The organism is Anabaena sp. 4-3, assembly GCF_001597745.1.
In the GTDB taxonomy this organism is placed as follows: domain Bacteria; phylum Cyanobacteriota; class Cyanobacteriia; order Cyanobacteriales; family Nostocaceae; genus Trichormus.
This window is the reverse complement of the sequence record NZ_LUHJ01000068.1, coordinates 131,434-189,104: the sequence shown is the minus strand read 5'-3', so window position 1 is coordinate 189,104 and position 57,671 is coordinate 131,434. Positions and strand designations below refer to the sequence as shown.

56 protein-coding genes and 1 tRNA gene are annotated in these 57,671 nt (G+C 40.1%); 26 read left to right on the top strand and 31 right to left on the bottom strand.

Annotation, left to right across the window (positions count from 1 at the left end):
- Nucleotides 1-80: 80 nt before the first annotated feature.
- The 5 genes from A3775_RS19910 to A3775_RS19890 form a co-directional block, all read right to left on the bottom strand.
- Nucleotides 81-154, bottom strand: a tRNA-Asp gene (locus tag A3775_RS19910).
- Between the two features lie 105 nt (nucleotides 155-259).
- Nucleotides 260-1,783: a serine/threonine-protein kinase gene (locus A3775_RS19905; protein WP_066378659.1), complete on the bottom strand. Its 1,524-nt coding sequence runs from the start codon at nucleotides 1,781-1,783 to the stop codon at nucleotides 260-262.
- A gap of 56 nt (nucleotides 1,784-1,839) precedes the next feature.
- Nucleotides 1,840-3,441 (bottom strand): serine/threonine-protein kinase, encoded by a 1,602-nt coding sequence (locus A3775_RS19900; RefSeq protein WP_066378417.1) that lies wholly within the window; start codon nucleotides 3,439-3,441, stop codon nucleotides 1,840-1,842.
- Between the two features lie 394 nt (nucleotides 3,442-3,835).
- Nucleotides 3,836-5,008: an esterase-like activity of phytase family protein gene (locus A3775_RS19895; protein WP_066378421.1), complete on the bottom strand. Its 1,173-nt coding sequence runs from the start codon at nucleotides 5,006-5,008 to the stop codon at nucleotides 3,836-3,838.
- A 34-nt stretch (nucleotides 5,009-5,042) separates the two neighbouring features.
- Nucleotides 5,043-6,548, bottom strand: a complete 1,506-nt coding sequence (locus A3775_RS19890) for a TM0106 family RecB-like putative nuclease (RefSeq protein ID WP_066426428.1) — start codon at nucleotides 6,546-6,548, stop codon at nucleotides 5,043-5,045.
- Nucleotides 6,549-6,739: 191 nt separating this feature from the next.
- Between A3775_RS19890 and A3775_RS19885 the strand changes: the two genes are divergently transcribed.
- From A3775_RS19885 to A3775_RS19855, 8 genes are all read left to right on the top strand, one after another.
- Entirely contained in the window at nucleotides 6,740-7,915 is a 1,176-nt protein-coding gene (locus tag A3775_RS19885; RefSeq protein WP_066426427.1) for an aminotransferase class V-fold PLP-dependent enzyme, read from the top strand.
- 43 nt (nucleotides 7,916-7,958) lie between these two features.
- On the top strand, nucleotides 7,959-9,047 hold the full coding sequence (locus tag A3775_RS19880) for a glycosyl transferase (RefSeq protein WP_066426425.1): 1,089 nt from the start codon (nucleotides 7,959-7,961) through the stop codon (nucleotides 9,045-9,047).
- Between the two features lie 74 nt (nucleotides 9,048-9,121).
- Entirely contained in the window at nucleotides 9,122-9,535 is a 414-nt protein-coding gene (locus A3775_RS19875) for a secondary thiamine-phosphate synthase enzyme YjbQ (protein WP_066378430.1), read from the top strand.
- A gap of 179 nt (nucleotides 9,536-9,714) precedes the next feature.
- Nucleotides 9,715-10,464, top strand: a complete 750-nt coding sequence (locus A3775_RS19870; RefSeq protein ID WP_066378437.1) for a hypothetical protein — start codon at nucleotides 9,715-9,717, stop codon at nucleotides 10,462-10,464.
- The gene (locus A3775_RS19865; RefSeq protein ID WP_066378439.1) at nucleotides 10,464-11,255 is read left to right on the top strand and encodes a Nif3-like dinuclear metal center hexameric protein; all 792 of its coding nucleotides are present in this window, start codon (nucleotides 10,464-10,466) and stop codon (nucleotides 11,253-11,255) included. Before A3775_RS19870 ends, A3775_RS19865 begins: the two co-directional genes overlap by 1 nt.
- A 198-nt stretch (nucleotides 11,256-11,453) precedes the next feature.
- Nucleotides 11,454-11,669, top strand: coding sequence for a hypothetical protein (locus A3775_RS19860; protein WP_066378441.1), 216 nt, complete (start codon nucleotides 11,454-11,456; stop codon nucleotides 11,667-11,669).
- Between the two features lie 172 nt (nucleotides 11,670-11,841).
- A complete protein-coding gene (locus tag A3775_RS24775; RefSeq protein WP_198161129.1) occupies nucleotides 11,842-11,997 on the top strand; it encodes a hypothetical protein in 156 nt (51 codons plus the stop codon).
- Between the two features lie 207 nt (nucleotides 11,998-12,204).
- Nucleotides 12,205-12,516, top strand: a complete 312-nt coding sequence (locus A3775_RS19855) for a DUF6679 family protein (protein WP_066378443.1) — start codon at nucleotides 12,205-12,207, stop codon at nucleotides 12,514-12,516.
- 213 nt (nucleotides 12,517-12,729) lie between these two features.
- On the opposite strand, the gene A3775_RS19850 is transcribed toward A3775_RS19855, so the two are convergent.
- From A3775_RS19850 to A3775_RS19830, 5 genes are all read right to left on the bottom strand, one after another.
- The gene (locus tag A3775_RS19850; RefSeq protein ID WP_066378445.1) at nucleotides 12,730-14,385 is read right to left on the bottom strand and encodes an MBL fold metallo-hydrolase; all 1,656 of its coding nucleotides are present in this window, start codon (nucleotides 14,383-14,385) and stop codon (nucleotides 12,730-12,732) included.
- A 1,037-nt stretch (nucleotides 14,386-15,422) separates the two neighbouring features.
- The gene (locus tag A3775_RS19845) at nucleotides 15,423-16,094 is read right to left on the bottom strand and encodes a PEP-CTERM sorting domain-containing protein (RefSeq protein WP_066426423.1); all 672 of its coding nucleotides are present in this window, start codon (nucleotides 16,092-16,094) and stop codon (nucleotides 15,423-15,425) included.
- Between the two features lie 606 nt (nucleotides 16,095-16,700).
- Entirely contained in the window at nucleotides 16,701-16,979 is a 279-nt protein-coding gene (locus A3775_RS19840; protein ID WP_066378662.1) for a hypothetical protein, read from the bottom strand.
- Nucleotides 16,980-16,989: 10 nt separating this feature from the next.
- Nucleotides 16,990-17,451, bottom strand: a complete 462-nt coding sequence (locus A3775_RS19835; RefSeq protein ID WP_066378450.1) for a VOC family protein — start codon at nucleotides 17,449-17,451, stop codon at nucleotides 16,990-16,992.
- A gap of 163 nt (nucleotides 17,452-17,614) precedes the next feature.
- A complete protein-coding gene (locus A3775_RS19830) occupies nucleotides 17,615-19,303 on the bottom strand; it encodes a DUF3352 domain-containing protein (protein WP_066378462.1) in 1,689 nt (562 codons plus the stop codon).
- Nucleotides 19,304-19,755: 452 nt separating this feature from the next.
- Here A3775_RS19830 and A3775_RS19825 point away from each other — a divergent pair, with 452 nt between their 5' ends.
- Complete coding sequence (locus A3775_RS19825) at nucleotides 19,756-22,356, top strand: M1 family metallopeptidase (protein WP_066426421.1); 2,601 nt, start codon at nucleotides 19,756-19,758, stop codon at nucleotides 22,354-22,356.
- Nucleotides 22,357-22,469: 113 nt separating this feature from the next.
- Here the strand turns inward: A3775_RS19825 and A3775_RS19820 are convergent, their stop codons facing one another.
- Complete coding sequence (locus A3775_RS19820) at nucleotides 22,470-23,561, bottom strand: hypothetical protein (protein WP_066378465.1); 1,092 nt, start codon at nucleotides 23,559-23,561, stop codon at nucleotides 22,470-22,472.
- A 290-nt stretch (nucleotides 23,562-23,851) separates the two neighbouring features.
- Here A3775_RS19820 and A3775_RS19815 point away from each other — a divergent pair, with 290 nt between their 5' ends.
- Both A3775_RS19815 and A3775_RS19810 read left to right on the top strand, forming a co-directional pair.
- The gene (locus tag A3775_RS19815) at nucleotides 23,852-25,576 is read left to right on the top strand and encodes an AarF/ABC1/UbiB kinase family protein (RefSeq protein WP_066378467.1); all 1,725 of its coding nucleotides are present in this window, start codon (nucleotides 23,852-23,854) and stop codon (nucleotides 25,574-25,576) included.
- A gap of 59 nt (nucleotides 25,577-25,635) precedes the next feature.
- Nucleotides 25,636-26,013, top strand: a complete 378-nt coding sequence (locus A3775_RS19810) for a hypothetical protein (RefSeq protein ID WP_066378469.1) — start codon at nucleotides 25,636-25,638, stop codon at nucleotides 26,011-26,013.
- Nucleotides 26,014-26,191: 178 nt separating this feature from the next.
- On the opposite strand, the gene A3775_RS19805 is transcribed toward A3775_RS19810, so the two are convergent.
- The 8 genes from A3775_RS19805 to A3775_RS19770 form a co-directional block, all read right to left on the bottom strand.
- Nucleotides 26,192-27,214 (bottom strand): Npun_R2821/Npun_R2822 family protein, encoded by a 1,023-nt coding sequence (locus tag A3775_RS19805; RefSeq protein WP_066378475.1) that lies wholly within the window; start codon nucleotides 27,212-27,214, stop codon nucleotides 26,192-26,194.
- Nucleotides 27,215-27,241: 27 nt separating this feature from the next.
- Entirely contained in the window at nucleotides 27,242-28,123 is an 882-nt protein-coding gene (locus A3775_RS19800) for an Npun_R2821/Npun_R2822 family protein (RefSeq protein WP_066426419.1), read from the bottom strand.
- A 9-nt stretch (nucleotides 28,124-28,132) separates the two neighbouring features.
- The gene (locus A3775_RS19795; RefSeq protein WP_066426417.1) at nucleotides 28,133-29,104 is read right to left on the bottom strand and encodes an Npun_R2821/Npun_R2822 family protein; all 972 of its coding nucleotides are present in this window, start codon (nucleotides 29,102-29,104) and stop codon (nucleotides 28,133-28,135) included.
- Between the two features lie 6 nt (nucleotides 29,105-29,110).
- Complete coding sequence (locus tag A3775_RS19790; RefSeq protein WP_066426415.1) at nucleotides 29,111-30,067, bottom strand: glycosyltransferase family 10 domain-containing protein; 957 nt, start codon at nucleotides 30,065-30,067, stop codon at nucleotides 29,111-29,113.
- A 46-nt stretch (nucleotides 30,068-30,113) separates the two neighbouring features.
- Entirely contained in the window at nucleotides 30,114-31,319 is a 1,206-nt protein-coding gene (locus A3775_RS19785; protein WP_066378485.1) for a glycosyltransferase family 4 protein, read from the bottom strand.
- Nucleotides 31,320-31,327: 8 nt separating this feature from the next.
- The gene (locus tag A3775_RS19780) at nucleotides 31,328-33,577 is read right to left on the bottom strand and encodes an ABC transporter ATP-binding protein (RefSeq protein ID WP_066426413.1); all 2,250 of its coding nucleotides are present in this window, start codon (nucleotides 33,575-33,577) and stop codon (nucleotides 31,328-31,330) included.
- A 105-nt stretch (nucleotides 33,578-33,682) separates the two neighbouring features.
- Nucleotides 33,683-34,882 carry a glycosyltransferase family 4 protein gene (locus tag A3775_RS19775; protein ID WP_066426411.1) on the bottom strand — a complete coding sequence of 400 codons (1,200 nt, stop codon included), beginning with the start codon at nucleotides 34,880-34,882 and terminating at the stop codon, nucleotides 33,683-33,685.
- 449 nt (nucleotides 34,883-35,331) lie between these two features.
- Nucleotides 35,332-35,565, bottom strand: a complete 234-nt coding sequence (locus A3775_RS19770; RefSeq protein ID WP_066378492.1) for a hypothetical protein — start codon at nucleotides 35,563-35,565, stop codon at nucleotides 35,332-35,334.
- A gap of 415 nt (nucleotides 35,566-35,980) precedes the next feature.
- Between A3775_RS19770 and gloB the strand changes: the two genes are divergently transcribed.
- The 3 genes from gloB (at nucleotide 35,981) to dnaB (ending at nucleotide 39,027) form a co-directional block, all read left to right on the top strand.
- Nucleotides 35,981-36,754, top strand: coding sequence for a hydroxyacylglutathione hydrolase (gene gloB / locus A3775_RS19765; RefSeq protein WP_066378494.1), 774 nt, complete (start codon nucleotides 35,981-35,983; stop codon nucleotides 36,752-36,754).
- Nucleotides 36,755-37,011: 257 nt separating this feature from the next.
- Entirely contained in the window at nucleotides 37,012-37,470 is a 459-nt protein-coding gene (rplI, locus tag A3775_RS19755) for a 50S ribosomal protein L9 (protein ID WP_066378664.1), read from the top strand.
- Between the two features lie 198 nt (nucleotides 37,471-37,668).
- Entirely contained in the window at nucleotides 37,669-39,027 is a 1,359-nt protein-coding gene (dnaB, locus tag A3775_RS19750; RefSeq protein ID WP_066378495.1) for a replicative DNA helicase, read from the top strand.
- A 9-nt stretch (nucleotides 39,028-39,036) separates the two neighbouring features.
- On the opposite strand, the gene A3775_RS19745 is transcribed toward dnaB, so the two are convergent.
- The 3 genes from A3775_RS19745 to A3775_RS19735 form a co-directional block, all read right to left on the bottom strand.
- Nucleotides 39,037-39,756 carry a class I SAM-dependent methyltransferase gene (locus A3775_RS19745; RefSeq protein ID WP_066378499.1) on the bottom strand — a complete coding sequence of 240 codons (720 nt, stop codon included), beginning with the start codon at nucleotides 39,754-39,756 and terminating at the stop codon, nucleotides 39,037-39,039.
- A gap of 138 nt (nucleotides 39,757-39,894) precedes the next feature.
- Nucleotides 39,895-40,419: an FKBP-type peptidyl-prolyl cis-trans isomerase gene (locus A3775_RS19740; protein WP_082803802.1), complete on the bottom strand. Its 525-nt coding sequence runs from the start codon at nucleotides 40,417-40,419 to the stop codon at nucleotides 39,895-39,897.
- A 79-nt stretch (nucleotides 40,420-40,498) separates the two neighbouring features.
- Nucleotides 40,499-40,822 (bottom strand): phasin family protein, encoded by a 324-nt coding sequence (locus tag A3775_RS19735; RefSeq protein WP_066378503.1) that lies wholly within the window; start codon nucleotides 40,820-40,822, stop codon nucleotides 40,499-40,501.
- Nucleotides 40,823-40,958: 136 nt separating this feature from the next.
- Here A3775_RS19735 and A3775_RS19730 point away from each other — a divergent pair, with 136 nt between their 5' ends.
- Both A3775_RS19730 and A3775_RS19725 read left to right on the top strand, forming a co-directional pair.
- A complete protein-coding gene (locus A3775_RS19730; protein WP_066426407.1) occupies nucleotides 40,959-41,264 on the top strand; it encodes a TIGR03792 family protein in 306 nt (101 codons plus the stop codon).
- A 244-nt stretch (nucleotides 41,265-41,508) separates the two neighbouring features.
- Nucleotides 41,509-41,880: a zinc ribbon domain-containing protein gene (locus tag A3775_RS19725; RefSeq protein WP_066426497.1), complete on the top strand. Its 372-nt coding sequence runs from the start codon at nucleotides 41,509-41,511 to the stop codon at nucleotides 41,878-41,880.
- A 79-nt stretch (nucleotides 41,881-41,959) separates the two neighbouring features.
- On the opposite strand, the gene A3775_RS19720 is transcribed toward A3775_RS19725, so the two are convergent.
- Nucleotides 41,960-42,400, bottom strand: a complete 441-nt coding sequence (locus tag A3775_RS19720) for a response regulator (protein ID WP_066378507.1) — start codon at nucleotides 42,398-42,400, stop codon at nucleotides 41,960-41,962.
- Between the two features lie 852 nt (nucleotides 42,401-43,252).
- Between A3775_RS19720 and A3775_RS19715 the strand changes: the two genes are divergently transcribed.
- Nucleotides 43,253-43,561, top strand: a complete 309-nt coding sequence (locus A3775_RS19715) for a hypothetical protein (RefSeq protein ID WP_066378511.1) — start codon at nucleotides 43,253-43,255, stop codon at nucleotides 43,559-43,561.
- Nucleotides 43,562-43,645: 84 nt separating this feature from the next.
- On the opposite strand, the gene A3775_RS19710 is transcribed toward A3775_RS19715, so the two are convergent.
- Nucleotides 43,646-43,906: a hypothetical protein gene (locus A3775_RS19710; protein ID WP_066426405.1), complete on the bottom strand. Its 261-nt coding sequence runs from the start codon at nucleotides 43,904-43,906 to the stop codon at nucleotides 43,646-43,648.
- A 524-nt stretch (nucleotides 43,907-44,430) separates the two neighbouring features.
- Here A3775_RS19710 and A3775_RS19705 point away from each other — a divergent pair.
- On the top strand, nucleotides 44,431-45,267 hold the full coding sequence (locus A3775_RS19705) for a PEP-CTERM sorting domain-containing protein (RefSeq protein ID WP_066426404.1): 837 nt from the start codon (nucleotides 44,431-44,433) through the stop codon (nucleotides 45,265-45,267).
- A gap of 224 nt (nucleotides 45,268-45,491) precedes the next feature.
- The gene (locus A3775_RS19700) at nucleotides 45,492-45,866 is read left to right on the top strand and encodes a DUF4870 domain-containing protein (RefSeq protein WP_066426401.1); all 375 of its coding nucleotides are present in this window, start codon (nucleotides 45,492-45,494) and stop codon (nucleotides 45,864-45,866) included.
- 90 nt (nucleotides 45,867-45,956) lie between these two features.
- Here A3775_RS19700 and A3775_RS24430 read toward each other — a convergent pair whose 3' ends face one another.
- On the bottom strand, nucleotides 45,957-46,100 hold the full coding sequence (locus A3775_RS24430; protein WP_156481686.1) for a hypothetical protein: 144 nt from the start codon (nucleotides 46,098-46,100) through the stop codon (nucleotides 45,957-45,959).
- A 1-nt stretch (nucleotide 46,101) separates the two neighbouring features.
- Between A3775_RS24430 and A3775_RS19695 the strand changes: the two genes are divergently transcribed.
- From A3775_RS19695 to A3775_RS19680, 4 genes are all read left to right on the top strand, one after another.
- On the top strand, nucleotides 46,102-46,839 hold the full coding sequence (locus A3775_RS19695) for a TIGR04283 family arsenosugar biosynthesis glycosyltransferase (RefSeq protein WP_066426395.1): 738 nt from the start codon (nucleotides 46,102-46,104) through the stop codon (nucleotides 46,837-46,839).
- Between the two features lie 176 nt (nucleotides 46,840-47,015).
- Entirely contained in the window at nucleotides 47,016-47,768 is a 753-nt protein-coding gene (locus tag A3775_RS19690; protein WP_066426393.1) for a TVP38/TMEM64 family protein, read from the top strand.
- An 87-nt stretch (nucleotides 47,769-47,855) separates the two neighbouring features.
- Nucleotides 47,856-48,611: a TVP38/TMEM64 family protein gene (locus A3775_RS19685; RefSeq protein ID WP_066426391.1), complete on the top strand. Its 756-nt coding sequence runs from the start codon at nucleotides 47,856-47,858 to the stop codon at nucleotides 48,609-48,611.
- Between the two features lie 118 nt (nucleotides 48,612-48,729).
- The gene (locus tag A3775_RS19680; protein WP_066426389.1) at nucleotides 48,730-50,280 is read left to right on the top strand and encodes a mercuric reductase; all 1,551 of its coding nucleotides are present in this window, start codon (nucleotides 48,730-48,732) and stop codon (nucleotides 50,278-50,280) included.
- A gap of 246 nt (nucleotides 50,281-50,526) precedes the next feature.
- Here A3775_RS19680 and A3775_RS19675 read toward each other — a convergent pair whose 3' ends face one another.
- From A3775_RS19675 to A3775_RS25305, 3 genes are all read right to left on the bottom strand, one after another.
- Nucleotides 50,527-51,150 (bottom strand): hypothetical protein, encoded by a 624-nt coding sequence (locus A3775_RS19675; RefSeq protein ID WP_066378541.1) that lies wholly within the window; start codon nucleotides 51,148-51,150, stop codon nucleotides 50,527-50,529.
- Nucleotides 51,151-51,805: 655 nt separating this feature from the next.
- Complete coding sequence (locus A3775_RS19670; protein WP_066378543.1) at nucleotides 51,806-52,177, bottom strand: four-helix bundle copper-binding protein; 372 nt, start codon at nucleotides 52,175-52,177, stop codon at nucleotides 51,806-51,808.
- 355 nt (nucleotides 52,178-52,532) lie between these two features.
- Nucleotides 52,533-52,658, bottom strand: coding sequence for a hypothetical protein (locus A3775_RS25305; protein WP_255363874.1), 126 nt, complete (start codon nucleotides 52,656-52,658; stop codon nucleotides 52,533-52,535).
- Nucleotides 52,659-52,736: 78 nt separating this feature from the next.
- Between A3775_RS25305 and mgtE the strand changes: the two genes are divergently transcribed.
- A complete protein-coding gene (mgtE, locus tag A3775_RS19665; protein ID WP_066378546.1) occupies nucleotides 52,737-54,137 on the top strand; it encodes a magnesium transporter in 1,401 nt (466 codons plus the stop codon).
- Here the strand turns inward: mgtE and A3775_RS19660 are convergent.
- Both A3775_RS19660 and A3775_RS19655 read right to left on the bottom strand, forming a co-directional pair.
- Nucleotides 54,126-54,383 carry a hypothetical protein gene (locus A3775_RS19660; RefSeq protein WP_066378548.1) on the bottom strand — a complete coding sequence of 86 codons (258 nt, stop codon included), beginning with the start codon at nucleotides 54,381-54,383 and terminating at the stop codon, nucleotides 54,126-54,128. The two genes, mgtE and A3775_RS19660, sit on opposite strands and share 12 nt — an antisense overlap.
- A 195-nt stretch (nucleotides 54,384-54,578) precedes the next feature.
- Entirely contained in the window at nucleotides 54,579-55,436 is an 858-nt protein-coding gene (locus A3775_RS19655; RefSeq protein WP_066378550.1) for an SDR family oxidoreductase, read from the bottom strand.
- Here A3775_RS19655 and A3775_RS25125 point away from each other — a divergent pair.
- Together A3775_RS25125 and A3775_RS19650 are read left to right on the top strand one after the other, a co-directional pair.
- On the top strand, nucleotides 55,422-55,685 hold the full coding sequence (locus tag A3775_RS25125; RefSeq protein WP_156481685.1) for a hypothetical protein: 264 nt from the start codon (nucleotides 55,422-55,424) through the stop codon (nucleotides 55,683-55,685). The genes A3775_RS19655 and A3775_RS25125 overlap by 15 nt on opposite strands.
- A gap of 197 nt (nucleotides 55,686-55,882) precedes the next feature.
- Nucleotides 55,883-56,545, top strand: a complete 663-nt coding sequence (locus A3775_RS19650) for a class I SAM-dependent methyltransferase (RefSeq protein ID WP_066378558.1) — start codon at nucleotides 55,883-55,885, stop codon at nucleotides 56,543-56,545.
- A 145-nt stretch (nucleotides 56,546-56,690) separates the two neighbouring features.
- On the opposite strand, the gene A3775_RS19645 is transcribed toward A3775_RS19650, so the two are convergent.
- Nucleotides 56,691-57,599 (bottom strand): rhodanese-related sulfurtransferase, encoded by a 909-nt coding sequence (locus A3775_RS19645; RefSeq protein ID WP_066378560.1) that lies wholly within the window; start codon nucleotides 57,597-57,599, stop codon nucleotides 56,691-56,693.
- Between the last annotated feature and the right edge of the window lie 72 nt (nucleotides 57,600-57,671).

Sequence of the window (57,671 nt, the reverse complement as noted above, 5' to 3'; positions counted from 1 at the left end):
GACTGTACAGCATTAATCAACTGCCTATGTCCTATCCGTATCTTACTCAGGACTCAGCACTTGTTACTCATTTCTTTGAACGGGACTGACGGGGCTCGAACCCGCAACTTCCGCCGTGACAGGGCGGTGCTCTAACCAATTGAACTACAGTCCCTTGATTTCCAACCACTCTATTATGACGCGCCCTACAGGAGTTGTCAACCTCTGTGGGAAAATTTTTTCTAAAATTTTTTTCACCGAGCTGCGGTTAATTTCCTGCTCATTTGGCTAATTGTTCCATTTGACGCTGAGATGACAAATGCTGAAGCATCTGGGATTGCATTTGCTTGTACTGCTGCTTGAGCAGATTTTTACTCAACTGGGGTTGATTGACTGATGGTAGTGTCTGGCTTTGTTCTACCCAAATTTTTAGCTTTTGGCGTTGGCTAGGATCAATGTTGCTGCTGAGAACTTGAATACAGGAATGGGGTGGTTCTAGGGTAAAGCAAATAAGCGGATAGCTGGGATTGTTAGTTAGGGATGTCACCAACCGACGATTTTGGGGATGTTGCATATCTAGGTAACATGGTAGCCACTTAGGTTCTAGTTCTGGTTTGTAGAGTAGTGTTACCCATAAAAGCATGGGATGGGGCGATGTGACAAAAATAAATCGGTTGTGTATTTGGGAATTTAAACGCTTATGTATTTCTGTGGCTGGTAGCATCAGCCAGATTGTAGCTGCACTTCCTTGGGGGGTATTGATTAAATAAGGGAAGACTATTTCTTGTTTGGGTTTGTCTTCAGGCCAGGTAAGTTTTCGATAATTTTTTGCTAATGCTAGGAGTAGCTGAGAAGCTACGGTAATTTTTGGGGCAGTTTTAGCGGTGAAAGTTGAGGGTAAATTGGCGCACCGGGACTGTTCTAGACTGTCTAAAACTTGAAGAATTTCTGTCACGCTTTGGGGGCGATCGCTAGCTTTTTTCTCCAGACAAGCCATAATTAAATCGTTGAGTTTTGGCGGCGTTTTTAGTCGGGGATTGACATCTGTAATTTTTCTGGGTGGTTCAAAGTGATGTGCTTTATACCACGCGCCAAATAAATCGGTTTCTGGTTGCCAAGGTTTAGCTTTAGTGAGCATTTCAAACATCATCACACCCAAGCTATAAATATCTGAGCGACTATCTAATTTTTCTCCTTCTAGTTGCTCTGGTGAACAGTAGGGTAAAGTCCCGTGAAATCCTTTGTTGGTACTAACTGTAACTGCATAATTGACAAATTTAGCAATACCAAAATCGAGAATTTTGACTAACTGCCCTAATATGGGATCGGGAACAACTAATATATTGGCTGGTTTAATATCTCGATGTACTAAAGGGTAAACCTTCCCATCAATTTGAATCCCCTCGTGAGCGCACTGTAAACCTAAACATATCTGGCGTGTCAAATTTAAAAACTGGGGCAATGATAGGGGAATTAATTCTTTTAAACTTTTACCGTTGAGATATTCCATCACATAAAACGGTTTACCTGTTTCACTCACACCATAATCGTAGGCTCTGACGATATGTAAACTCTTTTGACTTAAGGCTGCACTCATGAGTGCTTCCCGCGCAAAATCTTTGCGGATTTTGGCATCAGATACAGTTTGGGTGAGAAATTTGATAGCAACTGGTGTTCCTCCCAGCACAATATCAGTTGCTAAAAAAACTTCACCCATACCACCGCTACCAATTAATCGTTGCAGTTGATAACGATTGGCGATTAACCCGGTACTTTGTGGAGATGCAAATGCACTTTGGTTCACTTTGATGACCTCTAATATCGCCACATTTTAATTTTGGCAATCAAAATAAAATATCGTTAGTTAGGTTGGAAAAATCGGCGAAAATTTTCAAAAAACTTAGATAAGCAATTTTTAAATTCTAGGGTTTCGATTTGATTGTTATTTGCTAATTTTTGCATAAGTTCTAGTTTCATTTTATCATATTCTTCTTTGAGAATTTTTTTAGCTTCCTGAGATGTAATTGCTGTCTTTGATTCCTCTGTATTTTTATTGATTTTTAACCAATCTATGAGTTGCTGTCGCTGTTTAGCTGTGAGTGTTAATGTGAGGACATGAGCGCAATTAGTAGGCTCTTCTAAGGTAAATAATAAAATGTGGTAATATCCTATATCTGCTAAAATTGTGGCTAGTTTTTGCCCTCTGTTTTCTGTTAAATTTATAAAGCAAGTGAGCCAACGAATTAGAGAAGATTTGGCATCGTATAGGACTGTCACCCACAAAATCATGGGGTAGACGGGTATTTTACTAATAAATTCTATAGTATGAGATTGATTTAAAAAATAAGCAATTTCTTGTTTGGGTAACATTGCCCAATAAGTGGGAACAACACCTTGGGTTGTATGTAGTAAATGTGGAAAGCCTATAGAACCTACTGGTTTATTTTTCGGCCAAGTTTTTTGTAAACATTCTTTTTCTGATATGGCGGTGACAGGGACTAACTGGACTGTTGTTTGAGTTTCCCAAATATCATGATAATTAGCATTATTTGCTATTTGGGTTTTAACTTGTGCTAAAACTTGTAATATTTGATGAACATTTTGCGGGCGATCGCCTACTTCTTTGGCTAAACAACTCATCACTAATTGTTGTAATTCTTGGGGAATTTTTAGTTGAGCATCGACTTCTGTAAACTTCGGTGGAGTTTGAAAGCGATGAGCTTGATACCAGCTACCAAAAGAGTTTGTTGGGGTTTGAAATGGATGTTTTGTAGTTAACATCTCAAACATTAAAACTCCCAAACTATAAATATCAGAACGGACATCCAGTAGTTTGCGTCCTTCCATGTGTTCTGGAGAACAGTAAGGTAAACTGCCAATAAAAGAATCTGTCAGTGTCATCCCACTGCGTTCTGTTAAAAATTTGGCAATCCCAAAGTCAAGAATTTTGACAATCTCATTTTGTTTGTCATCTTCGGTAATAAATATATTCTCTGGCTTGATATCTCTATGCACAATTGGATAAATCTCACCTTTGAGGCTAATACCTTGATGAGCGCATTCCAAACCTAAACAAATTTGATAACAAATATCGAGAAATTTTTCGGTTGTTAATGGTTTAACCTTAATAATCTGCTTTAAGTTCTTACCTTTCAGGTACTCCATCACATAAAACGGAGTTTTATCTTCTGTTAGTCCATAACTCAGCACTCGCACAATATTTTTACTTTTACGTCCTAATTGCGCACCAATAAAAATTTCTCTACCGAAGCGTTGAGATAAATGTTGATTTGCTAAACTTAGCATGAGAATTTTTAATGCAACTTTTCTCCTACCTTTAGCGGTATCTTCTGCTAAGTAAACTCGCCCCATGCCTCCTTTACCAATCAAATCTATGATTAAATAGCGATTGTTTAAAAATTTTCCAATATAAGTATCTGGTTCTGTTTTTGAATTGACCATATTTGGAAATTTGACGCTATCATATAATTTTAAAATCTGTTAAAATTAATTTTAACTCTCAGGTTTGAGAAATTGTGTAGAGTTAATTATGCAATATGAAACTTGCTGTAAAGCATTTTCAGCTTTTCATGAAAATTGCCTAAATACTATGTAACATATTGCTTAAGCAAAAGCTATGAGGAAATCCACGTAATCCCTAAATAGACAAAATTGCTGGGACAAAAAACCTCAGTATATTTACGGTAAAAGTACCAATAAATAGTGGCTCAGGACTGACTTTCACCAGCAACTGTGTTTTTCTTTGCTGGTGTCGGTGGTAAAAAAATCTTCAACTACCAACACCAGAGTATTTTCCAGACAGGAAGTTTTGCGTTGAGAATGGGGATGAGAGATTTTAATCTAGTGGTAAGAAACGATTTACTAACCTAGTAATTGCTGACTTCGTTGTGACTTTAAACGCTAGAATCTGGTTGCGTTGTATAGCATTAAAATTATTATCACTAATCAGGATTAATGCACGTTTACCATCAGGTAGCCTTGCGCCGAAAGTTAGTCCTTCTATGTTGTCTAGTGGTGCATTTATAGTTCTTAAATCTAAGATAAGTTTTTTCTGAACTGGTTTGATTTTTTGGGTATCGACTGCTAATAAACTATTGATATTCTTAATATTGTCGGTTGCTTTTAAAGAAACCTGAAATAAGGATACAGCAAACCCTAAACCTGTAAAAGACCTTTCTATACTTAAGAAGTTACCTTGATTATCTAAAGCGAGTAAATCTGGTAATCCACTGGCAAATTTACCTGTAAGATTAAAATATGATGGTACTGGTTCGGTTGGGTAAAGAAACTCTTTTTCTGGTTGATTACTCACCAGATTATATTGTAAAATTCGGCAAGGACTACCAAGATTAGGTTTAGCTGCTGAACCATCTTGAATCAGAGCATTTTCTGTGGCGGTAAATAAATATTTATTATCAGGTGTAATTGTGAGACTTTCAAAAGCTAAATTATTACGGATACCTTGCTGACCATTTTTATTAGGTAAAAATTTGTTGGGGATGGGTAGTGTGCGATTGACTTTACCAGAAGCTAAGGCAAATTCTTTAATAAAAGGTGGATTTAATCGACCAACATCGCCTTCTGAAGAAATAAAGACTGTTCCGGCTTTAGTGACAGCAATACCTTCTGTGTCTGTTTCGCTAGGTGGGAAAGGTTGATTATTCTCATTTAATAGTGTGGTGACAGCAACTGGAATTACTCCGCCTTCTTGTAAGTTACCTTGACTCAAATCGATTTTGAGGCTGTAGAAACGGGGGGGAGCTTTTTGACCTCTATCATCGGAAATAGCGTAATAAAGGTCATTTTGGGCATCATAGGTAATACCAGATAACCCGCCAAGTTCTGTTTTCTGGAAGGATAATCCTTTGGGTAATGTGGCTTGTCCAATGAACTCTAGGTTACTAATTTCAACAGCACTATTATCTAAATTAACTACAAAGAAGCTGATAATTAATATTGCGATCGCTAGATAAATTATTCTGGGTTGTTTCCAGATTTTCTTTTTCATGAGTCAGGCAAAAAAATCAGATTATTTTCCCAATCTATAGCAAGATATCACGCCTAATTGCAGACAGGTCTAGGGGTGCTGAGGCTAAAAACTTCTCTAGCCAGTCTTTGACTTGACGGGTGGCGCGACAGTCGTCTTCATTGTAGCGGCTGATGATTTCTATTAAACTGCGATCGCCTGTTTCTAACCATTGTTCATACCAGTAAATACACTTGGCACCACTAGCTTCTTGATCACGCCACTCAAAACCTAACCACCTAGCAATAGCTTTGAGGGCGTAACTTTCAATCGGTAAAGCTACCGTTTGGGTTAAGTATTCATAAATATCAATAAACCGATTCAGTAGGGGTTGTACTAATGTGTGAGGAGTACGGTATAACTTGGCTAGACGTTTGACTGTATCTAGTTCGTAAACACAAAAATGATAAATTGGGGCTTCGGGATATTGCCAAACTAAATCTAAAAATTGTTGCCAAATTAATTCTTCTTCTTCTGGCTTCTCTGCTAAAAAAGAATAAAATTCTTCGGTATTGGTTTGCTTATTCACAACCAAAACCCCTAAAAGATAATCTAAATTTAAGTCTGGCTGCGCTTCAATATCAAAGTAGAGTTCTACAGGAGAGTTACTTGTAAGATTCCCATTGGGCGGTGGGAAAGGTAAAATTATCGGTGTTTTTGCTAAAACTGATTGTGCTTGTAGAACTAATTTAGCTGCGACTTGAGCATCAAAACCTGTGAGATTTTCTAAAATAGAGGAACTGGTATTAGCCAAAGATTCTAATGTAGTGATAGAAAGACTTTGTAGTTGGCTGTAACGAATGGGTGTCACTCCAGGTAACAGTGACAGATGTTGCTGAGATTGAGCGATCGCATAACATTGACTATACCAAAGACAAAGATTACACTTCTGACGGGAAATAAATATTTCTGGTACAGTCGTCACCTGTAAACTCTCGATGAACTCCTGCAAAATTGCTTGCATTTGTAAAGTCCACTTAGACAAATCTACTGCATAGTTGGGATTTTTACTACGCAGAATCAGCCAAGCGGTTTGCGGTGCAACACCCTGCACTGTGGTTAAAACTTGGGCGTGAAAAGCGGTGGCAACTTGGTATTCTTGTTTGGGACGCTTACCGAGTTCTATATTGACAGGTTGATATACCCAGTCACCAAAACAAGATTCTCCTGGCTGTTTAACCAGTAAATCGGGACAACTGAGGAGGGTATAGTTGACATCCGGTTCTGCATCTACTAACTGACTGTATTTAGCTAACAGCACTCCTTTATAGATATACTCAACTCCACGCTGCATCAATTCTACAGTAGCGGCTTGTCCTGCTTCCCAGTTGCCTTTGGGATAATTGGGTTGGTGATATGTGTACTGAGCCACAATACTTTGATGATAAGCGTTTTTGTCTTGTTGCAGTTTCAGCAACAATTCACTCGGCGCATCTCGCCGACTTTTGTCACCGTGAATATCTAAAACAGGGCGGCGTTTACAGCGTTGGTATTGCAGAAGGTGTTCAGCATTAATTAACATTCAATCTGGTTAATAGTCATTAGTTAATAGTCATTAGTCATTAGTCATTAGTTATTAGTCATTAGTCATTAGTTTCTCTCCTCCGCTTCCTGCTCCCTGCCTCCCCTGCCTCCCCTGCTGCTTCGGCTCCCTCAATAGTCTCAGAGAATGGGAAACTAAGAAAATGGACTATTTTGAATTTTAAATTGTTTATGACTACTATTTCCACTGCACAGGCTAGGTTGCATCAGCATCGAGAACAATTTCCAGCTTTAGGGAATAAGACTTATTTTAACTATGGTGGACAGGGGGCAATGCCAAAAGCCGCAATGGACACCATTACCCAAACAATAGCGCATATTCAGCAAATCGGCCCTTTTGGCAGTGAGGCAGGGCGTTGGTTAACCGCGCAAATGCAAACTGTGAGAGAAGCGATCGCCTCTGAGTTGAATGTCACACCTGATACAATTGCTTTTACTGATAATGTCACTGTGGGTTGTAATATCGCCTTGTGGGGGATATCCTGGCAAGCAGGCGACCATCTTTTACTGTCTGACTGCGAACACCCTGGTGTAATTGCGGCTACCCAAGAAATTAGCCGTAGGTTTGGCGTGGAAGTGACTACCTGTCCCCTGCAAGCTACGTTAAATGAGGGCGACCCGGTAGCAGTAATTACAGAACATTTACGTCCAAATACTCGCTTAGTGGTACTGAGTCACGTTTTTTGGAACACTGGACAAGTGCTACCTCTAGATAAAATTGTGGAGGTATGCAGAAACAATCACACTTTCTTACTCATAGATGCGGCCCAATCTGTAGGTGCTTTACCTTTGAACTTAACAGAATTGGGCGTAGATTTCTATGCTTTCACAGGACATAAGTGGTTATGCGGGCCTGAAGGTGTAGGGGGTTTGTATGTGCGTCCAGAGATTCAGGAAAGTTTACAACCGACTTTTATCGGTTTGTACGGAATTATTACCAATAGCCAAGCCCAACCAGTGAGTTGGAAACCGGATGCAAGAAGGTATGAAGTATCTACCCCAGCTTACCCATTGTACTTTGGTTTGAGGGAGGCGATCGCCACCCATCAACAATGGGGAACACCCCAGGAACGTTACGCCCAAATTCGCCAGAACAGTGAATATCTCTGGCGCAGGTTAGCCACATTACCCCATGTTAAATGTCTCCGCACCGCACCCCCAGAAAGCGGTATTGTCTCTTTTCAACTAACTCACCAGCAACCTTTAAAGTTAGTGCAGTTTTTAGATTCCCAAAACATCTTAACCCGTACCATTGCTGATCCAAACTGCATTCGCGCCACCGTTCACTACTTAACTTTAGAGTCAGAAATTGACAAGTTGGTGGCAGCAATAGAAAAATTTCAATAGTCAATAGTCATTAGTTATTAGTCATTAGTTATTAGTACCCAAGATGAACCGCCCCATTTTATACATAGCTATCACAAACCACGGATTTGGTCATGCTGCCCGCACCGCATCAGTAGCGGCAACAATTCAAAAGTTATGTCCAGAAGTGCTGTTAATTATGGTGACTACCGCGCCCAGGTGGTTACTAGAATGTTATATTGATGGTGATTTTATCCATCGTCCCCGCGCTTTTGATTTAGGTGTAGTACAAGCGGATAGCTTGAAGATGGATAAAGAAGCGACTTTGACAAAGTTGCGAGATATCAAAAAACAGCAAAATTCCTTAATAGCTTCCGAAGTTAATTTTATTCGCCAAAATCGCGTGCAGTTGATATTAGCGGATGTGCCATTTCTTGCGCCTGTATTTGCGAAAGCAGCAGGTATACCTTGTTGGATGATGAGTAATTTTGGCTGGGATTTAGTCTACCGGGATTGGGGCGGCGAATTTGTGCCGATTGCTGATTGGATTAGCGAATGTTATCGAGAAAGCGATCGCTGGTTTCGTCTACCTTTCCACGAACCTTTACAAGCCTTCCCCCATATAATAGATGTAGGCTTAACTGGTGGCACTCCCCGTTACAGTGCCGATGAAATCCGTTCAATTTGGGGAATCACCGCACCACAAGACAAAACAATCTTACTCACCTTTGGCGGTTTAGGATTACAACAAATACCCTACGAAAAACTCCGCCATTTCCCCGACTGGCAATTTATAGTTTTTGATCAGACTGCCCCAGACCTAGCCAATTTTATCAAAATTCATGACCGTAAATACCGCCCTGTAGATTTCATGCCTGTCTGTAGCAGAGTCATATCTAAACCTGGTTACGGAACATTTGCCGAAGCCACCCTACTAGATATCCCAGTTGTCACCATTACCCGTGATGATTTTGCCGAAGCAGCATTTCTAGTAGAAGGGCTAAAGAATTACAATACTCATCAAATCTTGACACCACAGGAATTGTTTAACGGTAATTGGGAATTTCTCCATCAACCAATGCAACCAGCAAAGCAAACACAACCAATTGCCAAAGATGGAAATCAAGCGATCGCACAAACCATCATCAATTATCTCCACACTCAAAAAACCTAACAAAAAAACTCCGCGTACCTCTGCGCTTACCTCAGCGTACCTCTGCGTTTTAAAACTCTTACCCCTTACCAAACATGACTCACCACCAAAAACTGCTCAGAATCACAACAAACGGTAAAACCTTTCACAACATCACCTCAAAAATCGAGACAATAGTTGCCGAATCAGGAATAGAAACAGGACTTTGTACATTATTTTTACGCCACACTTCCGCCAGTTTAGTCATTCAAGAAAACGCCGATCCTGATGTACTGGTTGACTTAGCCAACTTCATGGCGAAACTTGTACCCGAATCAGGGCAATACATTCATGATGCTGAAGGTGCGGACGATATGCCAGCACATATACGGACAGCACTGACTCACACCTCTGAACATATTCCCATAAATTGCGGTCATTTAGTGCTGGGAACTTGGCAAGGAATTTATATTTGGGAACATCGGCAGCGTAGTCATACCAGAGAATTAGTTGTCCATATTTCCGGCTAGATTTGTCAACAAAATCTCAAATAACTGCTGGAGGTTTACAAATTTAGAGTAAACCTTTAGCTTGTTGTGCTTGTCATTTTTCAGCGCAAATAGTTAAGTTTGTTTATTTTAGATTAAAAAATGTCAAACTTAGAGATACAATTAAATTTATTTGCAGCTTTTAGGCTATTTCAATAAAAATGAAGCAAAACATTGTACCCAATAATGCTTTCCAGTTTATTGATGAAATTTTGAATCAACACTCTGTTAATCTATTAACTCTTAATCCCCATAAAAAAATCATGACCAGCTTTGAAGAAATGGGGGAAATCATACCAGAAATTGTTACAGATAAGCAAGTAATTAATGCTCTGCAAAATACATTAGAAAATATAGTTATTTCCCAAGTAATAAATTTCCCAGAAAATATCTTCTGGGATTTTGATTTTATGGTAATTAGTATGCTGAATCAGGCGTTAGAAGCTGAAGAGGGGGCGGTAGATTTTATAGAAATTTTTGGCAAAAAAATGGTAATACTTTCCGAGTTATTTGGTATTAATAATGCAATTAGATTTCGCTATGTCCATGATTTTATTTATGGTTTTGATTGGGCGAGGTGGGTACAAAAAGAGCCACAAAATCGCGGCAACATCCAGCCTTTTAGTTTAATGTTTTTAGATTATCTACTGCTGAAAGGGCAGGAACTGATACAACGCATTCATCTTGGGCAGTCCCAGTATTATAAGTTGTGTGATAACGGTTTTCGCAATCCTTTTGCATTCTCCCGCGAACCAGAAGATGAATATCGTTTATTAACTTATTTAGCGCAAGCCGAACTGATTCCTGTGGCTGCTTGGGATTGGAACGCTTACCCCAGTTGGAACAAACCTTTTCAGGAAATGCGTGAGCAATTAGCATTAGAGTTGAACATTCAACCGCAAAAACATTAATGAAAATTGCTGATTTAATTAGTTGGTTTGAAGCGTGGGCAAATCCAAGCTGGTGCGAAAGTTGGGATAATTGTGGCTGGCAGATAGAGCCGGGTGTGTTACAAGAGTCGGCGAGAGTGTTGGTATGTTTAACCCCAACTTTGGCGGTAATGGAAGAAGCGATCGCCTGTCATGCTAATCTCATCTTTGCCCATCATCCGTTAATTTTTAGTCCTCCCAAGTCTCTCTGCACTGGTGAACCAATTGCGGAAATGGCGCGGTTAGCCTTTACCCACAATATTGGGGTATACTCCGCCCATACGAATTTTGATCAAGTTGCAGACGGTACGGCAGACGTTTTAGCGCAAATTTTAGCACTTAAGGATGTGACTCCCATCGTACCCACTCAAGCCGGTTTAGGTTATGGCAGGGTAGGGTTATTAGAACCATCCTTGACTTTAGAGGAATTACTGACAGTGATTCACAACCGCCTGGCACCTCCAAAGTTAATCTTTTCCCCTAGTGCGGACTTACAGCAGACAATATCCAGAGTCGCGGTGTTAGGTGGTTCGGGAGCGAGTTTTATTTCGGCGGTAGCGAAAACAGGCGCGCAAGCTTATCTGACTTCTGACTGTAAATTCCACCAATTTCAAGAAAGCCGCGATCGCAATATAATTTTAATTGATGCTGGACACTATGCCACTGAACGCCCGGCCTGTAAATGCTTAGTACAAAAATTTCAGTCTTTACACTTAGATTGGGTGCAACTCAGCCGCAAAGATGAAGACTTCCGTCAGTTTTTTCCAGGATAAGCCAGCCTAAACCCCGGCAGCAACTCAGGAAAAATACGAATATTCGGTCTTTCCCAATCCCCAATTGTCAGTAAATGTGATCAGGATCACAAAAATTTGTCATTAAAATCACCAATACTGGCTGTTCCATATCAATTAGTAAGAATGGAAAATATTCCAAACTGGAGGTAATCAACCGCTTACTTTACCCCAACTACGATGATTCGCGCACTCATTGAATCTGCCTTCCAAACTGGATATCTTAGTGTTGAATCTGAGGGTTTACTCCATCAAGTGCTGGCTAATAAGTGCTATCAGCCTGAAGATTTGGCAGCTTTGGCAGATTTATATGAAGCTGTGCAGGCAGGTAAAATTAAACGAGAAGGATCTTCGCCAGTGGTTCTAGAGTCTCTCACCTCCTACAAAACTTGCTAATACTGCCCCATTCTGGCATTGATATCGTTAAACTGACTCAGCAAACCATCCTCATCTCAAAACTATTCGGGCTTTATTGTTGAAAACCGTGATGGTCAGCAAAAGAATGAGTTAAGATCAAATACATAGGGGTAACAGTCAAGCCGAAGCCCCAGGCTTCTCAGCAATGCCAATGATTACAAGTAGGCAAATTAAACAACCGCAATCGTCGCTTGATTTGGAGTATTTATTATTACATAATGGTAGGAATGACTTACCAGCAAATATTCATCTGGTGAGTAAAACTGCCGAATGGTTGAACTTCTATGAAGGAGTAGACATTCGCTAAATCACCCTAAAAGAGATAGAATCTTGGTGCAGTAACCACCACTGTATGACCCAAAATTTTCCTAGATGTATTAAACATACGATTAAGTGTTTGGGTCATTGATTCTGAACCGTGAAGCTGACCTCCTAGGGGTGTCATCTGATTGGGGTAAAACCCAAATTTTCAAAAGTTTAACTACGACGTTGTTTAAAAAGGCAGAAGCAGTACATGCTACACCGCAAGATTTATCAACTGTGTTGCGATGGGCGGGAGGTATGTGTTTTCTTGCGGGACCAGCAACGCTGGATAGAACGCGCCCGCATCATCGACATAGAGGGAGATTTAGTTACCCTGCGCTATGAAACAGATGAAGAAGACGAAATTTGTTCTTGGGAGGAGATGGTTCGTCTTGAAAGCATCGGTGCTGTGACTCAAAAATTAGCTTCAGTGCCACGCGGTAATATAGAGCCACTCCTAACTGAAGACTGTCCAGAAGCCGAACGTATCCGCAACCACTATCCTGAATCTAATCCTGAATAAACGCCATCGGGGCTAGAGGCTAGAGGTGTTGAGGCGAGAAGCTTGTCAACAGCTAGTAATCTTGACTCAGCACTCATCACTCCTGTTGTTTATTCATCGATTTATCAATCCTGAGTAAATTATCTTACTCAGGATTGATAATTTGTGAGGACTGGGGACTGGGGGATGAGGAAGCAGGGGAGAGAAGAAAAACTAATGACTAATGACTAATAACTAATGACTATTACCTGCTGGCCGTTCAAAAGCCGGACAATAACCTTCTAAGGTAACTCTAAAGTTATATAATGGTGAAGCCGGATTCCAACACCGTTGTCCTCTTTGGTGTCGGCAGGTACCGCAGCAATCGATATCAGGGGTAATATAGCGATCGCTATTTTGATTGAGCAGTTCTCGTTGGGTTAATCCTCTCAAGACTAATTCTTCCCCTTGCCAACGGGCTTCAATTAAACCGGTATCGGCAAACTGTCGCCAACGGGGATCGGCGGTAATCGCTTCGGGAAGGCTAATGTTAATCACCGTGCCTAATTCTGTCAGTTCACCTTCATAGTTTGTCTCTGGGGCGGCTGGTTGTAAAAATGTCTCGCCAATGGGCAATTCTACCAGCGTCCCTGGTAATGGTGAATGAACGTGGTAGCGGTTTTGTAACTCCTCTAAACTGGTTAAGTCTGCCAAGTAACTAGAGGAACCATGCACAAACACAACATGTTGCGGACGCAAGTTGTGAATTAACTGGGTAGTACCAGGGCCATCACTATGTTGTGCTAGGAGATAGGTTTCGATGGTTGTAGGTGTGGCATATTGTTTGTTAATATTGACATCAATTTTTTCTGGTAATAAAATTAGCCATGGCCCGGTTTCCGGTTGGCAGTATTGGTTAAAATCTGCTGTGATATCTGTGAGGACAATACAGGGAGATTTGCCCACAGTGGCGTGATGTTCTGGCAGCAACCGCCGCATCCGGGGACGGACTCGTTCATCCCAAAACAAGGGCTGATGGCGGGCAAAGTTTTGTACTGATGGGGGTAAATGCGGTAATAATTCCAGGTAAGCATCGCATCCTATAGCCACAGCACCATCAACCCAGATATCTAAGTCTCTGCCGGTGAAATGGTGATGAGAACGCAGCAGCATTAAGAGTTCTTGCCCTAAACCTAAAGCGGGTGTGGGAATTAGCACAGAACAACCATCTGCGATCGCCCGATTAATTCGTTCGGCTAGTTGGTTTTCTTGGTTGCGGCGGTGGGGGTGACGGGATGTACCATAAGTGCCTTCAATAATCAACACATTCAAATCCATTCCCCGCAGTTCTTCTAACCGCAAACCTTCTACTAACCGGGAATTTGATAAGAAAAAGTCTCCTGTGTATAGCAGCTTATACAGACGTTGCTCTGTGGTATAAGTGAGGAGAATGGCTACTGCCCCTGGTAAATGCCCAGCCGGAAAGATTTCCACAACTAGCCCATCATGTAGTTCGATAGGCGATCGCAATGGTAATGCGTGACAAAACTGGGGAATTGTTTGAGCTTCTTGATCTAGCCAATTCAAAGGTAGCAATTTACAGGTGACTTCACTGGCATAGATGGGTAAATTCGGGAAAGCTTGATGCAGAGAGAGTAACCCTCTAGCATGGTCTGGGTGGGCATGAGAGACTAAGACTAAATCTGCTGGTAACTCTGTGGATGTGGTGACACTCTTTTTTAAAGATGAAATGTCCGCCATCCCACAGTCTAACAGGATGCGATGTGGCCCCATCCGCACCAATAAACACACACCCTCATCGTGATGTTGAACACTATAGGGAAAACATTCTAGTTCAGTTGCTGTTTCCTGTGTATCAACACGAGAGTGTTCTGACAACTTATCTCTCATGCTTCCTTCCCCTCCAACCTCATTGTCATTGACATATCCCAAACGCCCCGTTTTATGCGGATTTGGGTTTTATAGCCTAGGGGTAAATTGCGTAGTGCCTCCCTAAAGCCTATGAATTTGGATTGTAGATTGGAGAGGACACCTCTTGCTAACCCGCACTGGTTATCAGAACCTCAGTCACGAGAAACTGTTGATTAACCCTCAAACCAAGGGACAAGGGAACTTGCCTTTTATTGTTGTGTGATCAATGAGCAGAGCCATTACCGTGGTAGTTGTCTGAATCATAAAATCCGTTTTTCGTCCCAAAAAACAGGCACGAAATCGTAAATATAACAGTTAAACCCACTAAAATAAGCTTTACTTCCATTGGATTATAACCCTCTGATAAATACTTTTTTATATTAATAGCTTGATTCACGCCTCTAGCGGAATCCCCAGAAAATCTTTACTATGGTCAGGTTGATTGGGGAATAGGTAGATTTACTCTATTTAGTTTAGATTGTAAAACTTTTCGGCTCTCCTGTCCATCGATGTAATAAGCCGTTACAAAGCATGAATTACCGTGGGGGTAGGCAGAAAAAGAAAGAGACCAACTTGTAACCACACCCACAACTATGAATATTTGTGACTGAGTTTTTATAAAAATAAGTTTAAATTATCCTTATGTCAGGATACAAAAGATTTATTTACTTATCAACACTTATGAGGCCACACTCTAACCAAGCTATTTGAGAAGATGTTGGAACAGTATTGCTATTAACATCAAAGTCTTGGAAACCTCACCAGCCTCTTTTCTACAAGAAGATGGTGAAATATGTAAAGACGTTTCATGAAACGTCTCTACATTTCTAAAGTTGAGAATGGAAGAAGGGTTTTTAGTATACTTTGAGAATTACCAAACTTCTTCTAATTCCTAGCCTGTTGAGCAGAAAATTACAAAAGTTGGGTTTGAGTTTTGGGTTGAGTGGACTCTCACCGAAACACAAAATATAATTTATACTTGTGATTTGATGTTAAGTTAGCTCAAGGGTTGGAGTTTATACTTTCTCAAGTTGCTTTTCTTTTTTGGAATAGCGAGTTTTAAGAAATCCTCCAAAGCCTACACCTAGGGCTAAACCTGTCATTGTCAGAGGTTCAGGTACAGCAGTTGCAGATATACCAAAAGTGCCACTACTGCCACTTTGTTCTCCACTCATCACGGCGGTGGCAAAAGTTGTGCCGTTAAAATCAAATCTCCCAGTAACCTGGTCTAGAGTTACTACAACAGTATCATTTCCTAATACTGTTCTAGTCAGGCTACCAGGGTCTAGGTGAAAAGCCAGTATGCCATTTATTCCGTCTAAAGTAACATTACCAAAATTAGCGAAGTTATCAATAGCTCCAAAGTTATAGACAGCAGAACTGGGTGCTGTGTTACTAACATTTGCAAGGTCAGCGATGGTCAAAGCGATGTTTTGCAAAGTGGCTGTCGTGTTTCGCAAATTAAAAAAGCTAGCGTTAGAGTTGTTACTAACTGTACCTGAAGCATTCGTCCATGTAATGGCAGTATTTGCAGGAGTTTGGTTGTTAGGACCTAAGTTAGCATCGCCACGAATGCTTATGTTCCCGTATAGCTGAATGGCCAAAGCAGCAGAAGGGGCAAAGGATACAACTGTGGCTGTTGCGGCTGCCATAGTTGCCCCAAGAAATAAAGATTGAAACTTGTTCATAAGATTCCAGTTTGTGGTTACGAGATTGGCGATCGCTGGTATCAACTAACAATACATTCTCACTTCGATATCAGTCATGTAAATTACATGATGTTTGCTGAAAATTCTTAATAGATACCAGTATATTTACGTGCCAGTATCACATAATCATCTTTAATTAGCAATCATATTTTTTATAGTTTATTTAGGAATAAATATATATTATTTTTCTCTATTTTCAGAGGAAAATATGGGTAAAATTTTTGTTAATCAAATCTCTAATTTAATCAATAAAAATACAGTAATTTTATAACTAAAATTGCATTTATCTGATATGTAATCACGAAAATAAAACTGATTTTCTTGATTTAAATAATATGATTCGGCTGTTATAAGTTTCTTTATGAAGCTGCAATATCACCCCAGCGAATGCCCCGACTGCCTAGAGGGGACTACAGGGGGTTCTAATCAAGCCCGTCTTGATAGAGAATCGGGATGAGAGTCTGTAGTGAGAATTGCTAAACAAAGATACCCGACGTTTGAAAGCAGTCGGGTATGTTGGGGATAACAAATAATCTGGGACTGTTATCAGTATGTAGAGAAAAATAATTTTTTTTGTTAAAATCTTCAAGCCTGTGGTGTAATGAGACTAGCCCTATGGGTGGCACTATCCCAAACTATCCAATTACAAGAATTATCTACCTCAGAGGGATTTTTCGTCACCTTAAAATAAAGCTTATTTCCACCCTTGACTTCAATAGCGAAGTCAGCGTTTTGAGCATAGACAACTATAAACCCTCGATCTCGCAGACAATACATAGCCCAGGCTTTTAATGATTGTTTATGTGGTTCGTGGGGAATGGCTGGCTTTGTGATTACGTCTTCAATAACTTGAAATATCTGCATTGACATACTATTATTGTGGGTCGCAACGAATTTCAATCATAAAGCCATCAGGGTCATAAAAATACACACCCCTACCAGTAGGACGACTGACTGGGCCATGAGCTATCTGAATTTGATTGTCTCGCAAAACTGCCACAGCTTGCTCAAATAATTCTGGGTCAATGTCAAACGCTAGATGATATGCTCTGGTAAAACTCTGTTCTGGGTTGGGATGGGGTGGGGTTAAATCCGGTGTCCCAAATAAATCTAAAATCGTACCATCGGGAGTGATGAAATTAGCAACTTTCCCCGATGCTACCAGTTCTACCAATGTTGTAGGGATTTCATCCCCAGTCAGTTCATGCAAACCCAGGATATTGCCATAGAAATGTCGAGATGCTTGCATATCTTGAACATTGAGGGCAATATGATGCACTTTACGCAAATTACCAGGTGCAAGGCAGCTGTTGACGGCGTTGGAACTAGATAACATGGCGGTTTAGAGAATCACCGGAGTTGGGTTTGTAGTTAGGACTGAAGTCCTGATTTTGAGAGAGGACTAAAGTCCTCACTACAAACAATGAAAGTTTTGGTGGGAATACGGTCAGTATTTCACCTATGAGTACAATTATATCAGTATTTCCGTGTACAGGATACTATTTGGCGGTGCTGGGTTTAAGAGCTAATAACATCTCCAATTGACTGGTAGATTTATCGGGACTGGTAGCGGTAACACCCAAACCACGAATAGAACTGAGAATAGCATTAGCTTCTGGGGGTATGGATTGAGTTGGTGCGGCAAAACGATTAACTAAGGACATGGTTTTGTCCATATCTAGGTAGAAGTAACCACCATTGGGTTTTTGCAAGGAAGCAGTGATGGCTTTAAAGGTATCGCTGTTTTCCAAAGATTGATTTTTGTTATTTGCCAGTGCTTCTGCTACGGGGCCGCCAACAGCTAAAAATACAGTATCTTGATCTAACCAACCGTGGGCGAATAAAGCACCTTGTTGCGGTATTTGCCATTCTGTGATATTTTTACCACCAATATTTCTGGTGGTGACATTAATTGTTTGGGCTTTGGCGAGATTATCTAATTTAGTTAAGGTAGCTTCGGCGGTTTTGCGATCGCTCGTATCAAAAACCATTGCACCCCCAAAACCTATACTAGCTAGTATACCTTGATTCGAGGGGATAGCGGCAAAGGCAAATTCCCCATTCATCCAACCAAAAACTTCTTTATCTAGGTCGATATTGACTAATTGGAGTTGTCCCCTGGCTTGTTCTAAAACTTGATTAAATTCGGGATATTCTTGAGATTGTGCTACCAGTGTTGACCAACTTTGACTGATTCCTTGGCCACTAATTAAAGCAAAAGTATCGCTGGGAAATTGCCCGACTATTTTAGAGGGAGAATTTTGATATTCAAACTTGTTGAGTTGGGGATCTAAGTTAGCGATCGCCTTTAATCTTAACCCAGCGTCATCCACACCCACAGCCGCTACCACTGATTTTACCTGTTGTAGCTGTTTTAAGGTTTGCGGTGTCAAGCTAGACTGGGGATTGGCAGCCACAAGTTGCTGGATCATACCCGGATAATCTGGGATGTAAACTTGAGCCAAGGAATTCTTCACATCTACATTTTTAGCCAAAATGGTATTCGCACCTGCTTTATTAGCCAAGGAAGGTTGACCTTTAAAAGCATCAATTGATTGTTCAACTGCTGGTTTTTCAGGAGAAAATACAATATAGCTATTATTTAAAACCGCCGTGTAGGTTGCCTTACCATTTTCTGACGCGGTTTCGGTAATTTTTTCGCCTTTATAATCAGTTTCTTTAGTTTTTACCCCTTTTTGTGCCTTTAATTTATTGGCAAAGTTTAAAGCACTCAGTTTATCTTTAATCCCCAATACCATTAAGACTTGTGGTTCTTGCTGTCGCTTAATTGGTGTTGGTGTTGCCGACGATTCTGTATTCAATTGGTTGGTTTTAGTGGGGTTTGGCGGTAACACAGCCATCATTACCCCACCCACCCAAGGTTTAATATCTTTTTCGTAAGTAATGTTACTATCACTCAACAAATCTTGATTCAAACTTTCAAAACCTTGAGCCAGTAACTTTTGTGCTTCTGGTGTACCGAATTGCTGCAACTTCGCCCAGGCTTGGGGGTCTGTAGTAATATAGGTAGCCATGTATGCAGAAGCAGGTACAAATTTAGCACTACTTAAAGCACCTGAACCATCACCAGAGGGGCCTTTGAGATATATATAAGCTGCTACACTTCCTGCGACAACTACAGCAGCACCAACCGCAGGAATTAAAAACTTGGATTTAGTTTCGGGCATTGTTATGATCCTCTTTTCCTCAAATTGTGACTGAGGTTAACAAAAACGTCATTGTAGAGTTTATGGAATTATTTCGTGATATGTACTGATTTTTCCGAATTAACTGGTAGAAATATGCAATTTCTGCCCTATTACTAGACAAAGACACCAAAAAATACTACAAAATCCTGACCAGTAAATCCGCAACCGAAATAGTCAAAATCAAAAAAAATAGCTTGGTGGAAACCAACAAGCTATCCTAAGCTATGGAAATAGTTTCCAGCTTTGATAGTTCATGAATAGCAACATGAGGTGCAGAGTATCCTGATTTGTCAGAGAAAATTGATACTCGACGCATTTGAGCATCAGTGTCTGTTTTCGCTGGCAGAGTTGACTGCACAGGACAAATAAGCGATATATTTTGGAAAATATATACAACTAGAAGTTTCAGTATAAAAGGTCAGTCATCATCAATGCCTCACTCTTATTATTTTGATACAGAAAATAACGGACGTAAATCTTTTGAGTTACCTGGGGCGAAACCCCACTACAATCCAGATCGCCCTGGACAGGTAGAGCATATTTTTCTGGACTTGAACTTGGATATTCCCAAGCAAAGTTACCAGGGTGTTTGTAATATTCGGCTATCACCGATACGTAACGGTATTGACCGCTTAACTTTAGATGCGGTTAACTTGAATATCGAGTCTGTACAGGTAGATGAAGTAGGGCAAAGCTTTGATTATGACGGCGAACAGCTAACTATTGAGCTATCTGAGCCTACCAAAGTCGGGAAACGGTTATTGATTGCGATCGCCTACTCTGTGGAAAAACCCCAACGTGGTATTTACTTTATTCAACCAGACGCACACTACCCCGACAAGCCCATTCAAGTCTGGACTCAAGGAGAAGATGAAGACTCTCGCTTCTGGTTTCCCTGCTTCGACTACCCCGGACAACTATCCACTTCGGAAATTCGTGTCCGTGTTCCCAAACATTTAATCGCCATCTCTAACGGCGAATTGATTGAAGCTAGAGAAGATGGCAATGACAAAATCTACCATTGGTCACAACAACAAGTACATCCTACCTACTTAATGACGCTCGCTGTTGGTGATTTCGCGGAAATTCGGGAAGAGTGGCAAGGTAAACCCGTTACCTACTACGTAGAAAAAGGACGGGAAGCAGACGCTAAACGTAGCATGGGAAAAACTCCCCGCATGATTGAGTTTCTGAGTGAAAAGTATGGTTATGCTTACCCTTTTCCCAAATACGCCCAAGTTTGCGTCAGTGACTTTATCTTTGGCGGGATGGAAAACACTTCTACCACCCTGTTAACAGACCGATGTCTATTAGATGAACGCGCCGCTTTAGATAACCGCAATGCTGAAAGCTTAGTGGTTCATGAACTAGCACATCAATGGTTTGGTGATTTATTAGTCATTAAGCATTGGTCTCATGCTTGGATTAAGGAAGGGATGGCTTCTTATTCCGAAGTGATGTGGACAGAACAAGAGTATGGTTCGGAAGAAGCAGCTTACTATCGATTATTAGAAGCTCGTAGTTACCTGAGTGAAGATAGTAGCCGCTACCGTCGCCCAATGGTAACGCACATTTACCGCGTCGCTATTGAACTGTATGACCGCCACATCTATGAAAAAGGGTCTTGTGTTTATCATATGATTCGCGCGGAACTGGGCGAAGAATTGTTTTGGCCAGCAATTCAGACTTTTGTTCAGAATCATGCTCACCAAACGGTGGAAACTATCGACTTACTGCGAGCCATAGAAAAAGCCACGGGTCGAAATCTGGCTTTCTTGTTTGATCAGTATGTTTATCGTGGTGGTCATCCTGATTTTAAGGTGGCTTATAGTTGGGATGGTGAGGCGAAGTTAGCAAAGCTGACGGTGACGCAAACCCAAGCCAAAGACAATAATAGTAAAGAGTTATTTGATTTAAAAATTCCCGTTGGTTTTGGCTACACCCAACCAGGGAAAACAGCAAAACTGCAAACTTTTACAGTCAGAGTACATGAACGGGAACAGAGTTTTTATTTCCCATTAGCCAAGAAACCAGATTTTATCAGCTTTGATGTGGGGAATAATTTTCTCAAGACTGTCTGTTTGGAGTATCCCATCCCAGAGTTAAAAGCGCAGTTAGTAGCTGACCCAGACCCGATTTCTCGGATTTATGCAGCTACAGCTTTGGCGAAAAAAGGCGGATTAGAAGCGATCAAAGCTTTAGCCGCAGCTTTGAAACATGATCCATTTTGGGGTGTGCGGGTAGAAGTAGCTAAAGAATTGGCAGAGATTAAGTTAGATCAAGTTTTTGATGGGTTAGTTGCGGGTTTAGAAGATGAGAATGCTTATGTGCGACGGGCGGTATTAGAAGCATTGGGAGAAATTAAAACTCGCGCTAGCTATAAGGCTGTAAAAAAGGTAGTTAAAGATGGCGATCGCAGTTACTATGTGGAAGCTGCTGCTTGTCGGAGTTTAGGAGCGATCGCAGCTGCTAATTTAGAAGATAAACCCAAAGAAGAAAAGGTGATCAAACTTCTACAATCTGTTTTAGCAGCAAGAGCCGGTTGGAATGAAGTTGTTCGCAGTGGCGCAATTGGGGGTTTAGCAGAACTGAAAACTTCAGCAGCAGCCCTAGATTTGTTACTGGAATACACTAAAAATGGTGTGCCGCAACCCTTGCGTTTAGCAGCAATTCGTGCATTAGGTAAAATTTCTGTAGGTCAAAGTCCGGTTAATTTAGAACGGGTAGTAGACAGACTTGCAGAACTAGCCAAAGAAACCTTCTTTTTGACGCAAATGGCGGTAGTAGCATCCTTGGGGCAAATGGAGACACCCAAAGCATTAGGAGTGTTGCGATCGCTAGCCAATCAAACAGCAGATGGGCGTGTGTGTCGCTCTGCCGAAGAACAAATTACCAAGGTGCAGAAAAACATAGGTACAGACACAGCCCTGCGTCAGTTACGGGAGGAACTTGATCAACTCAAACAGCAAAACCAAGAACTCAAAAGCCGTCTAGAAAATTTAGAAGCTAAATCTCAGACTGTTAAACATTAGACTGGGGACTGGGGAAAAATCAAGTCAAAATTTTTGACTTTTGACTTGTTTTATGCCCCCTGTCCCATGACTAATAACTAATGACTAATAACTAATGACTAATAACTAATAACTCAATTTCCAATGGGTGGAGCTAGAGGAGCGCGTCTTCTGCTTCCACCTCCGCCAATGCTATTTGGGCCATTGTTATTGATGATGTAAAGATTTTGAAATATTCTCATCATATCTTCGTAGAAGACTCCGGTTGAGGTATTAAACTCATAGCCGTAGGCTTGACGAAACTCATCAGTAACGCCTTTCTCCATAGCTATATAATGAGCGTCCCAGGCTGCGTCATCAACCACATAGCCACCGTAATCTTGCAGTGCATGAAAAATCTTTTTGGCGGCTGGTGTTTTTAATTGGAGAGTGGATTCAGACATAAATGGCGGAATTGCCAAGAGCGTTCCTTCCACTAAAGCCGGGTTTGTACCACCATAAGTAGTTGCTGCATAGCTATCAGCTCTGTCGGCTGGCCAGCGATATCCAGGCACACTTGCAGAATAATACAAATATTTTTTGGCCCATAGCAACAACTTGAGAGTGTGCCGAATTGGTTGACTACCTGTGAGTTCACCTTTGCGAATAGAGCCACCTATAGAAGACAGTCCTGAGCCAAAATGCGCTCCACCTATTCCCTGACCATATATATTCACATCAGGAGAATAGCGTTGACCATATATAGGCCCTCCTTGTACACAGCGAGCTAAAGGCGAAAGTTGTACCAAAGTTTGACCATCCGGCATGAGAAAAGCAGAAACATTATTTGGGGTACTATATGGCTCCAGTGTAGCGTCGGGAACAATTAAACTATCAGGAATCGGTAAGTAGAAATTCAGAAAATTACTACCCGAACATCTTTGAGTCCAGCTACCATTCGCATAAACAGGACGTTTGGGATCAGCAGTATTTACCTGGAAAAAATGCTCGTCATCTGATAATATCCTTCCCGCTTTTTGAATCTTGGCTGGTATGTAACGCGCACCTGAGCCAAGCGGCATATTCCAAATTGATGTGGACGAAAAGGGCCATTGAAATTTGTCTCGTGTCGTGGGGAAGCTAGATGTTGCTGGCAGAGTAAACAAAAGTGTAGCTATCAGACTTGCTAACACCGCGAATATACGTAGTCGCCACTGGCGTTTATAGAGTTTTGAAAGGAAAGACATGAATTTAGCCTGTAATCATTATAACAACATGGGAATATACATAAAGTTCCCATTTGCGCCTGATAACTAACAAGCAACTAAAAATTGCTGTACTTTTATAAAGTATAATTAAGAAGAAGATACAAAACATTTGGGCAGTAGACAACAGCTAAACCGCCAAACTGCTGCTATATGTTCTATATCGTTTTTTTTATAAAAAATTATTGATATCCTCAGCAGCGTAACAGCTTGCAGTTCAAAAAACCAACAAAATTGTAAATTTTCCAGTAGTAGAAGAGGCAAACAAAGGCGTGGGTCAGTATCAACCTGGTCAGCTAAGACGCTACAATCCAGACGCGATCGCTCGTTATTATCGCTATCGCCCTTGGCAGGTTTGGGGGCGGTTAATAACAATAACTTGGTCTTTTGCAGTATTTGTTTTCGGTCTGAAATGGGATGAATGGCAAAATCAGGTCGAGCAGAACCGAGAAAAACGGGCTACCCAGTTAAGAGAGTTACTCACCAAGCTAGGCCCGACATTTATTAAAGTTGGTCAAGCCCTGTCAACCCGTCCTGACTTAATCCGCAAAGATTTCTTAGAAGAACTGATCAAACTACAAGACCAATTACCAGCGTTTGATAATGCGATCGCCTATCAAATTATCGAAACTGAATTAGATAAGTCAGTTTCTGAGATTTTCAGTGAACTGTCGCCTGCTCCAGTCGCGGCAGCTAGTTTAGGTCAAGTGTATCGCGGTCGTTTGTTCACTGGTGAAGAAGTAGCGGTAAAAGTACAACGTCCGTACTTACGCCCAGTTCTCACCCTCGACCTGTATTTAATGCGTTGGGCTGCTTCTTGGTTAGCCCCTTGGCTACCTCTGAATCTCGGTCATGATCTAACTTTGATTGTGGACGAGTTCGGCACTAAGTTATTTGAAGAAATTGACTACCTCAATGAAGGTCGGAATGCGGAAAAATTTGCGAACAACTTCCGCAATGATCCCCAAGTCAAAGTTCCGATGATTTACTGGCAATTTACCAGTAGTCGGGTTTTAACGTTGGAGTGGATTAACGGCTTCAAGCTAACCGATACAAAACGAATTAAAGAAGCAGGTTTAGATCCAGAAGCAATCATCCGTATTGGTGTCACCTCTGGCTTACAACAATTATTAGAATACGGCTTCTTTCACGCTGACCCCCATCCTGGTAATTTGTTTGCGATGCCTGATGGTCGCATGGCTTACATTGACTTTGGCATGATGGATCAGTTGGAGGAAACCACCAAGGAAACGCTAGTTGATGCAGTAGTGCATCTGGTGAATCAAGACTACAACGATTTAGCGACAGATTTTGTCAATCTGGGTTTTTTAACTCCAGACACCAATATTGCTCCCATTGTCCCGGCATTAGAGGCGGTTTTAGGCAATGCCATTGGTAAAAATGTCGGAGACTTCAACTTTAAAACTATTACCGATCAGTTCTCAGAACTGATGTATGAATATCCGTTTCGCGTCCCTGCCAAGTTTGCTTTAATTATTCGTTCTCTGGTGACGCAGGAAGGGATTGCTTTGAGTCTCAATGCCAATTTCAAAATTGTCGAGGTGAGTTATCCTTATGTGGCTAGGCGGTTGCTGACGGGAGAATCTCCCGAACTCAGGCGGCGATTACTGAATGTCTTATTTAAAGATGGTAAATTTCAGTGGCAACGCTTGGAAAATTTAATTGCGATCGCCCGCACCGATGGTAATTTTGATATATTGCCTACCGCCAGAATGGGGTTGCAATATCTACTATCTGATGAAGGTAAATTTCTCCGCCGCCAGTTGGTACTAGCACTAACAGAAGATGATCGACTCCACACAGAAGAAGTACAACGTTTGTGGCTTCTAGTTAAAGATGACATCAACCCCAATCGGCTGTTAAATGTAGCAATGGGTTTACTAGCAGATTTATCTAGAGAAGGAGTAGCTGCTATTCTACCTCAAGCTACATCTTTAGCATTTTTTGATGACAAAACATCAAAAAATCAACAGTAAAAATCAAAGTTTTTACTCGCTCATTGAGACCATTTATTTTTTAATTTTTGGGAGTCTTCATGTACTATTATCCTCTGCAACCGCCATATTTTCTACTATTTGTGGGCTTGTTTATGGCAATAACTTCTGGTTTTGCTTTATCTGGCACACTGCAATCAATTGTCCAAAAATGGCAAAAGAATAATCCAGAAAATCCCTTAACTAATGCTGCATTCCGAAAAAGATTATCTGTACCTTTTCTGGGAATTACGGCGGGAGTTTGTTTATTTATGGCTTCAGGGTTAGAAATATTCGGCTTTCCCTCCTTTCTGGCGTTAGGAGTTGGTTTACCCCTGAGTATTTTGACTTGCTTATTAGTGTGGTTGCAGTTGGGAAGTATGCTCACATTTGCACAACGTCAAGGACTGCGATCGCTAGATTTAGATTCTTTACCCTAAATACATCAGGCTAACCCCTGCTTTTTCCTAGTCCGCCCATGCGGACTTACACCACTTGAGAGATAAATCAGGTACACATTTAATATCATCAATCTTGTGGGGTGGGCAGGAAAGCCCGCCCTTATGTACTTCACTCAGATGAAATTTACTGTATTTATGTAAAATTTTAGTGATTTACTCATTTTTTTTCGGGAAAATTACGAGACTTTAACTGAATTTTCTGATTTTTTGGTTTGAAAAAATTTCTAGCCTTCTCTTGCCAACGCTGGAATTGACTTGGACGCTTAAAATTTTTTGGTCTGGCTTCAGGTGACTTTAAGTAGCGATAATGTAGGAAAACATCACGATAGGGAATACCAACATCTTCACCGCTACAAAGCCGCGTAAAATCTGAAGCATATACACTCATGTAATGAAGATAAGTTATCTGTTTCCCTTTATCGTAAAGAATATTATCTACAACATCAAATTTAGAAGACCAATGACATCCAGTTCCTTCACCATGATAAGCATAATTATAATAGGAAATTCCACTACGTAAAACTAAATAGTTGATCAGCGTTTGATCAGATGCAATCCAATGTAATACATCAGCTTCACCTGATTCCAATTTATCTAGTAAGTCTGCTAACATTGTCTGATCAAAAACCGAGTTTTTAGAAGCAAACCAACCAGAACAAAAAACATCATTTCTGATGTTTTCTCTTTGAAAAACTTCCTTGATTTTTTCTTCTGTCCAATTAAAAATATAGTGGAGATCGGATTTATATTGAAAATCATTTGTCAGCCAATCATACTCATCTAACCTTTGGTAAACTTCATCCAGTGGCTTCATCAAAAGTGTATCACCATCAAAGAAGATAAACTTGTCAAACATTCCATCTAGACAGCAAAGTTTACGGTATCTTTGAGTGCGGAAATTAGGTGGTAAACCCTGTTGTTTCATTAATTCTTGTGATCTAGTATGGGCTTGACATACACGACTCCCAAATTCTTCCCAACGAGCTAGAGAAGCAGCGTCATCAAATAAGGTGACATTTTTTCTAGTCTTAATCTCTGCCTTGACTTTTTCTAATCTATGATCATAGGGAATCACACAAACAGGAATTTCTCTACCAGCATTAACTTCTATACTGTTGAGTAAAGCTACTAATTGGTCATAAACTACGTCATTAGCTAGGGTGTAAATACCGTTAACCATAGGAATACTCCTCAATCTTAAATTCAGTTATTTAATTAAAGAAAATAAACGACTGGTGACTTTAGGAACCAAGGCAAATTTACCATGATGTAGATAACGATAGTGTTGCCATAATTGCCAATAAGGACTACCAGGCTTCATTTTTATCCCTGCCCAATGCAGATATTTTAGTCGTTTTCCTTTGTCATAAAGCATATAATTTTGTTGTTGGAAATTGGGAGAACCTGCCCAACTACCAGCACCTCCCCCTGGAATTTTGACGAGATTGCCACGTTTGGCAATTAATTTGAGAACTAAAAAATTTAGAATAGGTTGGTCTGTAACTCCTTCTGTAAAATCAAAATATTCTCGATGTTCTGCACATTCGCGTAGTGTAGCTTCCATTTGTTCCTGAGTTATAATACCCTTGCGTGAACCCCAAAAGCCACTATTAAATACATCTTCTAATTGTGCGTCTGTAAAAATTTGTTGCTCTTTGACTAAGGGTGAAAAGATATTTCTTAGCTTGTCATTAGCATGGTGATAGTCACAGCAGAAGAAATCAACTTCTGAAAGTTTGTCTAAATTATCGGCAATTTTTTCAAAGACAACAATATCCGTGTCGATATAAATGAACTCATCTAAAGGGCCAAACCATGCTACCAATTTACGCATTTTGTTTGGTAGAGCTAAAAAATCTTGAGCAAAAATTTCTCCTATACGATTGGTAAATTCCTCGACAAGTTGGAGATAGGGAAAAACTTGTACTTGATGTAAACTAGACAGTGTATCTGCTACTTTCTGATAATTTTCATTAAATGGGATGAGATAAACTGGAACTTCTAAATCGTAACAACGAATGCTATTGAGGAGTGCGATCGCATTCTCAATTACGCGGTCATTAGCAACTATATAAATTCCCCTAGTCATAAATAATCCTTATTTGATTAAATTGATTTTTTTCAAAGCTCTTGTCAGTAAATTCGTTGCTGGAGCTTGATAAGACTGTGCAGTAGTGGTGAAATTTGGACGGTTTTCTGGTTCGTGCAAATAACGGTAGTGCAGGAATAAATCTCGATAGGGAAAATCAATATTTTCACCTGCACATACTGCTTGAGTCACTTGAGGAGGAACTCCAATATAATGCAGGTAAGTAAGTCTATTACCTTTGTCATAAAGAATATAATCTTGTTCTTCAAAGTGTTTAGAAGTAGCAGAACAGCCTGTTTTTTGATTCTCTGGTAATTGTTGAGCAAAGTTATAAGTTTTCAATCCAGACTTCATCACCATATAATTGAGCAGTGGTTGTTCACCCGCACCGCCATACAAAATTTCGGCTTCACCATTTTGGAGATTTTCTATCAGCCAATCTGTTTGTTCTGAATTAAACAAGCCACGTTTTGCGCCATAGAATCCTGAACAAAATATTTCTGTATCGAGGCGTGATTGGGGGAAAACTTGCAGTAATTTAGGTGATTTGGTATTATATATTTTACTAATATCTTTAAATTGAAAATCGTAAACAATAAAGTCATAAACATCTAGCTGATGAAACACTGCATCCAGTGAATTCATGACTAAGGTATCTGCATCTAAGTAGATAAATTTATCGAAAGGGCCATCAAAAGCACAAAAACGACGGTGTGCGCCATAGAGACGGTGTTTACTAGGATTCATCCGTTCTGCTGCTGCTTTTAGCATAAATTGATCCCAACGATTAATCGATGCTTGATCATCGTAAAGAAATACATTAGGACGTTTAGCTATTTCCTCAGCAATGCGTTGTGTTTGCTGATCAAAAGGATAAATACAGACAGGGGTTTCTTTGCCTAATATCACATCAATACTGTTGAGCAAAGCCACTAATTGATCGAAAACATAGTCATTAGCGAGGGTGCAAATACCATTCATAATTTCTTAGGATTGAGAAACAAAATTAGACAGCCAATTGAGCAGATTTAATTTATGTAAAATGATTTGACGGGCTTCGGCGATCGCATCCTTAGCCGCATACCAAGCATCAGGAGTTGCAGTTACTTCTTTGATATAAGCAATACCTTTTTCATCTAAACTAGGTAAGCGTAAAAAACTACCTGGTGGTAATAACTTATCAGCCGCCGCACCACCATAATAAATTGGTAAACACCAAGCCAGCAAAGCATCCCATAATTTTTCGCTGACATACCAATCGTTTTCAGCATAATTTTCAATGGATAAATTGTAATAATAAGGAGACATTCCATACCACTTATTACCCAATTCTCCTGATGATTCTGCCCATTGAGGTAAATCGCGTCCATACAAATGACACTGAACTTCACTAGATTGCAGGAGTTCTAAAAACTGCAATCGACGACGATGATTAACACTGCGGTTAATTCCAGAAGTAATCCAACTGCAAGCAGAAACTTTTTCGGGTATGGGCATTTCATTGAGTTCCCGAAATGAGTTGCTATGATACCAAATAGCTGGCATATAATCAGGAGTAGGAGCAAAATCATCCGGGCCTGAAACATACCCACAATACTGTTTTGCTTGTTGATAATTGTGCTTAGTAGTTTCAATTACCTCATCTAATGGCGGTTCTCGTAACAGATAAATTATCCTTTCTTGGGGTACATTTCTGATGAGGGATTCCACATTAATTTTTGGTTTTGGGTGTTTTCGTCGTAATTTATCTAGCCAAGATTGTGGCTGGTTTTTTTTAGGGAAATCAAATTGATACATCAGCAAAAAATCTGGTTTTTCCGCCAATGCTTGCATTTGGATATTTCCCCAAACTCCAAAGGGATGTGGAGTTTGTTGCCATAACCAATCACCTCTTTTGTTAAGATTACGATAACCGCTAATCATTCCGACAGTTTTTAAAGACATTTTCCTGGTGAGTTATTAGTGAATACTTAAAATGGAGTTGGTTGATTTATCCTGTGATGGCAGGAAGCAAAGATTGATCAACATGGCTGAGAATTTTAGCGGCGCGATTTTCCCAAGAAAATTGCTTGACAAACTCAATCATTTTCTCGTAACCATCTATCTTTCTAGGATGAGTTTCTAACACCTGTTGCAGACAAGCTACAAATTGACTAGGGTTATCAGGTTCACACCAAGCAGCAACTGCCGGGGTATTTTCAAACTCAATTAATGAGGGAATTCTTGTGGCAACAATCGGAGTACCAGAGGCTAAATAATCAAATAGCTTCAGGGGAGAAGTGAAAGTTGCTGCTTTTCCTAAACAATGTGGATGAGCTAAAATGTCCGCAGCTTGCAGCAGAGAGGGTAAATCATTATGTAAGACGTAGCCCAAAAATTTCAAATTATTAACTTGCTGATCTTTTACCAATTGCTGATAGTATTCCACCTCCTCTGGTTTACCTCCTGCACAAGCAAATTGTACATTGGGCATTTCTTTAGCAACATCAATTAGTAAATCAATTCCTTTAAATTTCTGTAATGCTCCTGCATATACTACTAAATGCTTTCTGCCATCTTGCAATAACTTTCCTCGCCAAATGGCAGCTTTTTCTGGTTGTCTCTCTATAAATAAACGATTAAAACCATTGTGTAATGTAATTACTTTTTCTGGTGGTATGCCGTTTTTTATCATGCTTTCCCGGACTGTTTCTACAACTGTTACGGTAATTTGTAACAGGGGGTTATGCACAATTTCTGGCTCAAATTGTTTATCTTCATGATGATGATGTTCGTAAATTGCTGGAATGCCATTTTTAATTGCTGCTTTGATAAAGTTCCAGCTACGACTATGTACAAGTTTGGTGTAGGGGATAATATGAACAGGAAAATAATATTTAGTAGCTATAGTATTAGAGTTGGTAAATTTGCTCTTAAAATAATCAATTGGCCAAGGCATTGGTAAAGGAGCAGCTTTTAATTTATCTTGAAGATTGTAATAATTAATTAATTTTGAGTCGATTTTTCGTGGTTGAAAAGGACGAGCTAAAGAAAGAGGGTTAACTGCTGCTAATCCTTTTTGGGGATAAACTAGAACTGTAGAATAACCTAAATTAGCTGCTCCGTTAGCTGCATTGGTAGATTGTACAAGGTGAGCTTCTGGTTGGGGTAACTCTGAGTTCACGAAAAAAATATAGTTGTTGTGGGATTTTTTCATATTACATTTTATCCATTGATACTATTTTCAAGCTTGCCTAAGTTACTTAAGAGATAAGTTGTATATTCATAAGCTTGGCCAATTAGTTTATTTTGTTCTTCGCTGGAATAAACTTCATTATCTAAGAGGTTGCAAAGACAGCTAACTAGAGGATTTATACAATTGCGAATATCAACAAAAATATGATTTAATTTTTGATAATAGTTAGTAATTCGACTACGGTTTTCTTCATCTAATTCCACCAATAATCCTTGATTTTGCTGATTGATAATATCATCACAAATATCTATAGTGTTAAGAATTCTCCAGGCTGATTTGTACGATTCTTGAATTAATCCCTGGCGTTCTTGAGGGTGATCAACCAAATCATCAAGTACGAGGCCGAGTAAACCCATCATCGAGTTTAATTGTGTGCGTATTTCATAAGAAACCCGGCTTAATATCTTACTCTTTTTTTCGGAAGATTCAGAACTACTAGAAAATTGCATTGAGTACAAATGTGAGTAGTAACCACCTTTTTGTAAAAGTTGCTCGTGGGTTCCGACTTCAACTACCTTTCCTTGATCTAAGACGGCGATTTGATCAGCGTTTTGGACTGTGGAAAGACGGTGAGCAATTACTAAGGTGGTGCGATCACGACTCAAATCATCCAAAGCTTCCTGTACCAAACGTTCGGAAACAGTATCTAAAGCACTGGTAGCTTCATCTAAAATTAAGATTTCTGGGTTTTGCAGCAAAGCGCGGGCGATCGCTAATCTTTGTCTTTGTCCACCGGATAACATCACACCGCGATCGCCGATGATTGTCTCAAATCCTTGTGGTAATTTCTCAATAAATTCGTAAGCATTTGCCCGCTTTGCAGCCATGATAATTTCGTCTTCAGTAGCTTCTCGGACACCATAGGCTAGATTATTTCGCACTGAGTCATTGAAAAGAAAAGTATCTTGACTAACTACTCCCATTCGCTTTCGCAACGATGAAATATCAAATTCACGTAAATCTTTACCGTCAATAGTAATATTGCCAGAGGTGGGGTCATAAAATCTGGGTAATAGCTCTGCTAATGTGGATTTACCAGCACCAGAACCCCCTACTAACGCTAAAGTTGTACCACGGGGTAAATATAAATTTATCTCTTTGAGTATTAACTTCTCATTGCCTGGATAGGCAAATGACACAGAGTTAAAATGCACTCCCTCCTGTAATTTTGTGTATATCACATTACCATTCCTCATGAATGGCTTATCATCACGACGTAAAAACTCACTAATAATCTTGACGCTGGGGGAATTATTAGCAAAGCTACCCCGAAGACTATTCAACTGAGAAACTAAGGGTAACAGTCGCAGTAATACTAATAAATAAGTCAGTAGTACAGCTGATAAAGCAGAAATTTGTTCAGAAAAGAATGTTTTACTTAAAAACACAATGAACAGCAGGGATGTAATACCCATCACTTCACTGACTGGCCCGATTAATTCGGAATTTGCTTGAGAATTAAAATCTGCTTTTTCCCGCTCATGAATTAACTGTTTCAGCTTTTCATATTCTCTGTTTTCGTTGCCTGTAGTTTTGACTAAACGAATACCATTGAGTGTTTCCAGCACTGAGATAGAATAGGCTTTTGACATTTCACTTAGCTGCTTGCCAAACTTCCGAGAACGCGCAACTACAGATTGATTAATCAACGTCACCAATGACAGCAAGATTGTGGCAGCTATAGTTAATTGCCAAGAAATTGACAATAACAAACCTATAAAAACTAAAATAGTAGCAATCAGGACAAATAATTTAATTGCATTCCCTATAGAAGTGGCAGCACGTCCAATTTCTCCACCCAAAAGGTTGATGATATCACCAACTTTTGTTTTCGCATAGTAATCTATATCAATATTTAGTAATAAATTTATTCCTTCTTCCCGGATATCCGATGTTAGTCTACGGGTTAAAGTTTTCGATACTAATGAACTAAAATATGTAGCTAAGTTTTTTAAGGTAATTGTGAAAATAATTGCTCCCGCCATTACTCCAATGCGGTAGTTTTCTGGAACTTGATCAAATGGAGTCATGATAGCTTGGAGTAAAGCCGGAGAGCCTTTTAAGTCTACTGATTGCCCCACTATTCTTAAAATTACTGGCACAATCAGAGCCGTACTCACCCCATTAAATAAAGCTCCAGAAAATCCTAATAATATTGTCAGCATCACTAACCCTGGGTAGGGTTTCGCAAATTTTAGTAGTAGGCTCCTGGTAGACATTTAATTATTTAGGTAACAGTGGTGGATTTTTGGGAAATAAACCTTTAAGCCTGGGATTAATTTCTAATTTCTTTGCCAGCAATCATCTTCTTGTACTATCAACATCTACAAATTAGTAATCACTGATTGTAAAGTAGAAGCCATAGCATCTATACTGTATTTTTCTATACATCTTATTCTAGCTTGACGACCTCGCTCGTTAGCTGCTTCTAAATCTTGAAATATCAATTTAATTTCTGTTGCCATTTGTTCAGGGCAAGCAGGCTCTACTAAGTAAGCAGTATTACCGACAATTTCGGGAATATCACCAACTCGTGTTGCCAAAACTGGCTTTGCCATTGCCATACCATCAGTTAATTTCAAGGGGAATTGCGCTAAAGCCGCCGATGTATTCCTTTGGGGAACAACAATCAGATGTGCAGCCGCTACAATTTTCGGCATTTCTGTAGGCGGATACTTTGGCAGTTTGATAATCCAACGCCCCCATTTTTCCGTGAGTTGAGTATCATAGTCATCGTAAGGGCTACCACCCACAATCACCAGTTTTAAGTCAGGTTCGTTGAGTATATCCAACGCCATTAGCACATCTTCTACACCTTTATATGGTCTAGGCGCACCGGGAAACATTAAAATTTTGTAGCCTGACAAACCATAATAGGCTCGACTTTTTTCTGCATCATAATGTGTAGGATTAAATAAATCAGTATCTTTGCCATTGGGGACATAAATCCCACCGAAACGTTCTTGTAAAAACTTTGTGTGAATGGTGATTGCATCAGCTTGTGATGACATCCCTTCCACAAATTTTAAATATAGGGGATGATCGGGATTGCGTAACGCACCATCCGGTTTGAAAATGTCTCGATAAAGTTGCTTTAAAGAGGGGTTATACTGCCACTTTTCGCCACCATACCAACTGAGTTCCCAATCATCGATATCTAAAATTACAGGCCGATGTTTTCTGATTTTGTGCCATAAGGATAAACCTAAAGTTGTGGGTTTAGGTCTCATCGCATAAATAATATCACCATCCAGTTTTTTTAAAAGTTGAGCCGCCGACAATAAAAATTTTGGGTATTTATGACCTATAAATTGATTTATCTGAATTGCAGATGGCGGAAATACTGCTGCTGTCTCACCAAAAACAAATCCTAAAATCTCGACTTGATAGTTCAGCTTCTGTAGTGCTTGAGCCAGTAGAAAGGAACGAACAGAACCACCTCCCCACCTTCCTGCACCAGCAATGGATAAGTCACTGACAACTATGGAAATCTTCAACTGGGATTTATTCTCCTGTAGCTTCACGATTTTATATTTCCGTGATAGTTTAATGTAATTACAATAGCGATTAATTTTTTTGGTCTATAATTCGCCAATCAAAAGTCAGAATTCATCTGGCTTATTGTGTGTGACTGACGGATGAATATTTGTGGAAAACCAAGCCGAACTTGAGGCACAACAAGTCTTATATATTAGTGATCTAAAACTCTATTTTGCCTGGGTAGAGTTTTTTAAATTCTAAATTTTGACTTTTGTTGATTGTGTTAGGGATTATGAAGTTGTTTGGTTAATTTTAATTAAATATATCCTCCGTAATAATACTGATATTTTTAAATATCTGTGTAAATTGTATCATATTTTTTTGACTGTCAAGGCTATAGTCATCAAAATAGCCTCATCCATGAGAATATTTGAGTTAGCTTTGTTTCTAACTGAAGTGTATGCTGGCTCAACCAGCATCAACATCATTGGAATTACCAGTTGACTAATTTAAGTTGCCCCATTTGGATTTGGTCAAAAATACGATTAATTTGACGACGCTTGCCGTCACTTATGTCATCACCGTTATTGAAAGCTGTAGAGGTAAACAATTCGTAGTCTTGAGGACTGATTTTACCAGAGCGTAAAATTTTATCCGCAAGTTTCTTGACTTGCACCTCTGATGGATGCTCACTGTAAGTGTAGATGTCGCTTTGGTAACTACTCATATATTTTTTCTTTCAAGACCAAGTTTGATAGCGAAATTTGCTTCTTTAGTGAACAAGAAGATATATGTAACAATTGAAAAACTATGTAAAATTTTCACTAAAAAATACTACGTAGTGTTTTTTTGTACATAATTTCTTGGGGGTTGGGGGTGCTAAAAAGCACAAAACAAATTTAACTTTGGATTTATAGTTATTCCCAGAGCAGTTTTACTGATAAATCAAGATATTCTTTGTTGTGTGTGAGTACATTTTCAGTGTAAGTACGGTTGTGTATTATGATCGTTGATAAAGAGTTAAGCTGTAATCAAGAAAATATATCCGTAGTTGATATGGCTTTTGTGAAGAAATTAATTAATTACTGGGATAAAGAATCGTTAATAAATATAAACTGTTATCCAGTGAGGGAGTAGAGCCAATGCAGATTATCCGTCTTGAGGCACTCTCAGACAACTATATATTCCTGCTACATGACCATAAACAAAATATTGCGGCTGTTGTAGATCCGGCAGAGTCTCAACCAGTTCTCAAGCAACTGGCACAATTAAATGCGGAATTAGTGGCAATTTTTAATACACATCACCACCATGATCATGTAGGTGGTAATCAGCAGTTAATGCAAAAATTTCCGCAAGTAAAAGTTTATGGTGGTGCGGAAGATCAAGGGAGAATACCAGGACAACAGGTGTTTTTGCAACAAGGCGATCGCGTCAAGTTTGCTGATCGAGTAGCTGAGGTTTTCTTTGTCCCTGGCCATACCCGCGCTCATATTGCTTACTACTTTCCACCGGAAACAGCCGACGAACCAGGAGAATTATTTTGTGGTGACACCCTGTTTGCTGGTGGTTGTGGTCGCTTATTTGAGGGAACACCTGCACAAATGGTGGAATCTTTAACTAAACTCAGGTCTTTACCAAATAATACCCGTGTGTGGTGCGCCCACGAATACACGTTAAAAAATTTACAGTTTGCCCTGACAGTAGATGGTAATAATACCGAACTACAAAAACGCATTTATGAAGTGAAAACACAACGCAGTCGCCAAGAAGCTACAGTACCGTCACTGTTAGGGATAGAAAAGCTGACCAATCCCTTTTTACGTTGGGAACAACCAGCACTACAATTAGCAGCTAACAGTAGTGATCCAGTGCAAACCTTTGCGCGAATTCGGGGAATGAAGGATATGTTTTAGTTACGAGTCATTAGTCATTAGTCATTAGTCATTAGTTTTTCTTTTTCCGCTCCCCTGCTCCCTTGCCTACCCAATCCCCAATCCCAATCCCCATTTTTAGATTTTTTCGCAGATAATAGTTGCGATCGCCCCCTACCTTTCGCTAGGATCTGTAAGCTTTGGGGTATAGTTACAGCTGCTTGGGATACAGCTACACTCATGTAGATGATCCAGCTGCAACCCAAGTTAATGAGATTTTACAGGAAAAACAGAAAATCATGGCGAAACGCGTACAATTAGTTTTAACTCAGGATGTCAGTAAACTAGGAAAATCTGGCGACTTAGTGGATGTAGCTCCTGGCTATGCTCGGAATTATTTACTGCCTCAGAACTTGGCAACTCATGTTACTCCAGGTATTCTCAAGCAAGTAGAACGCCGTAGAGAAATCGAAAGGCAGCGTCAATTAGAACTCAAACAACAAGCACAAGAACAAAAAGCCGCTTTAGAAAAAGTTGGCAACTTGACAATCGCCAAACAAGTTGGTGAAAACGAAGCGATTTTTGGTACTGTCACTACTCAAGATGTGGCTGATGCTATCCAAGCAGCGACAGGCCAAGAAATAGATCGTCGTGGTATTAGCATCCCAGATATTGGCAAGTTGGGTACTTACAAAGCAGATATTAAGTTGCACTCTGAAGTCACAGCGCAAATCAATATTCAAGTAGTGGCTAGTTAAACTAGGGACTAGGGACTGTTAAGAAGCTCTTGAGCAGGGGAGCAGAGGGAGCCTCTTGAAGCAGAGGAGGCAAGGGATCTCTGAGCAGGGAGAAACGGGGAAAGTTCTCTCCCCTGTGCATCCCTGCAACCTGCCCCAATTCTTCTTTCCCAATCCCCAATCTCCAATCCCTAATCCCCAATCCCCAATGGATAGGTTATGGCTGAAGAATTAAGTTTTGCATCGTTGGGTAGCGATCGCCTACCTCCCCAAAATATCGAGGCGGAAGAGGCAATTTTGGGAGGCATCTTACTAGATCCAGAGGCGATTAATCGAGTGAGCGATCGCCTCAAACCGGAAATGTTTTACATTAGCGCGCACAAAGACATCTATCAAGCCGCACTGCGTCTACACCAACAAGGGCAACCCACAGACTTACTCTCAGTCACCAGTTGGTTAGCTGACCATGACTTACTCACTAAAATAGGTGGTAGAAATAAACTAGCAACTCTTTTAGACCGTACAGTTTCCGCAGTCAACATAGATGCCTTAGCCGGGTTAGTTGTAGAAAAATACTTGCGACGGCAATTAATCAAAGCCGGAAATGAAGTTGTTCAACTCGGTTACGAGACAGAAACAGAGTTACCCGTAGTCCTCGACAAAGCAGAACAGAAAGTATTTGGCGTTACCCAAGAAAAACCCCAATCAGGATTAATCCACATATCTGATGCTTTAATTAATAACTTCCAAGATATTGAAGAACGTAACCAAGGTATCGCTTTACCTGGCATATCCTCTGGATTTTATGATTTAGATTCAATGGTGAACGGTGGTTTTCAGCGTTCTGACCTAATTATAGTTGCTGGCAGGCCGGCAATGGGAAAAACCAGCTTTTCTATGAATATAGCTCACTACATAGCTAGTAGTTTAAGACTACCAACAGCTATATTCAGCTTAGAAATGTCTAGAGAACAATTGGCACAACGTTTATTAGCAAGTGAAGCAGCAATTGAAAGTAGTTATTTGCGGAGTGGTCGCATTAGTCAGAATCAATGGGAACAATTAACTCATGCCATTCAGATTCTTGAAGATATGCCGATTTTTATTGATGATACTCCCAATATAACTATTACAGAAATGCGTAGTCAGGCACGAAGACTGCAAGCAGAACAAAATACAGAATTAGGTTTAATTTTAATAGATTATCTGCAATTGATGGAAGGTGCAGGTGATAATCGTGTCCAAGAATTATCTAAAATTACCCGTTCTCTGAAAAGTTTAGCGCGGGAGTTATCCGTCCCGGTGGTTGCACTTTCACAGCTAAGTCGTGGGGTAGAAGCACGCACTAATAAGCGTCCGATGTTGTCAGATTTAAGAGAATCGGGATCGATTGAACAAGATGCGGATTTAGTAATCATGTTATATCGAGATGATTATTATAATCCTGATAGTCCTGATCGCGGTATTGCCGAGGTGATTATCGCCAAGCACCGCAACGGCCCCACTGGGACTGTTAAACTATTATTTGATCCGCAATTTACTAAGTTTAAAAATTTAGCGAGACCAGGTAATTATTAAATTCTGTGGTTAAAACCGCACTTTATACAAATCAAATAATTCTCCTGATTGCCGTGTCACTACCTTCCCACCGGCAGCTTTAATTATTTTTTCCCATTCAGCGACAGGTTCTAGATACACTTCCGCACCCAAATAAGTTTCTAGAACTGCCCAATCTTCTGCTAAAGGCTGTGCGGAATTCAGGATATCAAACACAAATTGTCCGCCGGGTTTTAAGACTCGTTTGACTTCGCCCAAGACAATATTCCAGTATTCTAGGGGAAAATAGCAGCTAAATCCTGTAGCGATCGCTAAATCAAATTGCCCTGGAGCATAATTTAATTGATGCGCCGCGCCCAATTCCACACCTTTAAACAGCTTAGAATTCAACTGCGAACCGCGAGCATTCAGCGTATCTCTGGCTATATTACTGATTTCTTGCCCATAAAAAAATGCTTGCCAATCTCGCCAAGGATAGATTAAAAAGCTGACACCGCAACCAATGTCTAAACAATGCTGATTTTTTTGCGGTTTAGCAATTTCCCAGAAAGGCGAAACCAGTCTCCCTGTCAACAACCCCGAAGCCCATTCTTGAAATATCGGCATCGCCTGCACTTCTGCTGGCAGTTCAAAAGATTGATTTTGATACTGTTTATTAAAGCGTAATGCTACCTGTCCTAACCTCTGTTGCCATTGATCAGAGTGAGCATTTGCAGAAAACAGACGACTTTGAGCAGGATTTTTAGACATTTTAAATTAGAGATTAGGCATAGTAAATGGGGCATGGGGCAGCAAACAAGTCAAAATTCAAAATTTTTGAATTTTGACTTTTGTAGCTTGCTTCGACCTAGGAGTATTTTGAATTTATTTGTCCCTAGTCACCAGTTTTTATTTAACGTCAAGTAATTCCACGTCAAATAGTAGGGTAGCGTTGGGGGGAATCACACCACCAGCACCACGCGCACCATAACCTAATTCTGAGGGGATGATTAATTGACGACGGCCACCGACTTTCATGGTGCTAAGTCCTTCATCCCAGCCTTTGATTACCTGTCCAACGCCGATGGTGAAGCTAAAGGGACGATTGCGATCGCGTGAACTATCAAATTTACTACCATCTTCTAAAGTACCAGTGTAGTGAACTGTTACTGTTTGTCCACGTTCAGGTGTTGCACCAGTTCCTTCTTCTAGTTCAACATATTTCAAACCGGAAGGGGTAGTAACGACGTTGGAGGCATCAGCCATAATATTGCTCGCTATTAAGGTATTGTTTTCTGTAACAGTTGTGGGTGCGGCTGGAGTTTGGGTTAAAGAAGCTGCTACAGCAGATTCCTGCTTACCGCCAATTTGTGACAGTACCAAAACTACAACACAGACCAGCATTAAGCCCACGCTGAGTAAAATTGCTTTCAAAATTAGCCCTCCCTATTTGGGTGGTTTGGCAATGATCATTACCAACAGGACACAATTTAGTTTAAATCACAAGGATATCCTAACGCCAAAGCTTATTTTCTAAATCGCGTATTTGACGTTCTAAGCGGTCAATTCTCCCCCGTAGTTCATCTACCTCAGACTGGCGCGCTACTCCTAAATCTTGCATCATATTTCGCATTTGCCTTTGCATTTGGGTTTCCCAAGTTCCCTGCTCTGACTTTAACTGTTCTACAATGTCATCCATTACAGCCTTAGCTTGCTCAGGATTGAGTTTACCGTCTTTGACTAATTCATCACTCACTTGCTTGAGTTTGTCTGCCACTAAAGACGTTGTGCCAATACCGAGCATCATTAACTGCTGCAACCAGTTGTTGCTATCCATACTCTTTTCCCGTTACTTGTTTCAACCCAGCCGACCTGAGCTTGTGAGTGTGTGTAATCAAGCTATGCTGGAAGCGTAGTTATTCTAGCCTACAACTCTATTTTGGCAGATTGGCAAAGGCATAGGGTGAAAGAAGATGATTATAGAATTTCTTAAGTTTCAAGTGGCTGCTGGCATGGCAGCCAGTTTTATCCAGAAGGATGCAGAAATTTGGACAACAGCTTTGGCTAAGTATCCAGGGTTTTTGGGTAAAGAAGTCTGGATTAATCCCCATGACTCTACAGAAGTTATATGTATCATGCGTTGGGCAACTAAAGAGCAGTGGCAAGCCATACCCCCAAGCGAGTTAGAGGTGATAGAGCAAGAGTTTAATGCAGCGTTGGGAAATAGTTATAAGTTAGTAGAGTCAAACGAGTATCAAGTCCAGCTTAACCAAAATTGAGCGATCGCTAATTAATAGTCATTAGTCTTTAGTTATTAGTCATTAGGGAACACCAAAACATAAATTATCCAAATCGACTGTTAGTAGGGTGCGTCAGGATGAATATTTTCTTGTTATAGCTAGGGGTTCTCGTACTGACGCACCCTACACTTTAGATATTTTTTTTATCTGGAAGTCCCCTGCGTCCCTGTTCACCTGCTTTAATGTACTAAAATCAGAATGTTTCCTGAATTGTGTTGAAGTTGTGGCTACTGTCTCTTGTCCCCACTGTCACCAAATAATTGACAGTCAGGCTCTTACTTGTCCCTATTGTCGCACAGCACTGAAAGCATACGGTCATCCCGGAATTCCGCTACACCGTGCTAGCAAAAATGAGTATCTGTGTGACAGTTGTACTTATCATGCTGATAATACTTGCAACTTTCCCCAACGTCCCTATGCGAAAGAGTGTACCCTTTATCAAAATATTGCTGAACGGGAATCTGAGTTAGCACAACAGGGTGCTGCTAGTAGTTGGCAAGAAACTGTCAAAAATTGGCTCAAACGCCATCAGCCTTTGCTGTTAATCCTGGGTTTATTATTTATCTGTTTGCTGATAGCTGTTTCAACATCTTGACGGCAATTTGGGAATAATTAAGTAGTAAGTTTTTGCCAGATATGACTAATTTGTATGATGCCTGTTCTTTCCCATTTTCTCAGGCAGAAATATTCATGACTTGCATCAGTTCTGCTATCAAAAGATTCGGTTCTATAGGTTTATTCATGTAGCTTTGAAAACCAGCTTGCAAAGCCAGATTGTAACTTTCTTCGCAACCTAAAGCCGTCAGAGCGATCGCCGGAACAGTTCGCGCTGCTAAAAGTTGATTTTCTCTGACTTGTCGTATTAATGAATATCCGTCTATATCCGGCATAGCAATGTCAAAAATTAATCCATCGAATTGAAATTGAGCGATCGCCTCTAAAGCCTGTAAGGCAGTTGTTGCTGTTGATACCTTAATACCGTAGCTTTCCAAAATACAAGCAGTTAACAACAGACTGTCATCATTATCATCTACAACCAGAATATGCAAGCCTACTACTAAATCAGAGTGATGCTTAACATTTTGTGAATGTAGTCTTTCTGAATGATTTGCCAAGATATAGTTGCCTCCTAATTTGTCCTATTTAATTACGGAGGAAGTCATCATACAAAGCTAGCTGATATCTAGCTGTCTGACATGAATATGTTAACTCACTTACCATACCACTTAAATCAGTTAACAGTAATTCTCAGTCTCTAGTCTTTAATCATTATTAGGCTGAAGTATAAGATTTAATTATGAAATATATTTGATTTACTATGTCAAGTTTTATTGCAGAATTTGTTTCAAATTCGTTACAATTATTTACACAAGACAACATATTGAGCTAATAAACCAAAAATCAACCAAGTTGTTGATCACTACGTAAAGCAGCAAGGTTGTTGCAGTTGACTAGGCGGAATTATCAACTGAATTGTCAACGCCGTCAAAAAAAAGGTTTCTTGTAAATTTAGTTCATATCAAACTGACTTCGGTATCGGTATCTTCCATATCTTCCACTAACATTTGGACTTCTCCCAATCACCTCGGTTTCATAGCCGGGGTTTTTTGTTCATTGTCAATTTTCGATTTTTGCTAATAATTCATGTTGGATGAGGTTCTTACCTTTATTTGTAGCAGTATACATTCATGAGTCTGCTTTCTCAATTACGCACAAGAAAAAAGTGGCATAGGCTGATTTGGCGTTGGTTCACGCAGGGGTATAGATAAAAAGTTTAGATTTTGGTCTATTAAGTTATTTTTTGACAATAATTGTTCGCAGGATATTGCTAATTGAAAGTAATAGATTCGGCAATTAAATGAGTGTTAGCTATAAAAACACATCTACCGATAGAGACATTTAAAACTTATATATAGAATCATGATACTGATACGACAATAACTAAACAAATATAAAAAACCACTACTATGGCTCGTTTCACTCAAATCATCCAAAATACCTTAATTCGCGTCCTGGCTTTTGTATCTGTTGGCATCAAAAACACTTTTGGTTTAGTTGGAAATGCTTTTAATGCTTTTTCCAGGTTATTGGGATTAAATAAGCCTGGTTATTTTTTAGACTCTGAAGAAGCAAAAAGCATTAAGAAATCTTCAGAAAAACAATCAACGGAAACCCAGCCAGATACCACACCGAACATTTCCACCTCTGAACGTCGCCGTCCAAGTTCCAAGATGGATTATTATATTAAAATGGCGAGTGAGATTCAAAACAAGTAAAAAACTGTGATGCGGGTAAGCAAGCTATGCGTAGTTTCTCTGAGAGGAACTACGCATATAACCCCTACTACTAGAAACTGAAAATTAAGCATGAAGGTTAGCTTGTTCTTGCAACCAAGGATCTACAGGTTGTCCATCTTTACGCCGCAATTCAATTTCTACTACCATCACCTCTTGAGAACCAGGGGGAGCAGGTTTTTTATGGAAAATAATCTCATAGTCTAATGGATTATGATTGCGTTCTTTTAACCATTCTTGCACTTGGGTCGTAGCAAAGAATGATTGTCCTTGTTCAAACATCCGAGTAATCTGCATTTGCAGTGTGTAGGGATTGATTCTACCCATTGTCGATTACCTCTGCTAAGTACGTTTGATATCAGGTAAAATACCAGTTGCACATAATTTGATGTTAGTTGAGAAACAGCAAGTTACCGTATAAATATATATTTTTTAAAATTTCAAATTATTAAATACGGAGAAAAGAGATACCTCCACCGAGAGATACCTTTACACTAATTTTACAATTTCTATTAGCAACATCTCTATTTTAGCTAACATCAAGATGCCTTTGATCATCGTCAAAGCCTTTTAAAAATAGGATTCTAGATTTTCAGATGACTAAATAATATTGTCTGAAGATTTTCTCTGTATTTACACTGAAAATAATAAGATACAAATAAGTTGCTAGTTATTTTTCATGAGGTATGACATGATGAGATTAAGTGAAGCTAACTAATAAAAACTTGTGTCACAGTCATACTGCAAGCTCTGAGGAAATTTGCTGTATTAATATCTGCATCTTTCCGATTATCCGTGTTAGCTCAATTCTCTAATCTCTTACTGCAAAAAAATCAAAAATAACTATTGATATGTTTCATAACCGTTTTTTATCTCGCATTAGTTGTTTGATCGCTGTAACAGGTGCAGTTTTGATGCCAGCCGTAGCCAGGGCAACTGTTGCGGATAATACTCAATTTTTAATAGATTGGGATCAGCTAGCCAGTGGATGGACTGCCCCAAGTTCGGGTCAAATTCGTACCTTTAATGCCGGAGAAGGAACGGTTGACTTGAAGTTTGAGCTTGGTTCACAAATCAATTTTGTGGGATTTGGTGGTAGTATAACTCCTGCTATTAGCAGCACTCTTAATGGTAGTCAGGGTGCAGATAACAAAAGTTTACATTTACAAATAGATGCACAAGCAGTGGGTTTGACCAAGGGGAATAACTCAATGACTATGACTACTAGCTTTAAGGGTTTTACTAACCCTCTCACCGATGTTTCATTCATGCTGTATGACATTGACATTAGTAGAAACTCATGGCAAGACAGAGTAATTATTAAGGGATTGTTGGGAAACCAAGTTGTTAACCCGATTTTTACCCCAGTTTTAGCTCAAAACACCGTTCAGATAGTCGATACTTTCACCCTAGATGGTATTAGAAGTCTGTCGGACAATGAGAACGGAGATCAGGGTAGTGTATTAGTCAGCTTTGCTAGTGCTATTGATGGTTTTGAGTTAGTTTTCACCGATGGTGATGACATCAATCCGTCCATAAATCCGCGTAATCATGGTATTGGGATTGGTGATATCAAATATAGAGGAACTGTTCAAAGTGTTCCTGAACCTACTTCTATCTTAGGTCTTTTGGCATTTGGTACTTTTGCTGCAAGTTCACTCTTAAAACGCAAACAACACCACGCTTAATGATCACATCATTTTATTTTGAGGGTAGACCTTTGGTCTACTCTTGATTATTTCATAGTTATGGGTTCGGTAAACCTCATATTCTGAAAGTGATTAGTTGCAGACAAAACTTACAGATCACGAGGAAAAGTCAGAAAAATGCTGGAGTGCGGGAAACAGTAACACAAAATCTCTGCGGTATCCTCTAAAATTGAAGCTATAAAGTCAATTGAGGAGCCACCAGGATGCAAGTTACATTCGATTCTGATAAGCGCAAACTGCTATCAAGTCTGTGTCATGGGGCGATTTTCTTTAGTACAGCGTTAGTTTCCATTGGTGTTCCCATTGCCATAAACTTGGTTTCTGATGATCCAGTTGTCAAAAGTAACGCCAAAGAATCGATTAATTTTCACTTTAATGTCTGGTTCTGGGCAACTGTGATTGCTGTACCTGTTGGGATTATATCTTGGCTGACCTTTGGTCTGGGCGGTCTTTTGTTTTTCCCTTTGGTGGCTTTTGGGTTTTTACTGCACTGGGGTTTAACTATTTGGGCGTTAGTTCACTGTTTTACCCAACCTGATGAACCGTTCCGTTATCCGTTTATTTTTCGGGTGTTTTAATTACTTAAACTGAATATTAAATTTGTTGGTAGAAAAGGGATTTAGAAAATCATCCCTTTTTTATTTATGATGCGATATCTTCTACTATTCTCAATTAGCGTCAGGTGGGCATTGCTTACCAGTTGCTAAAATATTTAGTTTGACGTTGTTAGGAATGCCCACCCTACAACAATTGTCATCAAGCCGCTTTTCTATTTTATGATGCGATCGCCTACTATCCCCTTCTTCTTTCATTATGGGTCAAAATCTTCACCATCCGCCAATTTCTGTGATCATCCCTACACTTAACGAAGCTGCAAATATTACAGCAGTAATTAATACGATTAACCCCAGGATAAATACAGAGATTATTGTTGTAGATGGTGGCTCACAGGATGAAACTGTCGCCCTAGCCCAATCATTAGGTGTAAAAGTTATCTCATCTTCTCCTGGTCGTGCTGTGCAGATGAACGCAGGTGCAGAGGTAGCTAGTGGTGAAATTTTGTTGTTTCTTCATGCAGATACTCGCTTACCGATGGGGTTTGATGAGATGATTTCTAGCGCATTACAACAGCCGCAGGTGGTAGCAGGTGCGTTTGAGTTGCGGATAGATGCGGCTTTAGGGGGGTTGCGCTGGGTCGAAAAAGGAGTAAACTGGCGATCGCGCCTTTTACAAATGCCCTACGGCGACCAAGCAATTTTTATTACTAAATCTATATTTAAAAAAATAGGCGGTTTTCCAGAACTTCCCATCATGGAAGACTTTGAACTAATACGGCGTTTGCAACGTATAGGAAAAATTACTATAATTCCTGTACCTGTTGTTACTTCTGCCCGGAGATGGATAAAAAAGGGAGTCTTTAAAACTACCCTGATTAATCAAATCGTGATTATTGCTTATTTACTCGGAGTCAAACCAGAACGAATTCGCCAATGGTATCGTCAACCCCCTGCGGGGGAATTCAAAATTCAAAATTCAAAATTTAAAATTTAAAATTTAAAATATTACGGATAAATATTAATTGAAATTTAAGCTATTGCTAATGAAACTGACATATTCTAGTGAAAGGTCATAAAAAAGGAAATTTCAGGAATATTGTGTTTTTTGACTGTGGTCATCAGTATTACCCCTAAATACTGGACAATAACAGTAAAAACTTAGGTAATCCCATGATTCCAAAGCATCAACGGCGATTAAATAGCAAACTCAAACTACTGCTGTTAAGTTTGATCGTGGTCATTCTGATAATTATTGCTAAACAATTCAACTTTTCAATAGTTATCAACCAATTAGTGCTGTGGGTTGAGAGTTTGGGAATTTTCGGGGCGATCGCCTACATAATCATTTACAATTTAGCTACATTGTTATTTATCCCCGGTTCTCTGCTGACACTCAAAGGTGGTTGTCTATTTGGTGTGTTTTGGGGTTCAGTCTATGTGTTAATCGCCGCAACAGTTGGTGCAACTTTGGCTTTTCTCATCGGACGTTATCTTACACGTGATTGGGTGGCGCGACAAATAGCTAAACATCCGAAATTTCAAGCCATTGATCAAGCTGTGGGTAAAGAAGGATGGAAAATTGTGCTGTTAACGCGCCTTTCTCCAATTTTTCCCTTCAATTTATTAAATTATGCTTTCGGAGTGACGCAGATATCTTTAAAAGATTATATATTAGGTTCTTTAGGAATTATTCCGGGAACTGTGATGTATGTTTATATCGGTTCTCTCGCCACAAATTTGGCAATGGCGGATATTAATCATCAACAGGTTACGCCAGAAACCCAAATTATGCAATGGGTCATCCAAGGCTTAGGATTAATGGCAACTGTAGGTGTGACGGTGTATGTCACGAAGATTGCTCAAAAGGCTTTAGCTCAAACTGTCGTCATGGAGGTAGGAAACAAGGAAAGAAAAAAATTTTAGTTTTTCCAGCAGTAGCAATATATAACCTTTTCTAGTCTCCTGAGTATAAATTTATCTGCGTTTATCTGCGTCCATCTGCGTTTAATAATGAAAAATCAAAGTATAGGAAATTTATTTAACAGTAGAAATGTCAGATTAATTAGTCTAACATTTTTGATGGTAGCGATCGCCTACTTCATCCCTACAGATTTTGCCTGGGCGCAAGCATCAGCGAATAGCAATTCTTTTAATCCCCAGACGATTTTACGTGATGCTTTGCAATGGATTAATAGTATAGGCACATGGGGAGCGATCGCATTTATCTTACTTTATATTATTGCCACCGTCGCCTTTTTACCCGGCTCAATTCTCACCTTGGGTGCTGGAGTAGTCTTTGGTGTCGGCTGGGGTTCTGTTTACGTATTCATCGGTGCTACCCTAGGAGCTACAGCCGCATTTTTAGTAGGACGTTATTTAGCCAGAGGTTGGGTAGCGCGGAAAATCGCAGATAACAAAAAATTCGCCGCAATTGACAAAGCAGTTGGTAGAGAAGGCTTAAAAATCGTCCTGTTAACCCGTCTATCCCCTATATTTCCCTTCAACTTATTAAATTACGCCTTTGGAATTACAGGAGTTACACTTAAAGACTACTTTATAGGTTCAGTAGGGATGATACCCGGAACTATCATGTACGTTTATATTGGTTCTCTGGCGGGAAACCTCGCCATGATAGGGACTGACAGCCAACCTACCAACCCCACAGCACAATGGACAATTAGAATTATCGGTTTTCTCGCCACTGTCGCCGTGACAATTTATGTCACCCGTATCGCCCGCAAAGCTTTAGAAGAAGAAGTTTTATAAGTTCGTAGTGAGGACTTTAGTCCTCTCTTGTATGCGCCAGTCTTGACACCATGAGGTGGAATGTCCTGATTTTGAATTGGGAATTTTGAAAGTTAAATTGTTGAGGGAGATATCGCCGATGTCCAATTCTGAAATCAACAGAGTGATTGTTCGCCCAGTAGATGAGTATAACCAGAAGTTGATTGCTCATGTCCATCCCAAAAATTGGGTAAATCCTCAACCGGCTGATTGTTATGACTTAGTGGTAATTGGTGCTGGTACGGCGGGATTAGTAGTAGCGGCGGGTGCGGCTGGTTTGGGTTTGGGTTTGAAAGTAGCGTTAATTGAAAAGCATCTCATGGGTGGAGATTGCTTAAATGTCGGTTGCGTACCTTCTAAAACTATCATTCGGTCGGCGCGGGTGGTGGGTGAAATCTGGAATGCTCAAAATTTAGGGGTAAATATTCCCAAACAACAGATTAATGTGGATTTTTCCGCAGTTATGGCGCGAATGCGGCGAGTACGGGCGGGAATTAGTCATCATGACTCGGCGGAACGCTTTGCATCGCTGGGGGTTGATGTTTTCTTGGGTAGCGGTCGATTTGCTAGTCAAGATACTGTAGAAGTTGATGGTAAAATTCTCAAGTTTAAAAAAGCTGTGATTGCTACTGGTGCAAGGGCGAAATCACCAGCTATCAGAGGAATTGAAGACGTAGGTTATTTGACTAATGAAACGGTTTTTTCTTTAATTCAACGCCCGGAAAGGTTAGCGGTGATAGGTGGTGGCCCTATTGGTTGCGAATTGGCGCAAGCATTCCGGCGTTTGGGTTGTGAGGTGGTGCTGTTTCATAGCGGTTCTCATGTTCTCAATAAAGAAGATGCTGATGCGGCGGAAATTGTACAGCAAGCGTTGATTCGAGAAGGTATTCGCTTGGTGCTGAATTGCAAGTTAGAAGAAGTGGTGACTGTCACCGAAGGAAAGCGGTTGTATTTTTCCTCCAATACTCATCGAGATTCGGTAACGGTAGATGAGATTTTAGTAGGTGCGGGACGTGCGCCGAATGTGGAAGGATTAAATTTAGAAGCTGTGGGGGTAGAGTATGACAAACGCCACGGTGTCAAGGTGAATGATTACTTGCAAACTACCAACCCCAAGATATATGCGGCGGGTGATATCTGCATGAATTGGAAATTTACCCATGCGGCTGACGCTGCGGCGAGAATTGTAATTAAGAATGCGTTGTTTTCTCCTTTTGGGTTGGGACGTTCTCAATTGAGTAGTTTAGTCATGCCTTGGGTGACATATACTGATCCTGAGATTGCCCATGTGGGGATGTATGAACAGCAAGCCAGGGAGATGGGGATTGATGTGGAAACAATTAAGATACCTTTTAGTAGTGTAGACCGAGCGATCGCAGATGCCGAAGAAGTCGGATTTTTGAAAATTCATCACAAAAAAGGTACTGATGAAATTCTCGGCGCAACTATTGTAGCGACTCATGCAGGTGAGATGATTTCAGAAGTAACGACAGCAATAGTTAATAAAATTGGTTTAAATAAGTTAAGTAATGTGATTCATCCCTACCCCACCCAAGCTGAAGCTATTAAAAAAGCCGCAGATGCTTATCGTCGGACACTGCTAACACCCAAGACAAAAAAACTTTTGGCATTTTTGACCAAGTTTTCTTGATGGAGATTTTTCTCACAGATAAGTAGTGGATTGACACAGCTAAAATAGTGCAATAGATGTAGGTTGGGTTAAGCGTAGCGCAACCCAACTAAGATATTGGTGTTGGGTTTCCTACGTCAAACGCCATTCGCCCCAAGCCGGGAAACCCGTCAACGGCGATGGCTCCCCAACCTACAACTTTTTTGCATCCTTTTAGTCGTGTCAGTCCAGTAGGTTGGGTTAGTGGAGAGTACGACACCCCAAAGTTTAAGGATTATTCACACTCGCCTCTTTGATTTTGAGTTGAGTTTGTAGTTGTTCGAGTGTTTGTAGGTTGGCTTGCTCGAATCTATAATTGAGCCATAAAAAACTACCACTAAATGAAGTGACTGCCAGGATAAAAATCGCAATTAATAATCTGACTTGAGAACGAAGATATTTAACTTCTCTGTTCTTATCTTCTAATATTATTGGTAAATCTTGCTGAATTGGTACCTGTTCTACAACTATTTCTGGCTGTGTTGGAATTGCTTTTTTAAACCTCACCTGATCATGCAGCCAATTCGTAATTAGTTGGGGACAGTTTTTCTTAAACCATCGCCAAGCAATCATTCTGAATACAGGCTTAGAAAATCTGGCAACTTTCTTAACTGTCCCATTTATGGCGTATGAATTAAACTTTTGATTAATCAGGTTAGTAGCTCCTACATCATACAAACAATCTATGATCAACTTAACTGTTGTTTCTTCTCTGTATGATAAATTCTCTAACAAAAGTAGTACATCATGGATACGCTGTTCTTCCATGATTTCTTCTGTTAATTTTGGTGACAAAGGAATTGATTTGTTATTCGGTGTATCCATGACAATCATACTTGATTTTGTTTTCATGTAGGTGTTGATTTCTCAAATTTGGCTGCATCAAATCTACAATCTAAACTAATTTACATTTGAGTCAGTGGACAATTGAAATTGTAGTAAAAACTGAGTTTTTATCTAAAGTGTAAGTGACAAAAGGATGAGATTTATTTACACAAGAGATTATTAGTTTAGAATCAGTATTTGCTACAGACTATGTTTGTAGATTTACTGATGCTGTGATCACCTTATCATCAACAGTTAACTAGGTTAATGACTGCGTAGCTACTTTTATTTAGATATTATTGAGTATCTCAGCAGTAGGTTGAAGTAATCAAAGTAATGATTACAAACATCACGTTTATCAATATATACTATAGCATAGCAGTATATTTATTTGAATTAGCTGGGTTTAATGTAACATAAGGAACAAAAATCTTAATCAGTATTATTGAATGCTCACTAAAAAATACTCAACCTCTCACAGAAGTCGAGTATCATGTTTTTCCATGAATGATATAGGATGATTATTTAATTTATATGAATTTTTTGGGATATTAATAAAATAAACCTCTCAAACATTAAATTGGAGAGGTTTATTTTTAACTGGATCTAAGTTAAACTGTGGGTTGATGATTGCACATCCATCTGTAGTAATAATCTAACCGATAAAAATGTCGGTGATAAATTAAGCCCTTGCCATAGACATTCTGCGGCAAGACTCAGCACAACGGCGACACATATCAGCGCAAGCCTTCATTTGTGAATCATTCTCGAAGCGATCGCAATTCTGAGCGCATCGTTCACACACCTCAGCACAAACAGCACAGGTACGCACATCCAAGTCAGAACCACGTAACATAAAATTAGCACTGGTTTGGCAAATCTCAGCGCAATCGAGCATTAATCGTAGATGCTGTGATTCTGTGTGCATACCACCTTTTGTGGTGCAGTAGGCAGTAGCAGTATTTAAACAAATATTAGAGCAGTCTAAACAGTTTTGAATACATTCTTGGTTTTGTTGGTTAACTTTTTGCAAGGTTAATTGTTGTATAGCCATATTCAAAGCCTCTTTGATGAATTGTTATGATCGAGTTCAATCACCTCATAGGCTTTAATTTAGACGCTATGTTAAAACTGAGCGTCTGACTATAGTTGTATTAATAAATATTGCTAAAAGAGTATGAAACAATGTTCCATAATAGAGAGATAAAAAATTAATATCATGTTCGATTAAATAGTTATCATCCCCGCATTTGTGCAGAATTCTCTTTTCCCTGCTCAGAACTTCCCTACGCCCTGAATAATCAATTTTTCACCTGACAAGACAGGACTTACGCAACTGGCACCTTAGTAGGGTGCGTCAGATGTCAAAAATCTGCTGATTTTTACCATATTATCTGCGCTGACGCACCCTACAAGAAAGTTTCATGATCACACTTGCGTAAGTCCTCAAGATATAACCTCATGAGGCTGGGCATGAAACATAGGATATCAGCCACTTTGCCAGACACCATATCTAAAGTAGGAAAAATCACCATAAGTTTAACCTCTCATCTGCCACTATCCCTTAGACTAAGGGCAGCAACCTTGTTCACATTGGTCGAGGAAAGTGAAAAGTGACGGAGACGAACAATTTAAACTCTGCCCTTCAGGATGTGTCACGTAGGGAATTGCGCGATTTAGTGCGGACTCAACTGCGAATGCTATTAGAAGCTGGAGACTTACAAGGAGCGAAAGCGATTCTTGTACCTGTGCAGCCTGCGGATATTGCGGAAGCGATTGAAGGTTTACCAGAAGCAATGCACGCTTTGGCGTTTCGCTTACTTTCAAAAAGTGAGGCGATTGAAGTTTATGAATATCTGGACTATAGCGTGCAAGAAAGGCTGATTGAGGAACTAAAAAGTCAAGAAGTCCGGGATATTGTCGATCAAATGTCTTCTGATGATCGAGCGAGGTTATTTGATGAATTACCTGCAAAAATCGTCAATCGCCTCTTAGAACAACTTAGTCCTGTAGAACGGCAAGCGACAGCTTTACTTTTGGGTTATGAAGCTGGTACAGCTGGGCGGATAATGACTTTAGAATTTATTGCGCTCAAAGAAAACTTTACAGTCACTCAAGCCCTAGAAAGGATGCGCCGACTAGCTAATGCCAGTGAGATGATTTATTATCTTTACGTGACTGATGCAGCTAGACGGTTAACGGGGATTGTTTCGCTGCGGGAACTGGTGACATCGCAGCCTGAGCAAATTATTGGCGAGATTATGACACGGGATGTGATTCTGGTTCACACCGATACAGATCAAGAAGAAGTAGCCAGATTAATTCAACGGTATGATTTTTTGGCTGTGCCGGTTGTGGATAGAGAAGACAGATTAGTGGGTATTGTCACCGTTGATGATGTGATTGATATTTTGCAACAAGAAACTACTGAAGATATCTACGCCGTGGGTGGTGGTGTACAGGCTGATGGCGATAATTATTTTCAGATGGATTTATTGCAAGTAGCCCGCAAGCGGGTATTGTGGTTATTCGTGTTGCTGATTACTAATACCGTCACAGGCACAATTATTAAATCGCAAGAAGATATTTTAACGAAAGTGGTGACATTAACGGCATTTATCCCGTTACTCACGGGTACTGGCGGTAATGTGGGCGCACAGTCTTCAACGGTGGTAATTCGGGGGATGAATACTGAAGAAATTAGATCCCTTGGGGCGATGCAGGTGATTGGCCGGGAAGCGATCGCTGGTGCTTTGTTAGGTGGTATGTTAGGTACTATCGCCACAGTCTGGGCTTTCTTTTTGCAGGGTAGATTAGAAGTGGCGATCGCTGTAGGTAGCAGTTTAGTAGCTATTTCGGTGTTAGCTTCCGTTTCTGGTTCCGCACTACCATTTTTATTTCGGTTGCTGCGTTTAGATCCGGCGTTGATGTCTGCGCCATTTATCACGACAGCCGTTGATGTTCTGGGCGTTTTAATCTACTTCAACTTAGCACGGATAATTTTACAGCTCTGATGATGTGTCTGGGGCGATGATATCTCCCGTACCCAAGTTCAGTATCATATCCTGGTCAGTAATTAGTTGGCTGAGTTCCTTAACTTGTAAATTCATTTGCTCACAAGCTTGCTTCAGTTCTCGTGCAAATGTATTGATATCATCACCATAGCCACATTGATAAGCAGCAGTTTCGATTCCCTGCTTGGCATTAGCCCTAGCACAATCTACTAAATCTGTGCCATGCAATGGTTTTGGAGATGCCATAAACTTTAGTTGCTATCTTTTTAAATGTTTTTCCTTAGCTAGATTACCAATTGTTTCGTCTGCAATCATCCCCCCATTGATAGACACAATCATGCAAAACTCAAATCATTCATCAGCAAATGACTAAGGGATATATCCCCGACTTCTCAAAGAAGTCGGAGATTTGGGTATGACGTTTTTTAGTGGAGTTACTGATTAACCATTGACAATTTCGCCACCATTGGGATGTAAAACTTGACCGGACATATAAGAAGCATCATCAGAAGCTAAGAAAACGTAGCTGGGAGCAACTTCTTCTGGTTGTCCTGCTCTTTGCATGGGTACTTGTTTGCCAAAATTTGCCACTTGATCGGCTGGGAAAGTCGCGGGTATTAAAGGTGTCCAAATCGGGCCGGGTGCAACTGCATTTACCCTAATTCCCTTGCCGATTAAATTTTGTGATAAGGAACGAGTAAAGGCGACAATTGCACCTTTTGTAGATGAGTAATCTAGCAAATACTGATTACCTTTATAAGCTGTGACCGATGTGGTATTGATAATTGCACTTCCTTCTTTTAAATGTTTCATTGCTGCTTTAGTAAAATAAAACATTGAAAAGATATTAGTGCGGAATGTGCGCTCTAATTGTTCTTGACTAATATCTTCAATGCTTTGTTGGGGGTGTTGTTCAGCAGCATTATTGATGAGAATGTCTAGTTTACCAAACTCATCTACTGTTTGTTTGACAACACGCTGACAAAAAGCTTCATCAGCAATATCACCGGCTATCGATAATGCCCGTCGTCCATGTTCTGCTACTAAATTTTTAGTTTCTTCCGCATCACCGTGTTCTTCTAGATAAACAAACGCCACATCTGCACCTTCTTTGGCAAATGCGATCGCTACAGCACGACCAATACCACTATCTCCACCTGTAATTAAGGCGACTTTATCCTGTAATTTACCACTACCCCGATGTTGCTCATCTTGTGCCTTGGGTTTTGGTCGCATTTTAGATTCAACACCAGGCAATTCTTGTTCTTGCGGTGGCTGTAATGTTTGTTTTTTTGGCATCAGATTACCTCGAACAAAAGGGAACTTAACACAGCAGAAAGTTGCCAAGACAACAGTCACAAACCTGAATTATGTAATTTTCATCTGACAGAAATTAAACCTTGGATTGGCAAGCCAACCCAAGGTTTAATTATTCTCTTAATCCCACTTGCATCTGCAAGTTTAGGCTGTTTTACCCCGGATATTAGTCATACGACTAACGTTAATTATTCTCCTCACATCCAACACACTAAGGTTTATATGCACTAATCTGAACACGGAAAACAAGTACACAACTCTCTTGCTGTTTGAGGAACGATTGTGTTCGTTCACCTGATTTAAAATTACCTATCAAATCCCAGGTATTTATCGCCCCGCAGATGGAAAGAAAATCAAAATTATTTCAATCGAAAGACAGATTATAATAAATTTTTGTCCAGGTATTTATTGATTTTTGATTACTATTAATGTCAACTCGAACACTGGGACTAGACACAAACCTGTATGAATATTTACTATCTGTTTCCTTGCGAGAACCGGAGATATTAGCGCAATTGCGGCAAGAAACAGCCCAGCATCCGATGGGGAGGATGCAAATAGCACCAGAACAGGGGCAATTCATGGCCTTGCTAGTCAAATTATTAGGTGCAAAGAAAACCTTAGAAATAGGTGTATTTACAGGCTATAGTGCCTTAGCCGTGGCGTTAGCCTTACCCCCGGAAGGTAAGATAATCGCCTGTGATAACAGTGAAGAATATACAGCGATCGCCCGTCGTTATTGGCAACAAGCCGGAGTAGGCGATAAAATTGACTTACACATCGCCCCAGCCTTAGAGACATTAGATAAATTACTCGCAGCAGGTGAAGCAGAAACCTTTGACTTTGCCTTCATCGATGCCGACAAAAGCAACTATGATCATTATTACGAGCGATCGCTAAAATTAGTCCGCCAAGGTGGACTAATAGCCATAGATAACGTTCTCTGGTCAGGCAGAGTAGCCGACCCTCAAACACAAGACAACCGTACCACAAAAATCCGCGCCTTTAATGCAAAACTCCTACAAGACCAAAGAATCACACTCAGCCTAGTACCCATAGGAGACGGCTTAACCCTAGCCTTAAAAAACTGAACTTCCACCTTTGCGCCCCTCCGCGTTTCAAAATACCTCAACTCTCCTCTAGCCTCCGCTAGAGGATACAACCGAAAAACAGTTTTTGACACTCCCCCGTTGATAAAATGGGGGAGTGTCAACATAATTTCTGCTTTAACTCGTCTTAGCTTGTTTTTGTTCGTTGCATTTTTAACTGATACTGTCGCCATTTTTCCTGTTGACGCACTCTTTTGTCGGCGGTAAGACTATCAAAGCAGTGAGGACAGGAAATACCTTGTTCATACTTGGATGATGTTTTATCTTCCTCAGTTAATGGGTGTCCACAACAGAAACACAACTCATGATTTCCTACTTCTAAACCATGACTCACAGTTACCCGTTCATCAAACACAAAACATTCACCTTCCCATAGGCTTTGTTCTGCGGGGACTGCTTCTAAATATTTGAGGATACCGCCTTTGAGGTGATAGACTTCAGCAAAACCTTGTGATATCATATAAGATGATGCTTTTTCGCAACGAATCCCCCCAGTACAAAACATCGCTACTTTTTGATGTTTGTTCGGGTCAAGGTTTTGACGCACATATTCAGGAAAGTCTCTAAAAGAATTGGTTTGCGGATTTTGCGCCCCTTTGAAAGTTCCAATATGTACTTCGTAATCATTGCGGGTATCAATCACAATTACTTCTGGATCAGAAATTAAATCATTCCATTCTTCAGGGGTGACGTACTTTCCTACTTGTTCATTGGGGTCAACTTCCGGTAAACCTAATGTGACAATCTCTTTTTTTAAACGCACCTTCATGCGTTCAAACGGGGGTTGTTCTGCCGTTGATTCCTTGTGTTCTAAGTCTGTGAACCGTGGATCAGAACGCAGATAAGCTAGAACTGCGTCTATAGTTTGACGAGAACCGGCGATCGTGCCGTTGATTCCTTCTTTGGCTAACAGAATTGTTCCCTTAATGCCTTGTGCTGAACAATAAGACAACAAGGGTGCTTGCATCTCCACACAATCCGGCAAACTGACAAATTTATAAAATGTGGCAACAATTTGAGTATTTTTTTCGTTCATCCCTTTGTCAAAATCAAAACTATCTGGTATAGTTATTTTAGTTAACTAAAATACTCCACTTTTTTATTTTAC

What these genes read in the sequence shown, in the direction of transcription:
- A3775_RS19900 (WP_066378417.1), bottom strand. Translation starts at nt 3,441, where the DNA reads ATGGTCAATTCAAAAACAGAACCAGATACTTATATTGGAAAATTTTTA.
- A3775_RS19895 (WP_066378421.1), bottom strand. Translation starts at nt 5,008, where the DNA reads ATGAAAAAGAAAATCTGGAAACAACCCAGAATAATTTATCTAGCGATC.
- A3775_RS19890 (WP_066426428.1), bottom strand. Translation starts at nt 6,548, where the DNA reads ATGTTAATTAATGCTGAACACCTTCTGCAATACCAACGCTGTAAACGC.
- A3775_RS19885 (WP_066426427.1), top strand. Translation starts at nt 6,740, where the DNA reads ATGACTACTATTTCCACTGCACAGGCTAGGTTGCATCAGCATCGAGAA.
- A3775_RS19880 (WP_066426425.1), top strand. Translation starts at nt 7,959, where the DNA reads ATGAACCGCCCCATTTTATACATAGCTATCACAAACCACGGATTTGGT.
- A3775_RS19875 (WP_066378430.1), top strand. Translation starts at nt 9,122, where the DNA reads ATGACTCACCACCAAAAACTGCTCAGAATCACAACAAACGGTAAAACC.
- A3775_RS19870 (WP_066378437.1), top strand. Translation starts at nt 9,715, where the DNA reads ATGAAGCAAAACATTGTACCCAATAATGCTTTCCAGTTTATTGATGAA.
- A3775_RS19865 (WP_066378439.1), top strand. Translation starts at nt 10,464, where the DNA reads ATGAAAATTGCTGATTTAATTAGTTGGTTTGAAGCGTGGGCAAATCCA.
- A3775_RS19860 (WP_066378441.1), top strand. Translation starts at nt 11,454, where the DNA reads ATGATTCGCGCACTCATTGAATCTGCCTTCCAAACTGGATATCTTAGT.
- A3775_RS24775 (WP_198161129.1), top strand. Translation starts at nt 11,842, where the DNA reads ATGATTACAAGTAGGCAAATTAAACAACCGCAATCGTCGCTTGATTTG.
- A3775_RS19855 (WP_066378443.1), top strand. Translation starts at nt 12,205, where the DNA reads ATGCTACACCGCAAGATTTATCAACTGTGTTGCGATGGGCGGGAGGTA.
- A3775_RS19850 (WP_066378445.1), bottom strand. Translation starts at nt 14,385, where the DNA reads ATGAGAGATAAGTTGTCAGAACACTCTCGTGTTGATACACAGGAAACA.
- A3775_RS19845 (WP_066426423.1), bottom strand. Translation starts at nt 16,094, where the DNA reads ATGAACAAGTTTCAATCTTTATTTCTTGGGGCAACTATGGCAGCCGCA.
- A3775_RS19840 (WP_066378662.1), bottom strand. Translation starts at nt 16,979, where the DNA reads ATGCAGATATTTCAAGTTATTGAAGACGTAATCACAAAGCCAGCCATT.
- A3775_RS19835 (WP_066378450.1), bottom strand. Translation starts at nt 17,451, where the DNA reads ATGTTATCTAGTTCCAACGCCGTCAACAGCTGCCTTGCACCTGGTAAT.
- A3775_RS19830 (WP_066378462.1), bottom strand. Translation starts at nt 19,303, where the DNA reads ATGCCCGAAACTAAATCCAAGTTTTTAATTCCTGCGGTTGGTGCTGCT.
- A3775_RS19825 (WP_066426421.1), top strand. Translation starts at nt 19,756, where the DNA reads ATGCCTCACTCTTATTATTTTGATACAGAAAATAACGGACGTAAATCT.
- A3775_RS19820 (WP_066378465.1), bottom strand. Translation starts at nt 23,561, where the DNA reads ATGTCTTTCCTTTCAAAACTCTATAAACGCCAGTGGCGACTACGTATA.
- A3775_RS19810 (WP_066378469.1), top strand. Translation starts at nt 25,636, where the DNA reads ATGTACTATTATCCTCTGCAACCGCCATATTTTCTACTATTTGTGGGC.
- A3775_RS19805 (WP_066378475.1), bottom strand. Translation starts at nt 27,214, where the DNA reads ATGGTTAACGGTATTTACACCCTAGCTAATGACGTAGTTTATGACCAA.
- A3775_RS19800 (WP_066426419.1), bottom strand. Translation starts at nt 28,123, where the DNA reads ATGACTAGGGGAATTTATATAGTTGCTAATGACCGCGTAATTGAGAAT.
- A3775_RS19795 (WP_066426417.1), bottom strand. Translation starts at nt 29,104, where the DNA reads ATGAATGGTATTTGCACCCTCGCTAATGACTATGTTTTCGATCAATTA.
- A3775_RS19790 (WP_066426415.1), bottom strand. Translation starts at nt 30,067, where the DNA reads ATGTCTTTAAAAACTGTCGGAATGATTAGCGGTTATCGTAATCTTAAC.
- A3775_RS19785 (WP_066378485.1), bottom strand. Translation starts at nt 31,319, where the DNA reads ATGAAAAAATCCCACAACAACTATATTTTTTTCGTGAACTCAGAGTTA.
- A3775_RS19780 (WP_066426413.1), bottom strand. Translation starts at nt 33,577, where the DNA reads ATGTCTACCAGGAGCCTACTACTAAAATTTGCGAAACCCTACCCAGGG.
- A3775_RS19770 (WP_066378492.1), bottom strand. Translation starts at nt 35,565, where the DNA reads ATGAGTAGTTACCAAAGCGACATCTACACTTACAGTGAGCATCCATCA.
- gloB (WP_066378494.1), top strand. Translation starts at nt 35,981, where the DNA reads ATGCAGATTATCCGTCTTGAGGCACTCTCAGACAACTATATATTCCTG.
- rplI (WP_066378664.1), top strand. Translation starts at nt 37,012, where the DNA reads ATGGCGAAACGCGTACAATTAGTTTTAACTCAGGATGTCAGTAAACTA.
- dnaB (WP_066378495.1), top strand. Translation starts at nt 37,669, where the DNA reads ATGGCTGAAGAATTAAGTTTTGCATCGTTGGGTAGCGATCGCCTACCT.
- A3775_RS19745 (WP_066378499.1), bottom strand. Translation starts at nt 39,756, where the DNA reads ATGTCTAAAAATCCTGCTCAAAGTCGTCTGTTTTCTGCAAATGCTCAC.
- A3775_RS19735 (WP_066378503.1), bottom strand. Translation starts at nt 40,822, where the DNA reads ATGGATAGCAACAACTGGTTGCAGCAGTTAATGATGCTCGGTATTGGC.
- A3775_RS19730 (WP_066426407.1), top strand. Translation starts at nt 40,959, where the DNA reads ATGATTATAGAATTTCTTAAGTTTCAAGTGGCTGCTGGCATGGCAGCC.
- A3775_RS19715 (WP_066378511.1), top strand. Translation starts at nt 43,253, where the DNA reads ATGGCTCGTTTCACTCAAATCATCCAAAATACCTTAATTCGCGTCCTG.
- A3775_RS19710 (WP_066426405.1), bottom strand. Translation starts at nt 43,906, where the DNA reads ATGGGTAGAATCAATCCCTACACACTGCAAATGCAGATTACTCGGATG.
- A3775_RS19705 (WP_066426404.1), top strand. Translation starts at nt 44,431, where the DNA reads ATGTTTCATAACCGTTTTTTATCTCGCATTAGTTGTTTGATCGCTGTA.
- A3775_RS19700 (WP_066426401.1), top strand. Translation starts at nt 45,492, where the DNA reads ATGCAAGTTACATTCGATTCTGATAAGCGCAAACTGCTATCAAGTCTG.
- A3775_RS24430 (WP_156481686.1), bottom strand. Translation starts at nt 46,100, where the DNA reads ATGAAAGAAGAAGGGGATAGTAGGCGATCGCATCATAAAATAGAAAAG.
- A3775_RS19695 (WP_066426395.1), top strand. Translation starts at nt 46,102, where the DNA reads ATGGGTCAAAATCTTCACCATCCGCCAATTTCTGTGATCATCCCTACA.
- A3775_RS19690 (WP_066426393.1), top strand. Translation starts at nt 47,016, where the DNA reads ATGATTCCAAAGCATCAACGGCGATTAAATAGCAAACTCAAACTACTG.
- A3775_RS19685 (WP_066426391.1), top strand. Translation starts at nt 47,856, where the DNA reads ATGAAAAATCAAAGTATAGGAAATTTATTTAACAGTAGAAATGTCAGA.
- A3775_RS19680 (WP_066426389.1), top strand. Translation starts at nt 48,730, where the DNA reads ATGTCCAATTCTGAAATCAACAGAGTGATTGTTCGCCCAGTAGATGAG.
- A3775_RS19675 (WP_066378541.1), bottom strand. Translation starts at nt 51,150, where the DNA reads ATGAAAACAAAATCAAGTATGATTGTCATGGATACACCGAATAACAAA.
- A3775_RS19670 (WP_066378543.1), bottom strand. Translation starts at nt 52,177, where the DNA reads ATGGCTATACAACAATTAACCTTGCAAAAAGTTAACCAACAAAACCAA.
- A3775_RS25305 (WP_255363874.1), bottom strand. Translation starts at nt 52,658, where the DNA reads ATGGTGATTTTTCCTACTTTAGATATGGTGTCTGGCAAAGTGGCTGAT.
- A3775_RS19660 (WP_066378548.1), bottom strand. Translation starts at nt 54,383, where the DNA reads ATGGCATCTCCAAAACCATTGCATGGCACAGATTTAGTAGATTGTGCT.
- A3775_RS19655 (WP_066378550.1), bottom strand. Translation starts at nt 55,436, where the DNA reads ATGCCAAAAAAACAAACATTACAGCCACCGCAAGAACAAGAATTGCCT.
- A3775_RS19650 (WP_066378558.1), top strand. Translation starts at nt 55,883, where the DNA reads ATGTCAACTCGAACACTGGGACTAGACACAAACCTGTATGAATATTTA.
- A3775_RS19645 (WP_066378560.1), bottom strand. Translation starts at nt 57,599, where the DNA reads ATGAACGAAAAAAATACTCAAATTGTTGCCACATTTTATAAATTTGTC.